This window comes from candidate division Zixibacteria bacterium HGW-Zixibacteria-1, from assembly GCA_002838945.1.
GTDB lineage: Bacteria > Zixibacteria > MSB-5A5 > GN15 > PGXB01 > PGXB01.
Map to the genome: position 1 here is coordinate 1 of PGXB01000019.1, position 57,671 is coordinate 57,671.

Sequence of the window (57,671 nt, forward strand, 5' to 3'; positions counted from 1 at the left end):
CGGAACTGGCGGTACCGGTTCTGATGACGGTCCAGGGTTCACTGATGCCGCCGCCGGCGCCGAATCTAACCTCGCCGGATAACGGCGCGACCGACGTCGTTCAACCGGTGATGCTTGACTGGGACGATGTTTCGACGGTGACGCAGTATGAGGTTCAGGTCGATGTTACGGACGCCTTTGATGCGCTCGTGACGGATACGAGCCTGGGTGTTTCGCAGTGGCAGATAACCGGTCTTGACGAGGGTGTGACCTTCTTCTGGCGGGTTCGGGCGCAGAACGCGGCCGGCTGGAGCGACTGGTGCGCCTGCCAGAGCTTCACGACCGAGATCACCTGGGTCTGCGGCGATGCCAACGGCGACGGGCTGACCAATCTGCTCGATATCACCTTCGTGATCAGTTACATTTATCGGCAGGGACCGGCTCCGGAGCCAGTGGCGAGTGCCAATGTTGACGGATCGGGCGGGATTACCATTCTTGATGTCAGTTACATGATTAACTACATCTATAAGGATGGTCCGCCTTACAACTGCCAGTAACGAGACGATTACAACAATAACAGCCGGGGATGGAGCCGCCACCTCCATCCCCGGTTTTAATGAGAGGACAAAAAAAATTAAAGACGGCCAGTAAGAGCGCCGTCGGTTAACCCCACATTTATTTGTCCGATAATAAGATAGGATGAATTGTAAAGCGAACAATTATTGACTGGATAATGGGGTATTTTATTTTACGATATATATAGATACATCCGTAATATGGATGAGTTTTGGAAATATGAAATTATGAAGAATTACTTATAATAGTTTGAGGATACCGCGGTGAATAAACAGGCCATCATAATTACTCTTCTTTCATGCTTTCTTCTTTTTGCCCTTGCCGCCCAAGGCAGTGAGACATATTTCAAATTTAAGATCGACTCGCCAAAAGAAATAAGCAGGCTTACCAAAATTATATCAATAGACAATGTTAAAGATAATATCGTCTATGCCTACGCCAATGACCGGGAGCTTGAAAATTTTAAACAACTCGGAATCGAGTTTGAAATTCTTCAGCATCCGGGGACACTGATTCAGCCAGAAATGAGTTCCGATAAAGCGGATATTCAGGAATGGGATTCATACCCGACTTATGAAGGTTATGTCAGCATGATGAACCAGTTCGCCGCTGATTATCCTTCGTTATGCCAGATTGTGAATGCCGGAAGCAGTGTTCAGGGGCGCAGTATCCTCTTTGCAAAAATTTCGGACAATGTCGGAACCGAGGAAAACGAACCGGAAGTCATGTTCACCAGCTCGATGCATGGGGATGAACTGACCGGATTTGTCCTGACCCTTCATCTGATTGATTCTCTTTTGAGCGCCTACGGCAGCGATTCATTGATAACGCGCCTGGTGGATAGCTGCGAAATCTGGATAAACCCGGCCGCCAACCCTGACGGCACCTACCATGGCGGGAATAGTTCTGTTTATGGCGCCACCAGGTATAATGCCAACAGCGTCGATCTGAATCGGAATTTTCCCGATCCCCAGGACGGTGATCATCCCGATGGCAATAGTTGGCAGCCGGAAACGATAGTCATGATGAATTTTGCCACGGCGCACAGTTTTGCCATCTCGGCCAATTTTCACGGAGGGGCCGAGGTGGTCAATTATCCCTGGGATACCTGGTCACAATTGCATGCGGACGACCAATGGTATTATGATATCAGCCGCGATTATGCCGATTCGGCGCATTATTACAGCCCCAGCGGTTATTTGAATGATCTGAACAACGGCATTACCAACGGTTATGCCTGGTATGAAGTGGATGGCGGCCGCCAGGATTACATGAACTACTGGCGCGGTTGCCGCGAGGTGACGATTGAAATTTCAAGTGTCAAGCTTTTGACCGCCAGCCAGCTTCCGGCTCATTGGAACTATAATCGGGTCTCCTTTCTCAACTGGTTCGAAAATGCTCTTTATGGTATCCGCGGAATCGTGACCGATTCTGTATCGGGTCTGCCGATCGCCGCGACTGTGACGGTGGTCGGTCATGATATCACCAATTCGCAGGTCTATACCGACCCCGACGTCGGCGACTACCACCGCATGATTGAAGCCGGGACATATACATTGGATTTCAGTGCCCCCGGATATACCACCAAAACGATCTCGAACATAACTGTGACCGATAATAATGCGGTCGTGATCGATGCCGCTCTGGCGCCGCTTACAGCCGATCCGGTCATAGTATTTAACAGCCAGACCGCCGGCGAAGCCGGTCCGGGCGATACCGTCACTTTTAATATTCAGCTAAAAAACAATGGCGGGGGTAATGCTTATAATACCAGCGGTCTGCTGGGAATCGATGACAGTTATATCACTGTCAGCCAGCCGAGTTCCACTTATCCCACAATTTCGGCACAGGGCGGCACCGCCACTTCGAATTCTGCATACCAATTTATAATCGCTGAGGACAGCCCGGATCTCAGAAATGTCCAATTTTATATCGATGTTACCGCCGATGGCGACTATTCCGACCGGCTATATTTTGACTACTTCGTAGGCAAGAGGTCGGTAGCCTTTTACGATGATTTTTCATTCGATCAGGGCTGGACCGGCCTTGGCGGTTTGGGCGAATGGACCATCGGTCCTGCCACCGGCGGCGACGGCGGATCGGGTGCCGGCGATCCCTCGCTGGATCATACCCCCACCGGCGACAACTACCTGCTCGGCAATGACCTCACCCTTGCCGATGGCTCCTACAGCGCTTCTCTGGGGACCACCTACTGGGTGACTTCCCCCTACCTCGACTGCACCAACTTAACCGGTGTTCAAATTTCATTTTTCCGCTGGCTGGGAGTGGAAAGCAGCACCTATGATCATGCTTATTTTCAGGCTTATAACGGCTCCGGCTGGGTGACTCTTTATCAAAACGGCGGAACCCTTGATGAATCCTCATGGAATCAGCAGTCTTATGATCTCTCGGCATTGGCCGATGCCAACCCCAATTTTCAGGTTCGTTTTGGAATCGGGCCGACCGATGGTTCGGCTCAATATTGCGGGTGGAACATCGATGATATAAAAATCGAAGGTTATGGCGAAGTCGCCTCCGGTGCACCGGTTCTGGCGATACTGCCGTCCGAACTTGCCGACACGCTGCATCTCGGCGACATTATTATCGATACACTAAAAATATTTAACAACGGCGACGCGCTGTTAAGAATACGCTTCAATTCGTCCAATACCTGGCTGAGCTTTAACGAGGATCAACAGAATGTCAATCCCGGCGACAGTCTGCTCCTTCCGGTCACGATCAATTCCACGGGGCTTCCCACCGGCGACAATGTCGGAAACATCGGCTATACCAGCAACGACCTGAATAATCTTTCGGGAAGTATTTCCGTCAATCTGCATATATATGCCCCGGATATTCAGTTTCCGCAGACATCGATCGCGGAAACGCTTCCAAGCGGGGAACAGACCTCGCAGGAATTTATTATCAATAACAACGGTCCGGGCCGATTGGACTATGAAATCAGCCGGCTGATGTTCAGCGGCAAATCGACTGAGACCACGGCCGCAAAATCACTGGCGGCGGAACCTATTGGCTATTTTGCCAATGATCCTGACCGCCCCGGCGACATCGCGCCGGTTTTCAATACGGCCGATAAAGGCAATGGCGGTCCCGACAACTGGGGACATATCTGGGTCGATTCCGATGATCCTTCCGGGCCGGCTTATGAATGGGTTGATATTGCCTCTGTCGGCACTGAGATTATCGGCTTCGGCGATGATGATTCAAGCGCCGCACTTCCGATCGGCTTCGAATTCCCCTTCTACGAAAACAGCTACTCGACTTTGCACGTCGGCTCCAACGGCATCGTGACTTTCGGCGGCGGTTCGACCTCAAGAACCAACACCATCCTCCCCTATAATGTCGTACCTAATAATCTGATTGCCCTCTGGTGGGACGATCTGGATCCCCGCAAGGGAGGAAATATCTACTATTATTTTGATGCCGCAAATCAGCGTTTTATCGTCAGCTTTGTGGATATGAAAAATTACTATTCCACCACGGGAACCGGTTCGCTGAATTTTCAGGCAATTCTTTATCCCAACGGTCAGATCATACTGCAATATGGTATCATGAATCCCGGCGCCGATGCCGCCGGATTATCCGGTGCGACCGTTGGCGTCGAGAACAGCGGCGGCAGTGACGGCCTTAGTGTGGTCTTTGACGCCGCCTATATGCATGACAATCTATCGATTCAACTATTGGCGGCCAATTGGCTTTCGGTCTCCCCCGGTTCCGGCACCATTGAACCATACAGCTCGGATACGGTGAACGTCGGTTTTGATGCTACCGATCTGACCGAAGACACTTATGCCGGACAACTGACCATTAACTCCAACGACCCGGACTCGCCCGTGATCGATATACCGGTCACCATGACGGTATCGGGCCAATCAATGCCGCCGGAAACGCCCGGCCTGACAAGCCCCGACAATGGCGCCGTTGATATTTTGCTCCCCGTCATGCTTGATTGGAACGATGCCGCCACAGCCGATTTATATCAGCTTCAGATCGACACCGCGCTATCATTCAGTTCGCCTGTTGACGATACGACGATGTCATTATCGGAGTGCCTGATTTCTATTTTGGATCAGGGAAGGATTTTTTATTGGCATGTCCGGGCTCATAACAGCGCCGGCTGGAGCGATTGGAGTACGACAAGGAGTTTCGAGACAAAGGCCTTATTTATTTGCGGCGATATTGACGGCAGCGGTGCGGTGAATATCCTGGATGTTACCTCGCTGATTAATTATCTTTATAAAGGCGGCGCGGAGCCTGATCCGGCAGAAGCCGGCGATGTGAATAATTCCGGCGGCCTCAATATTCTCGATGCCACATATCTGATAAGCTATCTTTATAAGAGCGGCCCGGCACCGTATTGCCCTTAATTTAAGTATGAAATAATAAAGGATTACATAATTCCCAGCCCTGATATTTACTTCAAGGCCCAATGCAAAAGGGACAGCCGAAAGGCTGTCCCTTTTGTTTTGCTGTGTATGCTCAGCTATTGATGAGTCGGTGCCGCACCACCTTTATACAGGTAATTGATCAGCCTTGACAGATCCAGAATGTTGGTAGTGCCGTCACCATTGGTGTCAGCAACTTCCGGAATCGGTCTCGGCAGAGCACCGCTCTTGTACAGGTAATTGATCAAATAAGTCACATCAAGAATGTTGATGTTGCCGTCAAAATTGATATCACCCGACTTATGACCAACCATGGTCAATGAACCGGCCTGACTCCACGGCGTTGCGCCGGCAGTGAATTCACCGGTTACAGTAAAGGTGTAGATATCTACATCCCAAAGCAGCGGGTAACAGTCAATGAATTGCGGCATGTTGCAGGCAATCTTCATTACTTCACCGGTGAAGCCTTCATAGCTGGGAAGGATTTCCACCGTCTCCGGGGTCATGGTTGCGACCGAACCGCTGACTTCAAGCGTCGTCACATCGATTTCGGACACGACATGACCGCCGCCGGCGAAATCACCGCCCAGGAAGATATTGGCCTCCATATCTCCGCCATAGACATACTTCATCAGGGCGTAGATTGGGGCCGGTTCAATAGTGATAGTGTTATTGCCTGTTTGGCCGACTTCAATAGTCACCGGAACGACATCGACGCCCTTCAGACCTGTATGTGAAATAATCAGGTCTGCCGTATAGACGCCATCATCCATTCCGGCGGTATTGTAACTGACCGTAACCGGAAGCGTTCCGTTACCGGGAACTGTTCCCGAAGTCGGGGCAGCGCTCAGCCAGTAAATCGGGGGCTCACCGGCATCACAGGAGGCGGTGAACCAGTAGCCATTACCGGAGCCGCAGGGGCTTCCTGTAAATTGCTGATGGCTCATAAACAACCAGTAAACTCCCGGACCACAAGTCTTGGTGACTGAAATTACATCGTTCGGGTTGCCGGTGGCATACGGATTAAGTGCCGAAGCCAGAGCGCAATCGGACGTATCGACAAAACCGATTACCGCGAGGAATTCGGCTTTGGCGGTAATTGTCACCGGACCGGTTTGATTCATGGTCAGGAGGAACCAGTCGGTATCACGAGTATCGCCATCCGCCCAGACGGTTCCGCAAATAGTGTCGCCGCAATTGATTGGTTCGTAAGCGGGAACCACCATATTGCAGCCGCCGTTGGTGTCATCACCGCAGGCTTCGCTTTCGGCAATACCACCGGGCGGACATTCGAACGGCAATGGCGGAGCATGTGTCACCGCATTGATGACATATCCACCAGAACTTGATCCATAGCCGTCAACAACGATGTAATAGGTGTTACCGGGTGTTACATCGACATTGAATAACGCCGAGGTATAATCACCCCAGTAATCGTCGTTGCAGGCGATTACGGTGCTGGATGAATTCTCGAAGATATAGATCTTGGTATCATATCCCGAGCCGGCCATATCGACATCAAGTTGTGTGGCTTCGGTCGGAGCAAAGGAATAAACCACGTCGGGCGCGGTCGATCCGGTGTACGGGCAGACTGCGTCGTAATCGTTGGTATATCCTGCTGTCGTTCCGGTACTGCTGAACGGAAACGCTACTATCGGAACGGCCGTTGCGATATTATCTCCGCCCTGCCTAGTGACGTTTTCATCAGGCGGCGGGGCCGGCGGACCGCTGTACGGGGCCTTTTCGGGAGCAGTTACCGAAAGTCTGGTATTCCCCTGATTCGTGCTGAGCCGCTTACCGGTGTAGGAGATATCGATACTGAAATCGACATCCATCGCACCATCGACGGAAAGCGTCAGGGGCATGCTGCCGGTCTCACCTTCGCCGACAAGGCCGAAATCGATCGCGGTCGGATCGGTTGAAAGCTCGGGAGCTTCGCCGCCGACCATAATCGTATAATCTTCGGCTTCACCATAGGATGTTGTACCGCATGGTGCAGGAACTCCGTTATATGTCAGGCGGACGCGCATTAAAGTACTGCCCAGAACGGCATCCCCGGGAACCACGACGGTTCCGGTATATGGGCCGGTACCGCTTGAAACATCAAGAATCACCGTTTCAGTAGCAAGATCAAAACAGAAATCCTGGTTCCAGTCAATCCAGACTCCGCCATAGTCGGAACTGTAGGGATTGCCGATCGTGATCGTGATCGGATAACTGAGACCGGGAGCCATATAGCCGATCTGGCTCGTGAAATCACCATAGCCCTCGCAAGCCGAGGTATTGTTGATGGTGGAAACGCTTACGTTCTCGATGTATTCATCGCAACCGCCGGAGGCCGCACAATAATTGCTCACTTCGGTGGCCAGAACATTGATCGTGTACGGCCCTTCGCAATATGATGACGGATAACTCGGGTGGTTGGCCAGCACCGGAATATAATAGGTGCCGGCAGGCAGGCAGTTGAAATACATTGTCACATTTCCATCGCCGCCGCAAAGATTCCAATTGGTCGAGCTGGCATATGTTAAGGTGCTTGTGGCACTGCAGGGGCATCCCTGCATTAATATGACATAGACCAGATCGAATGAAGGTGTTGTTCCGCAATAATCAATCGTCACATTCGACATGCCGGTCGTGGTGAAGGCTTCCCAGGCATGACCGTTATCAGCAAATATTGCGGGACACTCGTTGGTGGCATTGGTATTGTCACCGGTGAATGTGGTCGTAACACCCATGGTAAGCGTCGCCGGCGTTACATCTTCACACAGGTCGTTCGCCGGAGGTGTTCCGGTATCCGGGACGATATACAGATTGAAGGCCGGAATACAGGCAGGCGCCGGCCAGGTGTCGATCATCAGGTAATAGATACCCGCATCAAGCGCCACCTCGAAACTCTTCGGGGAACTGCTTGAGCTGGTGACTTTGGCAATACAGTCGCTGGTGCCGGCCGGAAGCGGGCAGACATCACTTATGGCCATACCGGCATAAGTCGTTCCCTGCGGATCAAGCGTAAACGTGTAAGTGCCGGAAGCATCGACATCAATTTCATAAATGATGTCTTCGCCGCCGTCATAAGAACCGAGACAGGTGTTGCTGTAATTATTGTTCCTGCCGCAGGTATAATCGCTGGAAACAAGACCGTCGACGCCGATGTCGTCCGGGATCTTGAGAAGCAGCGGATTGCCGCAGTTGTCGCCGGGATTACCAACGGCCGCGGCAGCAATGGTCAGATCGAAATCGGGAATACAGGTCGGGCTCGGCCAGGTATCGATCATAACATAGTATGAACCCGGCTCAAGATGAATCGCCAGCAGTTTCAGTGTGGCGCTGGTATAACCGGCTGTGGTATATGCAATACAGGTTGCGGCCGGCGGGCATACCGCGCCAATGGCCATACCTATATAATTGGTCCCCTTCGGGTCCATGGTGAAATCAAGATCAACCGCGCTCTCGACATCGAGCCAGTAAATAATGTCTTCACCGCCGTCATAGGAGCCAAGACAGGTTTCGGCATAATCGTTGCCGCGGGCGCAGGTATACTGATTCAGATCAGCATAAGGCAGATCGCCCGGAATCTTGACTTCAATCGGATTGGAGCAGTTGTCGCCGGGTCCTGCCACCGGGCAAGGATTGGTGGCACAATTGAGAGCATCGTCCCAGGCGCCGCCGAGGGCCAGACAATCGACCTCGGTAAGATCATCGCAACTGGGAGCACCCGGATCACCATAACAGCAGCGTCCCACCGGATCGGCCCAGGTTTCGATGGTCAGGTCGAAATCCGGAATGCAATCCGGGGTCGGCCAGGTATCGACAATAATGAAATACGTTCCGGCATTCAATGCAATGGCCGAATCGGAGCTGTACTGGCTGCTGCCGGTGTTCCGATAATAGGTTATGCAGCTGCCGCTGGGCGGAACACAACTGGTACGAATTTCCCAGTACGTCCAGGTGGTGCCGTTCGGATTCATGGTCACTCTGATCTGGACCGGTTCGGTCACCGTCAGTTCATAGACCACATCCTCGCCGCCACCATAGCCGTAGGTGTAACACATGTCCGCTGCGGCATAATCATTGCCGCGGCCGCAGGTGTACTGGCCGGCGTCGGTATAAGGCATATCGCCGGGAAGCGTAACCTGAATCGGGTTGAAACAGTTGTCGCCGGGGCCGGCAATCGGGCAGGCATTGGTGCAATCGGTCGTGCCGTCCCAGATGCCGCCGAGGGTCGTACATTCGGCCTCAGTGATATCGTCGCAACTCGGGGCCAGCGGATCGCCGTAACAGCAGCGTCCGGTGGGAGCCGGGTTGTCGTCGACCGAAATCAAATCGAGCGAGGCCTGGGCGCCATCGACACCAACATAGCGGAAGCCAAGTTTGAAGTCGGCTACGCCCACATAAGCGGCCAGGCTGACCGTCGTTTCATACCAGGTCCAGCTGGTGAAGAGCCCGTAATTGGCCTCTTCCCAGAGCAAAGTCGTATCATTGCCTACAATGGCATGAACTTCGATATCATAGTTATCATAGGGATCGACACCCCAATAATAGCTCATCAGCCAATGGAATGTGACTTTGATATCGGAAGTCACCGCCGTGAAATCCATTGAAGGCGTTATAAGCCATTCATCCTGCGGTACCAGCAGTTCATCATATTTGCAGTCCGCATAATATGAGCCTGAGTAGGGATTGTAGTCATCCTGGTACCAGGTCATTGTATCGCCGTGGGTGGCTATAAAATCCCAACCTGCCGGCGGTACGGAAACTTCGAAATCTTCCGAAAGGACCGAAGCCTTGACATCACGCAAATCCTTGGCGCTGCCGGCAACGGTGCTGAATTTCGAAGTCAGTCTGTCGATTTCCATTTCTTCATTTGTCGGTTGTTGTTCTTCCTCCCCCACCAACGGGACATATGTGTCCACATGCATATCTTCATCGGTCGGACGGGGATCAGGCGTTATGACATTTGGTGAAACTTGCAGTTCGCTCTGTACGGCACCCTGCTTTTCCTGTCCTGAGGCTGTCAGGAAAACCCCCAGGACCAAGAGGAACGAAAGAACAAGCAACGTGGTAACTTTTGGTCTGTGCATGAACTTACCTCTCTTCTGCAATTAGTTACTCAAGCTGTTTGGGTGAGATTTTTGCTGGATTGGTAAACAGCATATTTTCAATAAAGGGTTATTCTATAGAATCACCTCCTTAAAAAACAATATTTTAGGTTTAAAAACCTTTACAAGTTAATATTAATTCAATCCACATAGCCAAAAGAACTCGGCAAGACTTTCCCCAAGTGTTTATGAAGGAAGATAGCCTGGTATATAGTTAAATTTATTTATTTTAATGCCAAAGTCAAGACAAATTTGACACTGTTTAGACCCTATATACATAAAAAAAACGGCTTCTGAACGGCGAAATCGAAGGACCCGCCAGTTTTTTGAGAATTTTGAAAGACGTGTTGATTACGGAGAGTTTTTACAACGGATCAATTCATGTTTTTGCCAAAATTTTATGCCGGGGAATTTTAATTAATTGACGGCTTTTTTAATGTTTTGGATTTTTGACTGTTTTGAGCGGCCTTGAGTGACTTTTTGACCCAGGCGGCCAGGATTGTCGGATCTTCAAGAACATATTCCGGGACTTCATGATAACTCATGGAATATGATTTATCTCCGAACGGCCTGAAGGGCCCATATTGGCCTCTTCATAATCTCCGCGATTTTCCTCATTAACCTTGAGATATACGTATTGTCCGCAGCCAAAGCAAAAGGCAGTCGGTCGTAGAATATGCCCAGCCCCCCAAACATTTTCCGCCAGCGTACCGGCACAACCCGCTGGAGTCTTTCAACTATATATTCTCTGTATTCCTCGGTCACCGGCGTAATCGCAAAACCTCCCGCCATGGACTATTTTCTCAGGAGCATAATTACTTCATACGCCTGCTTTTGATTATATTCAAAGGCAATTCTGCGGAAAGTGATTACATCGATAATCGTCCCGATACCGCAAATTCCCGCAGTCAACAGGTAAATCAGTCCCAGACCCATTTGCTCCACGAAAAATCTCTGAATGCCGGCAATTCCCAAAAAACCAAGAATTGTCAGCAGAAGGACTGTTTGAGGATCTTTCCTCCTTACCCTGTAAATTGTGGCAAATCTCTGAGTCGTATCATCATCAGTATCCCTGAGCAGTGATTGTATGTAAATCAGTTCATCGCCCTGAATCTCGGGCAGTAATTGAAACACATCGGCCATAGTGACCTCCCGGTTTATGCTTAATATTAACTTTTGACTTGTACAGGAGAGTAAATATACGGAATAAAATAATAATCAATACGAAAATTCCCAGGGGATGCGAACTGAATGAAGATGCCGGATCGCCCCGATAAATGTATGCTATTGAGCGCCCCAATCCGCAGCCCGGGCAAAACTCAAGACCCAAGTTACTGAACAGGCACAGCGTGAAATGCTGCTCGCTTTCGGGATTGACCAGCAACAGAAGCCCCAGCGCCAGAATCCATAAGATGGCTTCCGGCTCTATGGCCCTGATAGCTTTGAAAAACGCCTTAATTCCGGCTATGTTGTTATTTTTCATATTGTGAACTGCAAAAACATATTTCAAGAGATCATCAATTCAGTAAATCCGGCCATCCTTAAGACGGCTCTTTTTGCGGCTTTGTTTCGACCCGGCACGCAGCAGACACTCGCTTTGGCATAATCAGAGAAACTCATTTATCACAAAAAAACCCTATTTTCTGTCAGATATACTGCGCTTAATTATTAATATTCAGGTGCTTGCAGAATTTATTAAATCTTCGAACCAGTTGCCTCACTTACTCTTTGAAAAGTATGTAATATTATGCATATCTTTGTGATTTAAATTGCATTTAATAGTGTCAATTTTGTTGTCATTCTGCACATTTTCAAATAACAGCATCGGTTTCTTTGTGTAAATATTAAATATAAAATTTTATAAGTCATTATATGACAAGCTATTTCGACCTTCAAAAGCGCTAATAATAAGAGCCATTATCCCGTGGCAAGCTTATTGCATACTATTCTCGTGGAGTAGTTTATTATATTGAATATAATTTATCAACGAAGGGTTATACAATGAAACGTCTGATTCTCTCAGTCACCACCATCATTTTAATGGCACTATTGGCGCCATCGGCAATGTCGGCGGTTTATACTTTTACCCCCTCTCCTGAAGATTTATGGGGCCTTGATCATGATTATTATTATTCATGGGGTCTTGAGTGGAATCATCCCGGTGAGCGAATTGTTGACGCGGTTCTGACATTTAATGATATTTATGACTGGCGGGTGGAACCGGGCGACAGTCTTTATATGCATTTGCTAGATAACCCCTCGGTTGGCACATTTGCCGGATATGAAGGCTACACCAATGGCGATTATTTTTCCGGCCAGGGAACTCTGATTGACATTTGGTCCGATCCAAACGGGGGAGTCCCCAACGGGACGAACCTCAGCTATCGCTTCAGCGATCTGGGCCTTGTCGGCACACTGAATGATTATGCTTCCAATGGCGTTTTCGGATTTGGTTTTGATCCCCATTGCCACTATTTCAACAGCGGCGTTGAGCTGAAAGTAATTACGGCCGTTCCTGAGCCTTCAACGATGCTCCTGGTTGGAATGGGGTTGATTGGTGCCGGGCTTCTTCGGCGTAGAAAATCTTAATCGAAATAATAGAAATTATTAAGAAAGGCTTTCCGGGTGGAAAGCCTTTCTTCTTTTTGAAATTTTAGTCACGCCGATTTCCGACCATCGATGCAACCGACCTCAACGAATGGGCCGATCAGATATCACCCGATTTGTCTCTGTGATGGATCCCATCGAGATGCTGCTGAAGGAATCGATTATCAATGGTGATCTGATTGGTCTGTACCTTGAGTATATCCCGCAACGATATCAAACCGACCAACTGCTCCTCCACCAGAATCGGCACATGGCGGATATAATTTTTGTTCATGACGCCGGCGATATATTCGATCTTGTCTTCCGGCAGGCCGACAATAACCGCCGATGTCATCACATCCTCGAGTTTGAGAGAATGATATTCGCCGCCCGTTTCATGAATCTTCCGGAAAATATCCTTATCACTGACAATCCCTATCAACTGTCCCTTGGTATCGACGATCGGAAGACACCCGATATTATTGGTAATCATCAGATTCATGGCTTCATCGACTGAAGTCGACGGCCCGGCGGTGATAATATTTCTCTGGTTTTTCTTAATTATGTCATTTACTATCATAACATACTCCATAAAGAGTTTACCGATATCTTTTTTTTGCAGGGAGCCCGCAGTTAAATATAGCCAATTTTGACTCCATTAACAAGCAAAATATGGCTTATTTTGTCCATTGGCGGCCGGCCGGGAATCGTCTGCTTGCCCTATCCTGTCGACTCAAGCACCCTGTTGCAGTTTTTCAAGAAAACGTGATCGCAGTCTGTCACCCATAAGAGCCTTCTTGACCGGCGGAATTCTTAGAAACCCTCCGACAAATGCCCGCATAAATTTATGACTCATACTTTGCGGGTTGTCAAAAACCAGATTCTGGAGGGTGCCCTGCTCCAGGCTTTGAAGAATGATCCTTTCAAATGCAGTCTCGGGATGAATGACCCTTTGCCCTCTTTTTGTAAGACGCATGGCATGGGTGTCGCAGCTGTGGGCACAGACTCCGCAGCCGACACAAATATCATCATCTATTTCGGGCGGTCCTTCGGCCGGCATGGTTATGGCATTGATCGGACAGGAAGCGGCGCAGGTTCCGCATTCAATACAAGTGTCTTTATCAGTCCGCGCAATGTAGCTCGAAGTAACCAGCATATGGGGATAGCCGAACTTGCTTATACCGAGCAGCACATTGCAGCAACAGCTGCAGCAGTGACAAATAAACGAGACATCCTTTTGGACATTATCGGCACACAGCACCAGCCCGGCTTCCTTGGAACGCGCCAGGTTATCCAGCATCTCGCTTTTCGAGACTTCTCTGGCAAACCCGTGGCCGACCATGTACTCCACCGCTCCGCCCATACTCGAACAGGTTTCAAGCGGAATATCACACTTTTTCTCGCCGACATGCAGCTTCTCGTGACGGCAGGAGCAGATGCCGATGCTGAATCTTTCGGTCCGGTCGATAATGACGCTGGCCTTTTCATAGTCAAGAATTTCAACATATTCGGATTCGGCAATGGTCTCCTCATAAGGCAGGGCCCGTAATGGCGATATCTTGGCCCCATGTCCGAAATTGGCCGAATAATAGGTGTCCTTATCCTGAAGATAATCATGAAATAATCTGGCCCATTCACGGTAATTAAGTTCCCCCCTGGTTCTCATCATGGTAAACTCAAATATCCCGATGATTAGCGGAGAAACCGCATAACGGTATTGCCGGCCGTCCCACATATCGAAAACAAGTCCCTTTTCCGCCAGTCCACCAAGAAGGCGCTCCAGATTCGGGCGGTCAATTTTGGTGTACTGCTCTATCTTATCGATGGGCGCCAATCCATACGGCATCATTGCCACCAGCTCAGCCTCATCGCTGGTATAAAGCTCCTTCAATATGGCATATAGCTTTTCATTCCACGGAGCGTGAGCGGTCAAACTGTCAATCTTCTTACCCAGACCGCGATATGCATCTTTTGCAGAAAGATGTCCCATAATTATGCCTTTTGATTATCCTGATAAGGTTCAGGAAACAAGTCAAATAATAAATTGATAATTAAAGATAATATAAATTAAAAAAACCTACAATCAAAAAAAACACGGAGCCCGAAAATTTCGGTCGTTTAGAATGTTGTCATATATGTCTTTTTGTGATACCGATTACTTGCTGCGGAAAGGCAATATTCTGGAGAAAAGGCCCCCTTGCGCTGATTTTTTTCGGCCGTTTGTCGCATTCATGGCCTCACACTCCTGAATCATCCATTGGCGAATCAATTCATGAACGATTTTCTTGTCTTTGGCACTGACATAGCGGAGTTTATGGCCGGAATCATATTTCCCGGTTGCCTCATTTTTGCGACACCAGCGGCATTCGGCATCGAAAAAAACTTCCTTATTCCCCAATATCTTGCGTGGTAATTCCATCCTGCAATACAGGAGGCCGGAAACTTTCACCGGCTTTTCAACAATAAGCTTCATCCCCTCGACAGTCATATTTGCGACCTGACCGATCGGTTGGTTGGAACTTATGTCATAAACTGTAAGATTGTCAGCAGCTTTTCTTCTGACAAGCTTTTGCTGTCTAGCCAAAATGTACCTCTCCAAAAAGTAAAATATAAAGACCTCGTTCTATCCGGATTATCGGAACAAAACAGATAATTCTTTAGAAAAATGATTCAACTCATTAGCTATTAATGAATTACAAGCAATTAGCATATTTTTTTCCACGAAACGACAAATTATCTTATTATATAGGAGATTTTTGGGGAAGTAAGATAATCCGATATGAATATGGCACAGAAACGCATCATTGTTGTCGGTGGAGGAGCTGCCGGTCTCATGGCCGCCGGACAGGCCGCCCTGAACGGAGCCGCAACAACTATCCTGGAAAAGAAAGAACGCCCCGGCCGTAAACTTAGAATAACCGGCAAAGGACGCTGCAACCTGACCAACAATGCGCCGCTGACTGAATTTATCGGGCGTTTTAGCGCCGGGGGCAAATTCCTTCGGCAGGCATTTTCGCGATTCTTTACGCCCGACTTGATCGAATTTTTCGCCCGGATTGGCGTTGCTACCGAATTGGAACGGGGCGGACGCGTCTTTCCCGAAAACAATGATGCCAAGAAAGTGGCTGAGGCTCTTGATAAATGGGCGCGCGACTGCGGTGTCGATATCCTGACGCATTCATCGGTCCAATCTCTGATCATAAAGAATGGGCAGCTTACCGAGATCGGCGTTACGGACAGGAATGGCAATTCTTCTTTCTATAATACTGATGCCGTTATCATTGCCACCGGCGGCGCTTCATACCCCGCTACCGGCTCGACCGGCGACGGCTATCGTTTGGCTGAATCGGTCGGCCATACGATTATTTCGGTTCGCCCGTCATTGGTCCCGGTCGAGACTGCCGGCGATACTGCTCTGCGGCTTCAGGGTGTGAGTCTGCGTAATGTCAGTGCTCGCCTCTGGATAAATGGCAAAAAGAAGGATGAAAGATTCGGTGAAATGTTATTCACGCATTTCGGACTTTCCGGGCCGATAATCCTGTCACTCAGCCGGCAGATAGTCGATGCCGTCCGCACGAAAGCAAAAATCGAACTTTCAATCGACCTGAAACCGGCCCTCAGTGAAGATAAACTCGATCAGCGTCTCCTCAGGGATCTGGACAGCCACGGGAAACAGAAATTCAGCACTCTCCTGAAGGCGCTTCTCCCCCGCAAACTGGTCCCGATCTGTTCGGAAATGACCAAAATTGATCCTGATAAATCAGGTCACCAGATTTCTGCGCCGGAGCGCAAGCGGCTCGGCCGGTGGCTGAAGGATTTTCGCTTCGAAATCAGTGGATATCGTCCTTTTGAAGAAGCAATTATTACTGCGGGGGGAGTGGATACCAAGGAAATCAATCCGCGGACAATGGAATCGCTTTTGGTCAAGGGCCTGTATTTTGCCGGAGAAGTCATGGATATCGACGCCGATACGGGCGGCTTCAATCTCCAGGCGGCCTTCTCGACCGGCTGGCTGGCGGGCCTTTCGGCGGCCCTGGCCGGGTCATAATGATCCTCAGCCCATTCGTCAGAATGATTGTAAATTGTCCGCAATGACCTGTTATTCGAGCCGGGCATTGGATGACGGGGTGATATATGCATGCCATATCGGACCTGATTAAAAACAAAAACGTTTTGGCATGGACCTTGATGGTCAGTGCCGTGGCCCTGCATGTGGCCGATGAGACCATCCACGATTTTCTTCCCTTTTACAACAACCTGGTCCTCAATTTGAAGGACAAACTGGGATTTTTTCCCATGCCGACTTTCTCATTCCCGGCCTGGCTGGGCGGTCTGATTACAGCCGTAATCGCAGGCTATCTAGTAATTCCTATTGTCCTTCGCGGCGGGCGGGTAATTCGAAAACTGACTATTATTCTGGGAATTATTATGACAGCGAACGCCTTGGGGCACATAGTCGGGTCATTTTATGCCGAAAGGCTGATCCCCGGATTCTGGAGCTCCTGGATTCTTCTTCCGGCGGCGATCTTTGTAATAATACGGGGCGTCAAAGCATCCCGGTCTGCGCCCAAATGCCGGTAATATGATAGAGACCTTGTCTTCTCCCCTATCTAAGAGAGTGGTACCGGCAGTCAGAATGGCGCCGACACCATTGAAATCACTTCTTTGTTGACAATATTCATAGTGTTGCTTAAATATTTCTCAAATAATTTATGATCCGACCTGGTATGATATGCTATGAACAGGATTTTAACTTTGTCACATTTACAGGATGGGCCTTATGACTGACGAGGTACTGAAGAGAATTATCACGGATATCAGACCATGGGGTAATTTTATTCAATATACCAATAATGAGATATGCACGGTAAAAATTATCACGGTTGACCCCAATCAGACACTCAGCCTCCAATCCCATAAAAAAAGAGACGAGCTTTGGGTGGTTCTGGATGAGGGTCTCAGGGTCGAATTGGATGATGAGACCTTGACACCAAAACCGGGCGATCAAATTTTCATACCGCGACATACCAAACATCGGCTGGGTTCCATCGGCAAAAGAGCCAGAGTCATGGAAATCTCATTCGGTTATTTTGACGAAAATGATATCGAAAGATATGACGATATCTACGGACGAATAAAAAAGAATAAAGATATTTCCGATACAGAGAAATAAATAACGGACCAGCATTAAATAACCGGAGCATAATCAATGGATATAAAAATCGATTTGACCAACTTGTTCGAACCCCACCTGCCATCACCGCACGGTCTCACAAGGCAGGATATTGAAGGATTATCGGGTCGTCTTGGGGAAGCCTTCGGAAAAATTTCCGATATGAGGCAAAAGGGGGATCTGGTCTTTCTTGATATGCCATATAAGAAAGAAGCGGTGGCGCAGGTTAATGATTTTGTCGCAGAAAGAGCCGGCGAATTTACGGACATGTTGACGATCGGCATCGGCGGTTCCGCTCTCGGTTCCATTGCCGTATTCGACGCCCTGGGTCATCCCTATCACAATTTGCGGGATGTTGCGCATCGTGAGAATAAACCACGCCTGTTTTATCTGGACAATGTGGATCCCGACCGGCTCAATGCCCTTCTGGACATTCTGGACATTGAAAAAACATTGGTAAATGTAATCAGCAAAAGCGGAAGCACAGTCGAGACCACCGCCAATTTTCTTATTCTCAGAAAGATATTGATTGACCGGCTGGGTGAGAAATCATATAAACGCAATCTGGTCCTGACAACCTCACTGAGTAAAGGTGAAATGAGAAAGATCGCTGACGCTGAGAACATCCCCTCGCTGTCCATGCCCGATAATCTTGGCGGACGCTATTCGGTTCTTTCGACGGTAGGTCTTCTGGGTGCGGCCTTTCTTGGTTTTGATATCGAGGAATTCATGGCCGGGGCCAGGTCGATGGATCGCAGGTTCAAGGAAGATGATGTCTGGAAAAATCCGGTCTCCCTCTACGCCGCCGCACACTATATTGCCGATGTCAAAAAAAGTCTTAATATTTTCGTTCTTATGCCGTACAGCCATGCTTTGCGCACCATTTCCGACTGGTATGCCCAATTGCTGGCCGAAAGTCTCGGCAAAGTGACGGCCGACGGCGAACATGTGGGCCCGACGCCGGTCAAAGCTTTGGGCGTGACCGATCAGCATTCCCAGCTGCAGGCATACGTTCAAGGCAAGATTGACAAGGTCATTACATTTCTGGCGGTGGAGAAATTTAAATCAAATCACCGGATTCCCAAAGCATATGCCGGATATCCCTCATTCGAATATCTGGGCGGTTCCGATATTGCCGACTTGTTCGAGGCCGAACGCCGAGCGACCGAGTTATCACTTACCAAAAACAACCGGCCCAATTGCACTATATATCTTCCGCAAATAAACCCATACGCATTAGGGCAGTTGTTTTACTTTTTTGAAGCAAGTGTCATTGTGATGGGTCAGCTTTATGGTGTCAACCCTCTCGACCAGCCCGGCGTCGAGGAAAGCAAGGAGTACGCCAAGGGGCTCATGGGCCTTAAGGGATACGAAGATAAGAAACGTGAAGTCGATGCCGTTACCGGCAAGAAAAGAGAATATTGTTTGTAGGCAAATATATTCAGCGGTTTATTCGTGAAAATATTTTCAAGGGGCGGCCGGCAGGGCCGCCCCATTTTAGTTTCTAAATACATTGCGGCGCCGGACCGCTTTTATACACGTAATTTATCAGATAGGTAATATCAAGTATATTCAAACTTCCGGAGCCGTTGACATCGGCAATACTCTCGGGATCGGGCGCGGGGCCGCTCTTATAAAGATAGCTCAACAAGTAAGTCACATCCAGAAGATTTATCGCCCCATTGCCATTGACATCACCACATAATCCGCTGACCGAAACCACACCCGGGAAGTTCAGCGGCTCGTATGCATAGATATCGATCCCTCCGAATTGCGGGATACGGGTCGAGTAACCATCCAATTCAATCACCGCTGTCTGGCCGAATGATGCCGCCGGTGCGATAGTGAAGAATAATTTTAAAAGCAAGCCGCTGCCGGCCGCCATCGCTGATGTCGTTCCACCTACATCATTAGAAATTTGAAAATAGGCACGTTTATTCGTCGGGTCAGAAGAGGACATCGTGGCATTATCCATATTTTCGGTACGACAGCCGACGGTTGTAAACGAATCCAAGGTTAGATTCAGCGTTCCGGGATATTCCATTGGGATTTTCATCAGTGAAAGAGGGATTGTGTTGCTACCGTAAATTCCGACTTCAACTGTCTCGCCCGGGTCACCATCGACCGCGGCGGCCCATAATGTATCCGCCAGGGCCATAATATACTTTTTTTGCGTGTGTGAATAACTTTCCCCACCGGAAGTTATATTCAAAGTGACATTATAAATGCCCCGCTCCTGGTAGATATGCGTCGGAGATTGAATATCGGCACTGCCGCCGTCTCCAAAGTCCCAGTTCCAGGTGTCCACCGATAAGCGGGAGGATCCATCAAAATTGACCTCAAAAGGAACCCAGCCGACCGTTGTGTCAGCCTCAAAATTGACATAATAGCTGATAAAAAAAACTTTATCGCCCGAAAAGCTCGGCACCGCAATAATATTGTCGCGAATATTATAATCCAGCCCGGCCGGTTCCGGAATCCCGCTATAGATGACTTCAGGAGGGTTGGTGAAGGTGCTGTCATATTTTATGATTTCCCCGTTAACATGGGAGCCGAGAAAAACATTGCCGCGATTATCCATGGTAATGCCGTCAAAATAACCGGTCGGCGATACGACCAGATCATAAACCGTTGAGTCGTCAAGATTAATTGCCTGGACCGGCGCATTGGCCGAATAACCGGCCACCAGAAGGCGGTTGTGCCGGATATCGAAAAATATATCCTGGGTCCACGTCGCCAGACCGGTGCTGGCAAAAACCCAGTATTGCCGGTCACTTATGCGGACCTTGAAAATTTTTCCTCCGGTATCGACCACATAGACATATCCCGAAGTATCGGTCGTCACCCCGTCCGCATTTTGTATTGTCGGCAGCGAAATGCTGAAGATAATTTCGTCGGTGGCCAGATCGACCGCAAAAAGACCGGTTCCGGTTCCCACAAAAAGAGTGTCATTTTTTATGCAGTTTCCGAAACATCCCGGGAGATTGGTCTTATAATTACTGATATTCCCATCCTGATCGATTTGAACAAGAGATTTATTGTTCAAACTTGACACGATATAGCGATTTCGCAATGAGTCGAAGGCGACGCTTTCGGCGCCATCGATAAGATTCTGGCCATATGCACTTCCCCAAAGCGTCAGAAAGATGCAAAAAGCCGTTAACACATACCCCTGTTTCATTTTCTTCTCCTCTAAATTTGGGCTTTGGCTTCACAGACTATTCGGATAATCAACTTCCGGTCATTCAGCAATATACCAAGACATGGTTCTTTGGATTTATTGCTCCACAAAGACATGGTTTCTAACAGCAGACAGACTATTTTCCCGGAATATTTCAAGATTTTTCGGCAGAGATTATTGCAAATTTCGAGTCAGTGGTCCAAAAAGTCCGCTTGCTTTTCGAAAACCGACCGATATATTTAGTAATTAATATACTATAAGGTCTGGTTAGTTTAAGTTGGGACTCAACGATTTATATAAAAACTCGCTTTCAGGCGGCGAAACAGAGGAAAAGAAATTTTTCCTTTCCCTGACTGAAAGATTTCAACTGGTCGCGGAGCAAAAGATAATGAATGAGTCGGACCGCCAGGAAGTGGTGCAAAATGCGCTCATGGTGGTTGTGAAAAAGTACAAAGAAATGAATTTTGAGGTCAGCTTCAGCGCCTGGGCATATGATATCCTTCAAAAGGAGATTCTTAAGTATTACCGAACCAGAGGCGGCCGGGTGAAAAGATTCTCAGGAGAAGAGGACGATTTCTATAATGCCAGAGTTAAATCGATTGATCCTGCCCTGAGAAGAAACTTGCTCGACTGCCTGAAAAAAATATGCGGGTTCAATCAGCGTTTTGCCAGGGTCCTGAATCTTAAATATCAGGGATATGGCGTCGATGAAATTTGCCTCAGGCTTGAAGTAAATATGAGCAACCTGTATGTCATTCTGTCCCGAGCCCGATCGAAACTTAAATTATGCCTCGAAAAAGGGGTAATTGAATAATGGCTGAATGTCCGGATAAAACATTCAGGGACATGCTCCCTTTATATGAGCTCGATCTTTTGCCCGAAGCGGATCGGGAAAAATTCGAGCGTCACCTTTTCGAATGCGATTATTGTTTTGAGGCGGTGAAGCAGTTTCGCGATGAAACCTTTTTGCTCAACAATGACGCTGAAGTCAGGGAGACGGTGGCCGAGAACCTTGAAAAGCCCGTACCATCGGTTGTTGATAAGCCCGCTTCAAAATCAAAAAGGCTTCTTCCCTCTCTCATTCCGACAATAATAATTGCGGCGGCTTTGATTGTCCTGATCATAAAGCCGTGGCAAATCGAATTCAGACCGGAACATGAGGCCACCGCTTCGGAAAACCGCCTGGCCATAATGTACTTCAACAACCTGTCGGCTCGTGATGATCCTGAGCGCCTGGGCCAGATTGTCACCAGTCTTCTCATAACGGATCTTTCCGAATCTCAGTACGTCCGGGTGGTATCACTTGAACAGCTCTTTGACCTGCTCAGATTTCTTGGCAAAGAGGAGATTGTCACAATCAACCGGGAGACCGCCCTGGAGATTGCCAAAAGAGCGGGAGCCAGGTGGATTCTGATGGGTGACCTGTTTGAAAATGACTCGATATTTACGATTGCATCGCAGCTTATTGAAGTTGCCTCCGGTGATATTATAGCCGGGCAGAAAATAACCGGAGAGGCTGATGAAGATATATTTGCCATGGTGGACAGGCTCACCGTGGAGGTAAAAAGCGATCTGTCGCTTCCGACCGGAGCTCTTAACGAAATGGATTACAAGGTGGCCGACGTCACCACCCATTCGGCTGATGCTTATCGATATTATCTGGAAGGCATTAATTATGCATCCAAGGTCTATCGTCCCGAGGCCGCCGAAAGTTTCTCCAACGCTTTGCATTATGATACGACTTTTGCCATGGCGTATTATTATCTCTCCCTATATGCTAACCGCGAATATATAAACGACGCCGTCAAATATATGGAAAACGCCACTCGCCGGGAAAAAATGTACATCATGAGCCGAAATGCCACCCTTTCGGGAGAATATAAAACTGCAAATAATATTCTTTTGGAATTGATTCGGGTGTATCCGGATGAAAAAAAGGCTTATTTGCGACTGGCTGAATCCTTCAACAGTATCGGCCGGTATCGCGAAGCGGCTGATTATCTCGAGAAGGCGATTGCACTCGATCCGCTCTATAAAGAGGCTTACAATCTCCTCACTTACCAATATGAATTTCTGGGTGAGACCGACCGTGCCCTTGAGACAATCGACCGATATATCGCTATTGCACCTGATGAGGCCAATCCTTACGATACCCGAGGCGAAATATACGCACGAAGCGGAATGATCGAAGAAGCCATCGAATCATACAAAATGGCTCTGCAAAAGAAGCCCGACTTCGAGAACTCTGTCTGGATGCTTGGCCAGCTTTCTCTTTTTGCAGGCCATTATGAAGAAGCCGACAGCATCTTCCGAAAATTGGCCCTGCATAGCAAGTCCGGTTATGAGCTGTCAGCCAGGCTGGCGTTATCATATATTCCGATGCGCCAGGGAAAATACAATGAAGCGCTGAGTACCCTTGATGACGCTGTCGCGGCTAACAGGCTGGAAAAGGTTGCCGGTTTTGGAAGGGCGATGGTCTATCTGGCTAAGGCCCTTGTTTATATGGAACTTGGCGATAAGATATCCGCTCAGAATGCAATTTCCGAATACATGACCATACATAAAAATGAATTCCCTGATAACATGCAGTGCTTCCAATGTTTCGAGACGCAGATTCTTGCTGAAAGCGGCCGCATAGACGAGGCGGAGCAATCCGCGAAGGAATTGAAACACACCCTCGATTCATTGGAGATTACCCTGGAATATTATTGGTATGCACTAGGGACGATAGCCATGGCCCGGCAGGATTACCGGACAGCCGTCGATTATTTCAAGACGGCCGCAGAAGATATTCCTGATTTTTATGCTCAGTACATGCTTGCCCTGGCCAGATTGAAAGCAGGTGAGTATGCGCAAGCGGCGGAAGATTTCGTAAAGGTGCAAAAGTCGATCAATTCCTGGAAAGCGATGTTTTCGGTCTGGGATGTTAAGACCTTGTATTACTCGGGCCTGGCCTATGACAAACTTGGTGACAGAGAAATGGCCTCGAAGTACTTCAGAAACTACCTCGACATCCTCAAGAACGCCGATCGCGACGCCCCTGAGATGATCGACGCGCGACAAAAACTCGAATCCTATAAGAACATCTGATTCCTAACTAGCCCATTAATTTTATCTATTGGTGAAGGAAGCCCTCTTACCTATACTTTTTTCATAACATACTGTGTGCACCAGATCCTTCCCTTCCAAGCTCGGGGCTTGTGAGGCTCAGAAGGTCTGTCCACATCTGCCCGTCGACAAATGGCCCTTTCAGGCGCTATAAAACTATGATTATTTGGGGAAAATGATCGCTATGGCAGACCAAAGGCCAAAACGGGCTTTCGCGCCCAGACCGAAGGCCAAAAAGATACTATTATATGTGGCAATATAGGACATTTATAAAGCTATGACTATGATGGGAAACAGAAGCTGGACGCCACGCCGAAGGCCAAATGGCGCTGTTGCGCCCAGACCGAAGGCCAAAAACCATATCGCTATATGGCGGAGAGGCAGGGATTCGAACCCTGGAGGGGAGTTACCCCCTACACACTTTCCAGGCGTGCTCCTTCGGCCAACTCGGACACCTCTCCGATCATGACTTACCTCACGGGTCTTGAAAATCAGGCCCGCCAAAGAAAAGGCAATTTACTCAAAATTACGGGAAAATCAAGAAGAAATAAACCGTCAGCCGATAAACTGCTGGGCGGCATTGAAGAATCGCCGGACCGACATCTCGACCGAAATCACCGCTGAAATCGACACCGCCAGCAATAACATATAACCAACCACCAACTGGATCAGGACCGCATCGAGCGGCGAAGCCCCGGCCAGTATCATGCCGGTCATGGCGCCCGGAAGCGCCACCAGCCCGACCGTTTTAAGAAAATTCAGAATCGAAATCATACCGGCTTTAACCGAAGCCCGGTAGAAATCGCGCGAGGCCTCTTTCCAGGTTTTCCCCAGCGATAGCGCCGTCTCCACGGCCAGCTTATTGGTTTTCAAATCGGAGCCGATACGATTGAATGCGATTGCGGTGGCATTCATCGAATTCGAGATAATCATCCCCGACAAGGGAATAATATATCGCGCTTCGATAGTGATAATTCTCAGGATTAGCATCAGGCCCATAGTAACCAGCGAGCCGACCCCCATTGCCACCAGGGCGATCCAGAAACCGTTTTTGTAATGTTCGGCACGTTGCCCGGCGGTGTATGCGCCGACTACCAGCATAACCGCCACAGACAACAGTATCAGCCAGATTGACTCACTCTTAAAAATAAATTCAAGAGCATAACCGACTGCGATCAGCTGGACAAAGGCTCGCACCGAGCCAAAAGCAATTTCCTTTTCCACCGGAATCGTCTTAATTTTTGTCAGAATCAGGGCGACCAGAGCCAACCCGGCCGCTGCCAGAACCTGAAGATACCCGGTTTCTATCATTCCAGCTCCTTGCTCAAATACTTCTGACCCAATTCGGTTGAAGGCTCGGTTAGCATCTCGGCGCTGTCCCCGGTTTCGATCAGCCTCCCCTTAACAAGAAGGAGCGCTTTGCCGCCAAGTCTCAGGGCCTGCTCGGGACTGTGGGTCACTACTATTATGGTCAGGCATAGTTCTCTGGAAAGAGCGAGAATCAATTCTTCAATCCTGCGCGATGAGGTCGGATCAAGCGCCGAGGTCGGCTCATCGAGCAATAAAATATCCGGCCCCTGGAATAACGACCGCGCCAGGGCGACCCGTTGTTTCTCCCCGACCGATAAATCATCGGCATCCTTATCGGAATACTCCGGCTTCAATCCGACCCGTTTCAAATGAAAGTCAATGTCGGCAGTATCCGATTTTGAACAACAATAGTTGAGATTATCCCGAACCTTCCCCGGAAAAAGATAAGGCGTCTGAAAAAGCATGGAGATTTTCTTGCGCAGTTCGGTCGGCTCATAAGATTGAATCGGTTTGTCATAATATGTCACCTCGCCCCCGGTTGGTTCATCGAGCCGGTTGAGAAGTCTCAAAAACGATGATTTTCCCGCCCCGGAGGGCCCGACAATATTGTAAACCAGCCCTTTATTAAATTCAAAGGTGACCGAATCGACCGTCCTGATGACCGAGCCGTTTTTGGCTATCTCGCGGGTAAGATCCCGGGTTTTAAGTATAATTGATTGATTGCAGGACATGGCAGGTTACTTATCTTCACCAAAATATATATGCCGGCTGATAAGATTGACATATTCCGACCAGCCACTGCCGCCGGTCTTTTCGCGGATTCTATCGATCGCGCCCATCTTGGCATCCAGTTCATCAACATAGTAAAGCACAAATGCTTCCGGAATCTGCGGCACCACCGGCGAGGCAAATTCTATTTGCCCATGATGCGATAATATCAAATGTCTTAGTTTCATGAGCAGGTTGGGCGGAAATGTCTCAATCTGCCCGGCTTTTTCAGTAATAATGGAATCGGCTATGCTGATATGCCCGATCAGGCGCCCTTCATCCGAATAGTCGATAAACGAAGTAATCTTGTATTGATACATCTTGCCCATATCATGAAACAGCCCGCCAAAAATAAGCAAATCTCGATCCAGATATTGATATTTCCTGGCAATATCAAGGCAAAGTTCCGTGACGTTCAATGAATGTTCGGCCAGTCCGCCGATGAAGGCGTGGTGCCACAGTTTGCCGCCGGCAGCTTTCAGATATTCGTCGAAAAAGCCCTGATCGTTCCAGAATAAATCCAGCAACTTGCGAATATAGCTGCTTTCGACCCGCTCGGTCAACGAAAGTATTTTACCTTTCAACTCATCTTTTGTAAATTGGGAATGCGGGAGAAGGTCGGCCAGATTATATTCATCCTCTTTGGCCGGCCTTAATTTTACAACTTTTAACTGCGGCTTGCCGCGATATTGTGCCACCGTGCCCTTGATTTTGACAATATCGCCTTCTTCGAGTTCCTCGATGGCCGACTGGTCCGGTTCCCACCAAACCGCCTGAATACGGCCCGAGGCATCGCCGAACTCGAAGGAAATATAAGTGTTGCCGTTATATTCCTTGACGTCTTTCCTGCGAACCGCCAGAAAGGCGGTCACCGTATCGGATATGACAAAATCTTTGATCATAATTTATTGAATTTATCTCCCGGTTAAGATAAGCAGATTTGTATAACTGGTAAAGTAGTTTTTCTTTGTTTAAAGACCATGAAATTAATATATTGCTACCGGACATGAAGATATTAAACCGATATATTCTCCGGGAACATATCCCCCCCTTCTTGTTCTCGGTCTTTATTATCACCTTTCTGCTTATTTTGGAAACCATTCCAAAAATAGTTGATATGGTCATCGACAAGGACATCTCATTCATTGTCGTTCTGGAGCTGATTCTTCTCAACCTGGCCTGGATGGTTGCCCTGTCGGTTCCAATGGGCGTCCTTGTGGCGACTCTTCTGACTTTTGGGCGCATGACTTCAGATTTCGAAATAATTGCCATTAAAACCTCCGGAATAAACCTGTTGCGAATTCTTATTCCCCTGTTGATAGCCGCCGGGGTGCTTACCTGGGGCATGATTCAGTTCAGCGACAAGATTCTGCCGATTCTCAACCATGAGGCCAGAACCCTTAGCGGCGATATCAGGTCTATGCGGCCGACCTTGATTTTTAAGCCCGGGATTTTTATTACCGATATTGACGGCTATATCATGCTGATCGATCACATTGATCACACCACCTCGGAAGTCCAGGGCGTCCGCATAACCGAGATCAGAAATCCAACCCAGCCGCGAATTACCGTAGCCAAATCGGGTTTAATGAAATTTATCGATGGCGGCCAGACGGTTCAATTTACTCTTTATGACGGCGAAATTCACATGCTCGACACCAAAGAGCCGGGCAATTATCGAAAGCTGGATTTCAAGGAGCATGTTATCAATGTCGGAGGGATCGGCTCCGAATTCAAACGATCCGAATCGACTTTTAAGACCGACCGGGAGATGAATATCTCGGAAATGCAACGAGTTATTGATAATGCCCAAAATGCCATCGTCCCGTTTTATCAGAAAATAGACAAGACTGTGGAGACCAAGCTGGATTTTCTCTTTTCCGACAGCCTCGATTACCCGGCCGACACCGCCATGACCGATTCGAGTGCCCTGTCATTCATGCGGGGCGATATGAAGACAATATATCAGAAAATCAAGCGCGATGCCGACCAGATCAGGGACCAGAAAATATTAATGAATAAATATAAGATTGAAATTTACAAAAAATACTCTATCCCCGCGGCCTCATTTGCCTTCGTGCTGATCGGCGCTCCCCTGGCTATTTTAACCCGGCGAGGGGGAATGGGCATTGCCGTAACGGTCTCAATCGTTATATTCACGGTCTTTTGGGGATTTTTGATCGGCGGGGAAGATTTATCCGACCGCGGCATCATATCTCCATTTGTGGCCATGTGGGGAGCGGATATATTAACCGGTGTGGCAGGCTTGTACCTGCTTATAAAAGTCATAACCGAAAAACCGCTGCTGTCGTTTTTCAGGAAATAGGATGATAAAAGTTTTCGACAGATACCTCCTGCGCTATTTCTTATTATCGTTGATTACCGTGGCGCTCGGTATTGGTATTCTCATCGTTGTCATAAATATGATCGAGGAATTGCGGCATTTCATTGACCACAAGGTGCCGCTGGTCGATATATTCACATATTATCTTTATTTTGCCGGGTGGGTAATAAAGACATTCCTGCCGGTTTTTGTTCTGCTGGCAGCGCTGATTTCGGTCGGCATCCTCGCCCGGCGCAACGAAATTCTGGCCATGAAGGCCAGCGGTATTTCGCTCTATCGCATTGCCGCGCCCCTTCTGATATTTTGCTTCCTGTTAAGCGTCGGACATATATACTATAATGAAATTATTTTCCCTCAGGCCAACAAGCGGCGCGTCGAAATCAAGGAATACACTATCGACAGACAACCGGAGAAAAAACGACTGACGACAACCAACATATACCGACAGGTGAGCAAAGATCTTTTCTACACCATAAATGCCTACAATATTGCCAAAATGGAAGGCAGCGATGTAAAACTCTACCGCTCGAATGAAAACAAGCTCATCGAATTGATAACCGCCCAGAAAATACGCTATACCGACAAGAACTGGATGCTTTATAGCGGCGTCAAGCGGGTATTTTCCGGCGACAATGAACAATTTATCACATTTGACTCATTATCCGTGGCCTATATCAAAGAGCTCCCTTCGGATTTTGAGGTCCCCCTGGGAAAACCGGAAGACATGGGCTATTTCGAACTGGAACATTATATCAATACCATGAAAAGGACCGGCGGCCCGTACATACGCGAACTGGTCGATCTGAAACTGAAGCTGTCCTATCCCCTCACATCATTCATTGTAATTTTAATCTGTATGCCGATTGCCTCAAATCCGCGGCGCGGCGGTATTGCGGTATCTTTTGCCCAGGGAGCCGGGATTGCCCTTTTTTACTTTGTTGCCTTCAAAATTACCCAGTCTTTCGGCTACAACGAAAAGCTCTCGCCCGATCTCGCCGCCTGGCTCATCAATGGGATTTTCTTTCTGCTCGGACTTGTTATCATATTGAGAACCAAGAAATAGTTGATTATAATCCGGCAAGATTCTCTACGCATTTCTTCTATAATACACATATATCAATGGCTTTTTATTTTAGCATTTTATGTTGGCCCATTAATTCATTTGCCGGCTAATATTTTCATTGTTGATTTATGGGTCATATATTATATTATATAAAATCGACTGTTCAATCATATAAGCAGCTCTGAGCGACAACCGGAGGGATATTCCAATGAACGCTCACGCCAGAACTTTCATTTGTCTTTTGATTGCCATATTTCTTTTTGCCGCCGATTTTTCCGCCGAAACATACACCCCGCCTGATGAACTTCAGCTTCAATTCGTTCCCCGACATCCCGCACCCAATTATATTGCCAAACGACCCGGCCACTACTCCGGGGACGACTGGCAGGCCGTAATTGACTCAACCTGGGGCGACGGGCACTCCGTCGGTTTGGAGTCTTATCTCTTTCGCAAATTCTGGCAGGAAATCGATTCGGTGTTCCCCTGTTTTAATTATCTCGATACCAACGTCTGGGATTCGTTATACGATAAATATTATCCTGAGATCCTGGACTCGGTCAGTCGTGGGAGATTCAGTGCCATATTGACCCATGCCACCATGGCCCTGCGTGAAAGTCATACCAGGGCCTATGATTCCGTCGTCCTCATGACTGAACCGGCTCCGGGCGTCCCGCTGCTGTGCATTGGCGGCTGGGGAGAAAACAACCACTTCGGGGCTGGTCTGACACCTTTGCCGGACAGCTCTCTGCTGGTTTACACTGCCGTTGACAATCACCCCCTCGGTCTTGTCCCCGGTGATGTCGTCTTGGGCTATGACGGGATTCCATGGAAATTATTATATCCCGAATTACTGGACGCGGAATTGCCGGTTTGCCGGCCATTTTGGGGTAGTTCGGAAGAGACCTTCACTCATGCCATTCTAATGGCCGCCGGACTGAACTGGCATCTGTACGACACCATCGATATTGCCAAATATGGAACTGACGACACTATTCACCTTCCCACAAGTTTGATGGATGGCCAACTCTTACCGCTTTTTGCAACGGAGCAGTTACCTGTCCCGGGTGTTCCCTTTCCTATCTATACCGATGCCGGCGATACTCTTGTCACCCGGGGTTTGATCGAAGAAACTAATATAGGTTATATATATGTGCTGGGATGGTTCGGCAGCTCGGGGAGCGATTTTTACAACGCGGTATCGGAAATAATGTTCGACCATGAAACAATCGGATTGATCATTGATTTTCGAACTACTTATGGAGGCTGGGTCGTTTATCAGGACGGCCTGAAGCTTCTCTATGATACAACCATGGAAACCTCCAAATGGGTCAAACGCTGCGATCCCGATGATCATTATGCCATGTGCCCCAATCCCTCATTTGATTCGGCCATGCTTATTCGCGGAGATCCCAACTCATACTATAATAAACCGATTGCCGTCCTGACCGGGCCGGGGGCCGTCAGCGCCGGTGACCAGGGCGCGCTGGCGATGTCATATCATCCGATGGTAAAATTCTTCGGCAAACCGACACGCGGAGCCTTCAACTCCAAACGGTTTATGCTTCTTTACGATGACATCGGCGGCTTTGTGGCCATAAACGAGTCATATCAGGTCAAGGACTCGGGCCGCTATCTTACTCACCTTAATTTTCCGAGTGTTGAGGATTTCCCCGATGTCCCTTACGAGGATATCTGGCTTTCGAGGGACGGCGCCGCACAGGGGAAGGACGATGTTGTCGAAGCGGCTATGGCTTGGATCAATAGCTTTGATGCCGACGCTGACGGCGTCCAAAACGGCAGTGACAACTGCCCGCTCACATTCAACCCGCTGCAGGAAGAATATGACGGCGACGGTATTGGTGACAGTTGCGATAATTGCATTATAATTGCTAATCCTGATCAGGCCGACACGAATAGCAATAATATCGGCGATATATGCGAATTCACTTGCGGTGACGCCAATGGCGATGGTTTGGTCAATATCCTTGATATTACATTTTTAATAAATTATCTTTATAAGAACGGTAATGCACCAGTACCGCAGGAAGCTGCCGATCTGAATTCTTCAGGCAATATCAATATTCTGGATATTACTTATCTCATTAATTACCTGTACAAGAGCGGGCCGGAACCTTCCTGCCGGGGATTCTAAGTAATAAAAAACGGCGGACCGCCCGCCGTTTGTCGTCAATATTATTAAATGAAGACTATCAGATCATGTGCCGCCTTATGATTCCTCGTCCGTCTTATCACCAAGATCAAACTTTACCTTGTAAGCCACCCAGATAGCCACCGGTTTAACACCTTGTTTAGCCGGGGTAAATTTATTCTTATATGCCGCCCGGACTGCCGAACTATCAAGGGCCTCATTTCCGGATGTTTTCCCCACCAGCACTTTAACAACGGAGCCGTTCGTATCGACCAGCGCCTTGATCATCACATCACCCTCAATACGAGCCTGTTTTGCCGCCTCCGGATAAACGGGCGGTATATTTTCAATCATCTGCGGCATCGAATCCACCGCAATGAATTCGTCCGGTCCCGGCAGCTTATCCTGGGATTGAACCAAAGTGGCCAGAGCAAAAATCATTACAGCCAGCGCCAAACACTTCATTTTCATTATGCCTCCTGTCAAATTTCTGTCATTGTTTTTTAGAGATACTTTACAGAGTTAATATTTCATTCCGCGCAGAAATAATATTTTCTAATCCATGGCAAACTTGACGGTATAGGTCACCCACACCGCCACCGGCTTATTCCCCTGGGCCGCCGGTTTGTATTTATTCTTACTGGGTGATATCGCCGGCCGCATCTTTGTCGCCGAGCATTCTAAGCGCGAAATTATATACCCGATCCTTATGCCCGTAAAATATTTCGCCAAATCTCTTGTTCATGCCGTCAACGGACTCTGTCAAGGTGGCTTCCTTCCGGAATCTTTTTCTATCTTAAAGACACACCAATTCAATAAATGTCGCCTTTTTTTTGCCCAATCAATAAAAAAGTCAGGCCGGTGCGGCCTGACTTTCATAAATTACCCGAAATCCTGAAAATTCTGCGGCTCTACGTCCCCATATCCCATGAGGCAAGATATTTTTTCTGCTCCGGGGTCAGTCTGTCTATTTTTATGCCCATTGATCTTAACTTCAGCGCGGCAATATGATTGTCGATCTTTTCAGGAACAACATAAACCAGCTTCTTAAGCTTCGCGGCATTGTTAATCAGATACTCGGCCGCCAGCGCCTGATTGGCAAAGGACATATCCATGACCATCGCCGGATGCCCCTCCGCCGCCGCCAGGTTAATGAGTCGTCCTTCGCCGAGAATATTTACACGCCGGCCGCTCTTAAGCGTATATTCCTCGACAAAATCCCGCACCGCGCGCTTTTTCTTCTTTGCTTTTTCCAGCGAAGCCAGATCGATTTCGACATTGAAATGCCCGGAGTTACAAACAATGGCGCCATCTTTCATCTTATCGAAATGTTCCATCCGGATGACATTGATATCCCCGGTCAAAGTTACAAAAATATCTCCTATCTTCGCCGCCTCGCTCATGGTCATAACCCGGTAACCGTCCATAACCGCCTCGATGGCCTTGGTCGGATCAATCTCGGTCACAATCACGTGACCGCCCATGCCGCTCGCTCTCCTGGCAAAACCGCGGCCGCACCAGCCATAACCGGCCACAACAACGTTTGACCCGGCGATAAGAGCATTGGTGGCGCGAAGAATCCCGTCGATCGTCGATTGGCCGGTCCCGTAACGGTTATCGAAAAAATGCTTGGTTTTCGAATCATTGACGGCGACAATGGGATATTTCAGGGCGCCGTCGGCCGCCATCGCCTTGAGACGAATGACTCCCGTCGTGGTCTCCTCGGTTCCGCCGATAATCCCCTCGAGCAATTCTTTGCGTTCGGAGTGAAGCGTCGATACCAGATCGGCGCCGTCATCCATGGTGATATGCGGCTTAATGTCCAGTGTCTGATGGATATGGCGATAATAAGTTTTTTTATCTTCATCGAATTTGGCAAAAACCGGAATTCCATAATCCTTGACCAGCGAGGCCGCAACATCATCCTGGGTTGACAGCGGATTAGAGGCGCACAGGGCCGCATTGGCGCCGCCCGCCTTGAGCGTAATCATCAGATTGGCCGTTTCGGTCGTGACATGCAGACAGCAGGCCAGGTTGACACCCCGCAAAGGCTTCTCTTTTTCGAAACGCTCCTTTATCAGGCGCAGGACCGGCATATTCTGCTCGGCCCATTCGATGTGAAGTTTGCCTTTGGACGCCTGCTTAATATCGGTTATATCGAATTTACTTGTGGTCATGCTATCAGGCATCCTTTTGCAAATCTTTTACTTTATTAAGCGCTTCCCATGTGTACTGCGGCTCGTCCCAGCCGAAATGGCCGTACGCCGCGGTTCCTTTGTAAATCGGCCGAAGCAGATTCAGCGATTCGATTATGGCGCGCGGGGTCAGATCGAAGTGTTTCCTGATGAGCTCTTCGATCCTGTCTTCCGGTATTTTATTGGAATCATCGGTAAAGACCATTATCGAAACCGGCTCAGCAATACCGATGGCATAAGCCAGCTGCAGAGTGCATTTATCGGCCAGCCCGGCCCCGACGATGTTCTTGGCAATATATCTGGCCATATATGACGCCGACCTGTCAACCTTGGTCGGATCCTTCCCGGAAAAAGCGCCGCCGCCATGGGAAGCCATCCCGCCGTAAGTATCGACAATTATTTTACGTCCGGTCATGCCGGTGTCCGATCTCGGCCCGCCACATACGAATTTGCCCGTAGGATTGACATAGTACTTTGTCTTGCTGTCCAGCATTTCGGCCGGTATTATGGGGTTCACCACATTTTCAATTATTTCCTGACGCGCCTGCTCCGTAATACGCATTCCGGATGAATCCAGGATTTCCTCGGTATGCTGAGTGGAAACCACGACGGCTTCGATTCGCGTTGGAACTCTGTCGCGGTACTCGACTGTCACCTGGGTTTTTCCGTCAGGGCCCAGGTAAGGCAGAATGTTGCGCTTGCGTACTTCAGTCAGCCGTTTGGCCAGTTTATGCGCTGTCATTATCGGCATCGGCATCAATTCATCGGTCTCGCGGCAGGCATACCCGCTCATCAAACCCTGATCCCCCGCTCCCCCGGTATCGACTCCCTGGGCGATATCGGGTGACTGCGGCCCGATGGCATTAAGAATGGCGCAGGAATCATATGAAAATCCATAGGATGGAACCGTATAGCCGATATCCCTGATCACTCCCTGGACTATGTTATGTATGTCGACATAGGCCTTGGTGGTTATCTGGCCGCCGACTATTACCAAGCCGGTGGAGACAAAACTCTCACAGGCAACCCGGCCATTTTTGTCCTGCCTGATCACATCATCCAGAATGGCATCAGAAATCTGATCGCAGACCTTATCCGGATGTCCCTCCGTGACAGATTCCGATGTAAACAGAAAATTACCCGCCGACATCTATATCCTCCTTATTGCATTTTTCCGATTAGAATTACCCGACTTCCGATGAGCCGCCGACATTAAAACGATTGAACGTGCCCCTGACAATTGCTTTATCCCCGATCAGGGAAGATTCCAGAAGGCTGTTCTCCACAATAGCTTTATCACAAATAACGGAATCGCGGATAATCGAGCGAACAATCTGCGCCCCCTCCGAAATCGATACATATGGCCCAATTATCGAATCTTCCAGGGTCGCCGATGAGGCAATATAAACCGGCGGGATAATAATCGATCCCGGGTGGTTATTGACTTCACTCGATTCCAAAAGCAGCTTTCGATTCGTCGACAACAGAGTCTCCCTCTTGCCGCAATCAAACCAATCATCAACCAGAAACGGCTTTATTATATGCCCGTCTCTGGCCATAAATTCCATGGCGTCGGTCAGCTGAACCTCACCGCCGGTCTTTTGCCCGAGAGTGATTACCTTACTCAAATATTTCTTTAGATTGTCGGATTCTTCGAAATAATAAAGCCCGATCACCGCCAGATCCGACCGCGGCTTATTCGGTTTTTCCTCAAGCGCAATTATCCGTTCGTCCTCGACAACAGCCACTCCAAAACGGCGCGGGTCGTCGACTTTCTGCAAGCCGATCACATTATCACCATGTTTGATAAAAGATGTGAAATCGGTTTTGGCTATGGTATCACCCAAAACGACCAGAATTGGGCCGTTGGTCAGATCCTGAAGCGCCAGATGGATGGCAAAACCCAATCCAAGAAGCTCCGTTTGCTCGACAAATCTGGCCTTGAACTTATAAGTGGCCTTAATGTAATCGACAATATGATGGCCCAAGTGTCCGATTACAAATATGATTTCTTCCGGTTTCAACGCCAGAAGCGGCTGAATTATATGCGCCAGAATCGGCTTTCCTGCAATGCTTATCAGCGGCTTGGGAACGGTAAATGTATGCGGTTGAAGCCTGGTCCCGATGCCGGCGACCGGAATTATTATTTTTAGATTCTTTCTCATCTCAAATTTTCGGCTTAATATAGGGAGAAATAAACATAAAAGGCAAATCAATTCTGGCACTATCCTGGCTGAACATATAAACCATATACGAATCAGGCGGTTATGACGATAACAAAATGCTTGGAATATGAAAAATAAGACTAAAAGATCTGGCGGAGACTGCCGCCCCATTCATAAAACAGAAATTCCGCCCGCCCTATCAAAAGCGATATTCGTCCCATCACCGTATAGCCGAAATGCGCCCCAAAAGCGATCATTATAAACCAAATACCTACCCGGGCCGTTACGCCCAGAACCCCCTTATGTTCCTTTGAGAAATAGAAATATATCAGGGTCGAAATGACACCAACAATCACAATAACGGCCAGAAGACCACCCGAAAAACCTTTGGCTCCGGTCAATGAACCCATGGTTGAATAAAGCTGCGGAAATATGAGGCCGTGAAGCGCATTGACCAGATATATGCCGGCCGTGTTTCCAATGACAAAAGCCAGTGATACGCGGCTGACCCAGGTCCATTTGGGTATCAGACGCGCAAACATCAGAACCCCCAGAAGCCCCGGTATAATCAGAAGATATTCCCCTTCATCGAAAACAGGATTGAGCAGCTGTTGGATTATAACCGTCTGCCATATTAATCCAACATAATATCCCGCCGAAAGCCCCGCAAAAATATGCTCGGAAAATTTGTAAAACCTATTGTCCTTGTACAGAAATGAGAAAAGCGAAAGGATGAGATAGGCTCTCAGCCATATCTGGAAATGCTCCAAAAAGGTCAGACTCTCAACCATTACTAATGACCCTTCTCGCTCTTGCGTGTCGCAAAGTAGGCGATATTCCCGACAACGACAAAAAAGATTATCAGAAAATGAACCATCGACTGGGAGTCCATTCCCCTCGTGGCGGTTCCGGTGATATTGACCAGCTTTTCATATTCCGCCGCGCCCTTCATACCGCCCAGAAGCCCGGTCAACTGCCCGGTTTCGATAAAAGCATACATCTTGGGCGCGACAACCGCCGTCACCCCGCCCCCGACCGGAATGCCATACTGGGCGTTAACAATCGAAATCCAGTAATCTATGGTGGCATTGTCCGCAACCACAAAAATAAATCTGATATCGTTATAATTCTTGACCTTCTGCATCAAGGGCAAATCTTTTAGTGGTGTCCCGGTAAAATCAGCCTTGAAAATCGATTCGATCGAACTGGCCAGGCCATGCATCACCGCCGTATAATTGGCTCTATATCCCAGATTGACATAATCCGCTCCATACACTTTCCCGTACTCTTTTGCAATCGCCCTGGTTACATCTTCGGCAATGGTCGGCCCGCCCAGAGGAATATTGGAGAGCGTGACGACTTTCATATTTTTGGAAAACATATGCCTTAAAGCGGCAATCGACATCGGCCGCGTCTCGGCCATTGCGGACGGATAATAATCGAAGGTCAGCATCACAATACTGCTGTCGGGAAGGTTATTGATGGCGTCGAATAACTGTTCGGCCTCCGGTGTCAATTCAACCGGAAACTGCATGATGAAAATCATGGGGAAAAAGACGGCAATCGCCACCAGAAGATAAATCCAGCGCCGATCGATGTTCGATACTTTTTCCCAGAATGCCATATTATCCTTTCCCCATATATGTCCGCTCTATCCCCAGGAGGATCCGCAGCGACATCGAAGCCATACCCAGCGCCGCCCCGATAATAATGCCGCGCTGAACCGACATATTAAAACCCTTCATAACATACATATTTATATATTCCGGAAGATTGTCGCTGAACAACCGCAGGAAGGCCTCACCCATCGGCACCCGCCAGACCATAACGATACAAGCCGTAATCAGCAGTAACGTCGCTTCCGCCGACCGGGCTCGAAACGCCCGATATGCCGCCGACGCAATATAAAAAGCCAGCGTCGCAAACATCGTCTCCATCATCGGTGAATCGACATAATTAAACAGCCAGTCATAGATGGAGTTGGGCCCGGTTCCAAAAGCACCCGCCCAGCTTTCCGGAAAGATGCTGTAAAAAATCTTGCCGAAAGATGAACTGGACGAGGTCGGAAGCATCGACGGCAGGGCCATCGCGAATACCGAAACCACCGTCGCCAGCTTGTATATCCAGCCGTCACTGCGGCGTGAAACGGCCCGCGCATTTACCCTGACAATTGAGAAGACACCCAAAACCAGGGTGAAACCGCCCACGATAGTCACCCATTGAAGCAGATTCTCCTGAAACTGGCCCAGCACGGTCCGCTCCGGATTGAAAAAGAAACTTATGACCATCGCTATTCCAGCTAGAAAAGCAACTATGACAGGTAATGTCGATCGCATAAATCCTTAGGATACGTTAAAAATATCGCTGTACCATGAAGCATCGCCAAAAAGGGCCAGTATCACCCCGATCAGAATGGCGATGATTATCAAAATTTTTATAAAATCCTGTCCCTTTAGTCCGCCCAGGAGAAGCGGTTCGCGGCTGAGATAGCTCGACGCCGCGTATAGTTCCTCGCCCATCAGTGTGTAATCGCAGGCGGCGATAAAAAACGGTAACTGCTCCGGTCGGGCGGTTCCCGCGATCTGAATGGCTCCCGCCGCATTGCCGGTCTCGGCCAGAAGCAGCGATTCCGCAAAAAAGGCGCCCATATAAATATTGGCCGCCGGCTTCTCGCGCATCATCCAACCGTTCACCGTCGCCGTATAAGCAAACTGCTCGCCGGCCACATATCTGACCGTATCCTTATCGTAAGCGTCATGATGACCCGCCTCGAGATAAGCCTGCTCAACCACCTCCTGCCCCGCCGCCAGAACCATCGGATAGCGAACCGGAACCGAAAGAGGCGTTCCGTAGGTAGCGATTATTTTGGCCACACGGCCCAGAATCGACAGGCCGGCAATCGTCTCGATATCTTCGACATCAGCGATGCCCGGAATAAACAAAACCGGTTTGCCCATTTCGGTGGCGCGGCCGACCGCCTCTTCCACCGCGGCAATACCGGGAATTTTGCGGACATAAAGCTCTTTGCCCTTTTTTGCCCACCGGGTGTAAAGCAATACCGCCGCCGAAAAAACGATCATAAATATCAGTATTGCAAACCGGTCGATCCGGAATATCGGATCCTCCGCTGTCTGGGCTGAAGCAGATAGAGCGAAAATGCCTGTGAGGAGCAAGGCAATGGCTGTTAACCTGAAGCTGTTCGTTAGCAGTCTTTTAATCACGTGGCAATATTAGAAATTTTGTCCTGTTTGTCAACTCAATTACTTCTAAGACGGGCCAGGGCTCAATAATGTTTTATTTTTTTGCCGCGCAACGCCGTCCGGCAAAATTAGACAAGTTTCATATTATCGATCAACCGAACACCATAAAGCCGAACCGCCAGTGAACAAATACTGTTTTGATCGACTTTTTTGACCGGAAGCAGCGTTTCCTGATCCGTGAAAGCAATATAATCAACCTTCGCAACCGGACATATGTTCTTGATTACTTTGGTCATCTCGCGTCGCAAACGCGCCGGATTATCGATTTTATCGACCCGAACCAACCCGCGGGCCTTAATCAATGCCTCATACAGACAAACTGCTTCCTGGCGCTGTTCCGGCGTGAAATACTTGTTTCGCGAAGACATCGCCAGACCGTCCTTCTCCCTGACCGTCGGGGCAATTATAAGGTCGAAGGGATAATTCAGGTCGGCCGCCATTTTTTTCAGGACCACCGCCTGCTGAAAATCCTTCTGCCCGAAAACAGCAACATCCGGTCGCGTAATATTAAACAGCTTGGCAACAATAGTAGTAACGCCGCGGAAATGCCCCGGCCGCGAAGCGCCCTCAAGCAGATCGGTTATCCCCTCGACATCGACATATGTTCGGTAATTCGCGGGGTACATATCAGTCGCCTTGGGGATAAAGACGATATCCCCACCCGCTTCTTTAATCTTTTTGACATCCCCTTTTTCATCACGGGGATATTTATCGAGATCCTCCGACGGCGCAAACTGCTTCGGATTGACAAAAATCGTGGTGATAACCACATCAGACAGCTTTTTGGCTCGCTTTATCAGCGAAATATGCCCCTTATGCAAAAAACCCATCGTCGGCACCAGCCCGATTACTTTCCCCTCGGCGGCCAGCCTCCTCGAGAGCCTCTGCATCTGCTCTATCGATCTTATGATTCTCATAATAAATTATTTGCGGCTTTACAACCGCCCTTGCTTCCTAATTTCCCCTCTTGAGAGGGGTGCCCGAAGGGTTGAAAATCCAGAACATAGTGAAGGGCGGGGTGTGTCCATTACTGATTCCCGCCTGAGCCCGTCATATATATTCTAATGTAACCTTCCCGTTTTCCATTCTCCCATACGAAAAATGCTTGATAAAATCGCCTGTATTCAAATAAATCCCGCCGGTTAATTGCTTTAATATCGGCACATGAAGGTGCCCGATCACGACCGCATCATAACCCTCGGCCAGCTTTTTCCCGGCATATTCTTCATAATCCTTGATAAACTCGGTCGTGCGGCCGGAGGTGTAATTCCTCGACGATCCCGACACCAGTTTCGCCAGCGGTATTCCCCAATCGGCCGGGAGTTTCTGGTAGAGCCAGATATTGACCTTGCTGCGCAGAATCTTTTTCAACAGCCGGTATCCCTTATCGGAGGGTGAGATCCCGTCGCCGTGAATCATAAACAGCCGTTTCCCCTGCTCGACCGTTTCATAATAATCGCGATGAATGGTAATCCCTGCCTCGCGGCTCAGGAAATTACCCAGCCAGAAATCATGATTGCCGGATATATAATGAACCTCTTTGCCCTCATCGATCAGCGATGACAGCTTGAAGACCACTTTCAGGTGGTCCTTGGGGATGGCATGTTTATACTCGAACCAGAAATCGAACAAGTCGCCCAGAATGAACAGCTTCTCGCCGTCATTTTTGACCATCTCCAGAAAAGCAAAAATCTTCTCCAGTTTGGCCTTCTCGCGAACTTTGTCATTTTCGCCAAGATGCGCATCCGAGAAAAAATAAACAGCCATAAAGGGAGAGTATAATAAATCCCCCCCGAAAAGCAATTAAAAGAAAAAGTTCAATTCAGGTAGGCGCCTGATATTCACAGCCCCCCCTAATGAGTGAAGGAACTGCCCCTTTTGAACCTAAAACCTAAACTGACGACTTGGGCCGACTAATATCTAATGGCAATATCTGACTATGTGAATAAGCAGAAAAATTGAAAGTATTATCGCCATCTTTCCATTTCTTATTTGCGCCCATTATTTCCTTGCCATAAAATAAAATACTAATATCTTTATTTCGTGGGTTGCCTCATCTTTGATTGTCACCTGGACGGATAATTCGCTCGGAAATTTAAAGAGAGATATTGTAATAAAGTGTAAAATCGGAATTTAGGTCTATTAAAAGCCTACATAAAAATCTATTGGAGGTCATAATATGAGTATCGATAAAAATCACCCTGATTATATTAATCTTCGAAAACGAATCAGGGAAAATTCAAAAGATTTTATTGCTATAATTGGTGCGGGATTATCAAGGCCAGCTGGGCTGCCATCTTGGGATGAATTAAGAAATTTATTGATTAATGATGCTTTTGCCAGATTAAGCGAATATCCAGAGGACGAGCAAGACGGATACAAAAAAAAACTCGCATCGCTGCGCAGCTATAACGATTTATGGAAATGTTTTCAGGAACTTAAAAAATTACTACCCGGTCAGGCCTACATATCAGCAATCAAGAGTAAGCTAGAGATATTAGATAAGTCGAGAATTCCTGAAACATATGATATGTTATGGCGGCTTAAAATCAAAGGCATTGTTACTTTTAATATCGATACCTGCGCTATTGACTCTTTTGCAAGGGAAAATAAATGCCATGTTGACATGGCAACCTCATTAGAAACTCATAAATATTCACAATTTCTTTCTGGAACTCATAATTTCGTGTTTCATCCTCACGGCATCTTAATGGACCCCACATCATGGGTATTTACAGAGGGAGAGAAGACCCAACTGCTATGTAAAAGGGAATATATTTCATTCATGAGTAATCTGTGTCAGACCAAAAATCTCCTTATTCTTGGATACAATTTGGAGGATTTTGCATTTAAATATATTATTCAGCATGCATTGATAACCTCTCATTCAACCGAAGCCAAGCACTTTATCTTATTGCCTAATCCAAATCGTTTCGATATTGAAGATCTAGGGAATAAATCCATCGCCGTAATACCATATAAGCCTGATGACCCGGAAAAACATACTGAAATAGGGCAATTCTTAAATGACTGTCTGTCTTATATTCCAAAGGACACTATACCTTCGTCGGTCTTTACTGGTGAGGAGAGATCTTTAGGAGATCTACCCAATGATGACGAACTTATCAACATGTCAATAAATGACGCCAGATGGCTATTGAATTCCGCGATAAGAAATATCATTCCGCCGGATCGGCAGGCTACTTTGGAAGATATTGATAAGTTGGAATATTTTTATAATGATCACCTCAAGGCCATACATATGGCTTGGCTTGTATCAAAGAACTCCAATTATGATACTCTTTATGGATATAAAATTATTGATGAGATAGGAAGTGGGGCGTTTGGTCAGGTCTATGAAGTTGAGAATATTAACACTAAAGAAAGAGCCGCTATAAAGATATTACATCTAAATGTTCGTGACAAAAAGGATTACCTTAATAGTTTCCGTAGAGGCGTTTATTCTATGAGGATTCTAACTGAAAAGAAGGTTCTTCGAATGGTGAAAATTATAGAGGCCTATGAAGTTCCGGCCTGTATACTGATGGAATATATTGACGGATTGACTCTTTCAAAGGCTAAGGAATATAAGTTTCTAGAAAGTTTAGAAACCTGTCTGGAGGTCCTATTACAAATTGGTGATGTTGTATATAGAGCTCATAGCCTGGACGAAATAGTTTTGCATAGGGATTTAAAACCGGATAACGTTATATTGAAGGACTTTTATAATATTAATAATGATATAGACGTTATAGTACTAGATTTCGACTTATCATGGCATAAGGGTGCATCTGATCTTTCCGTGGTCCATGGTGCTCGCGCCCAGGGATATGCTGCACCCGAGCAGACAGCATCAGGTAGACAAATGGGAATAAGTACTAGAAATACTGCCGTCGATGTGTTTGGATATGGCATGTTAGCATATTTTGTCTTTGTTGGGGATGACCCCAGACCAAATGCGCAAAAATTCTCCGATTTTTCAGATAATGTTAGAAAAACAATAATAAAAAAATATGCATATAAATGGCATTGTCTTCCTGATTACCTTACAGGAATAATTATTGGATGCACAAAAGATAATCAAAATGAGCGTATCTCATTTTCTGAGGCCAAAGACGCATTTCAGGCTGCTTATGATATGGCTTCTTCCGATAAGATAAGACATAGTGATCCACTTCTGCTCAGAGAAGTAGCATGCAGAATCGATCCCGATGGTCAATTCAGTATTAGCGACTTTGACCGCGAACTTAGCATTCGCTCAGGTGATGGATCTAAGACTATTATTCTTAAATTAATAAGTATTGAAAATAAGCCATATGTTTATACAAAACTGACGAAGATAAAATCCGCTGGTGATCATAGATATGCTGGGAAATATATTAATCGCACAAGGGACAAAGCCGTTTCTATGCTTAATGTCCATCCATTTGTAAATCCTAATGGTATAATAGGGCAAAGCCTACTAGAAATTGAAGCCTACTGGCCGTTAGATGATTTTATAAGTCTGGAATTGATTGATAAGGTGACTGAGCGAATAATCGCCGCTCGGGCTGAAATGCAATTTGAATAGCCAGAGTGCCCCATCCGCCTCGGTGGACTGTGGGTTCGTCTCTTTTCAGGAAGTCTGTCTACGCTTTCGCCAGTAATTTCGGCAGGCTGTCGTAATAAGCGTCTTCGAGCTTCTTCAATGAAACATTCACCAGATCGTTGATGCTCAGATGCCCGCCGCCGACAATCCCGATCGCCTGTATCGAGACATTATTCATGATGCACAAATCAACCAGCTTCGCGGCAGAACCATTTTGCACCGAGACCACCACCCGCGACTGCGATTCGCCGAACAGGATGCAGTCATGCCGCATATCATCCTCGACCCGCACCGAGGCGCCGATCATGTTCTCGCGGTAGCCGATACAGCACTCGGCCAGCGTCACCGCCAGCCCGCCGTCGGAGCAGTCATGCGCCGATTTGATATATCCCCGGCGGATCGCTTCCAGAAGCGTCTCCTGAAGACGTTTCTCTTCGTACAGGTCAAGCTCGGGAACCGGCCCGGTATTCTTGCCGTAAATCGTATGCAGGTATTCCGAGGCCCCCAGTTCTTCTTCATTTTCGCCGAGCAGGAAGATCAGATCACCGGCATCCTTGAAATTCTGCGTCGTGATATGCGCCACATCATCGACAATACCGAGCATCCCGATCGTCGGCGTGGGGAACACCGCCCGCTCCGGATCCTCGTTATAGAAACTGACATTGCCGCCGGTCACCGGCGTCCCGAACGCCCGGCAGGCTTCGCCCATCCCGGCCACCGCCTCGGCAAAACCATAATAAATTTCCGGCTTGTAGGGGTTGCCGAAATTCAGGCAGTTGGTGATCGCCACCGGTTTTCCGCCCGAGCATACAATATTGCGCGCCGACTCGGCCACCGCCTGTATGGCGCCCTTGCGCGGATTGAGATAACAGTACCGGCCGTTGCAGTCGGTCGTTACGGCCAGTGCCTTATTGGTCTTGCGCACTCTCAGCACCGCCGCATCCGAACCCGGCCCGACCGCCGTATTCGTCCGCACCATCGAATCATACTGGTCGAACACCCAGCCTTTATAGCAAATATTCGGCGCCGCCAGCAGTGTCAGAAGGTCCTGCGTCCAGTTGCGATCTTCAGGATATTCATCAAAATTTATCTTCGAAAGCTGGTCGATATAAGCCGGTTTCTTGGTTTCGCGATGATACACCGGTGTGTCGCCTCCAAGCGCCAGCGACTTTGCCGGAATTTCCACCACCGTCTCGCCGCTCTTGAGAACCTTGAATATGCCGCTGTTGTTGGCATAGCCGATTATGGTCGAATCCAGTTCCCATTTATCGAATACTTTTTTGACCTCGTTCTCCAACCCTTTTTTGACACAAACCAACATCCGCTCCTGCGACTCCGACAGAAGAATCTCATACGGGGTCATGTGATCCTCGCGCACCGGGATATCATCTATTTCGATGGTCACTCCGGCGCCGCCGCGGAACGACATTTCCGAACAGGAACAGGTGATTCCGGCCGCGCCCATATCCTGCACGCCGACAATCAAGTCTTTGTCGATAATCTCGAGCGTCGCTTCGAGCAGCAGTTTCTCGGTAAAAGGATCCCCGATTTGCACCGACGGCCGTTTCTCCTGTGATTTTGCGGTTAGTTCTTCCGAAGCGAAGGTCGCCCCATGAATCCCGTCGCGTCCTGTCTTGGACCCGACAATCATAACCGGATTACCCTCGCCGGAAATAGTGGCCGAGACCAGCCCGTCGCTTTTGACAATGCCGACCGCCATGGCATTGATCAATGGATTGCCGGTATAGGCATCATCGAAATATGTCTCCCCGGCCACGGTCGGAACGCCGAATGAATTGCCGTAATCGCCGATCCCGCGCACGACGCCGTCCACCAGATACCGCACCCGCGGATTATCGGGTGAACCGAATCGAAGCGAATCGAGCGAGGCAATCGGCCGCGCCCCCATGGTGAAAATATCACGCAAAATACCGCCGACACCGGTCGCCGCGCCCTGGTATGGTTCGACCGCCGAGGGGTGGTTATGTGACTCAATCTTGAAAACAACCGCAAGGCCGCCACCGATATCGACGGCGCCGGCATTTTCTTCGCCTGCTTTTGTCAGAAGCGCCTCGCCGTCACGCGGCAGGGTTTTCAGCAAAGCGATTGAATTCTTATATGAGCAGTGCTCCGACCACATGACCGAAAATACACCCAGTTCGGTAAAATTCGGCTCACGTCCCAATATTTCCTGTATCTTTTTATATTCTTCCTCATTCAAGCCATGATCTTTGACCATCTGAGGGGTAACTTTAGGCTGTTTCATCGATTCCTCCAAATAATTAAGATACGAATATAGGCGGATGGATATGGAGAGTCAAACTAATATTTGATGAGATTATAAGTTGTTTCCCGGCCGACGCTTAGTCCTGCCGGACAAATATCCCCGAGAGCTTGAATCCCAGCCCTCCCGGAACCGACCAGAGAATGCTGTTGCTGCTAACGCAAGTCATGCCCGATTCTTCGTCATAATGAGACTGAGTCTGAAACGCCAGCGAATCGGCATTCACAATATCGAACATAAGAGTATCAAAATATTTTGCATATGGATCATATTCAATCTGCCAGGCATCATAAAAAGCGGCCCAGGTATAATCAACCGAAAAAATCATCCGCTTACCGCGTTTTCTGTACTCCCCTTTTAATTCTTTTTGCAGGATATTTCGGTCATCAAAAATTTTTAGTTCAAACCTTGAGTTGCGCAGAGCCAAAACCGATTTAAGAGGAAGATCAATCATATATCTGCCATAAACCGGATGATAAATTTCTATCGGATCGGGCACTTCCCCCGGCTGAGGTTCGGATTCCGGTACGATGATATCGTCAAAACCGGTTTTATATGTCTCCGACCATGTTCCCACAAGCGAATTTTGATAGCTCCCGGTCGGCAGTTCATCGCTGCATCCGGCAATGATTACCGTCATTATGGCCGCAAGTCCGATTAAGAATAAATTCCTATTTGAAAACATGATATCTCTCCCTTATAAAAACGCCCCGGCCTTGTAGAGATAAATTATAAGGCCCGGCATCCCACAAAATTAAATTCTCTCCTACTATAAAACAAACCGGGCCGGTTGTGTCGGCATATCTGAAATCGAAAATATACAAGGAATCCGCATTGCGGAATTCATAACCGAATATTCTGTCTATGCCGTTTTCTTCATAAATATAAAAAGTGTCGCGGCTGACCCGAAACCGTCCGGCATGATGCGTCACCAAAGTTTCATCATCTTTAAAAACCTTGACATCAAAAAGGCTGTCTTCAAAAACAACCACCGATTTCATAGGTGTGATAGAGGTGGTGCAAGTTTTGGGTGGAACATAAATCCAGCCGGAATCCACAAATACAACACTGTCAATAATAAATGGTATTGTTATCGCATTGAAATTATCTATCCAAAACCCGTCAAACGATGGTGTTTCCGGTACTGTAATTAAGACTCGATCCTTATCACAACCCATTGGCATAATTAACATGGAAATGCCTGTAATAATAAGAACGAAGCCAGCTATTTTATTGAATTGTTTCATTATCCATTGATGATAAGTCCGACCATATTACTTTATTACAATATAAAAATAATCACGGACTCGTCAACCATTTATATACAATAACTGCTTTAATCTTCCCAAAAAATTATTATATTCAAACTATGGCAGATATTGTTAAGAAGGTCGAAAAAAATATTCTGGAATTGAGCCTGATTGAGAGCGGCGATAAAATCCTTGTCTCTTTTTCAGGCGGCCCCGATTCCACGGCCCTGCTCTATTCCCTGGCTCGACTGGCCCGGAAATTCAACTTCACTCTCGCGGCCTGTTATATAAATCACAAAATCCGACCTCGGGCGGTAAAAAAGGAAATCGAATTCTGTCGTGGTATTTGTGCGAAACTTAAAGTTCCCTTTGGCGTTATCGAGGCCGATGTCCCGGCGGCCGCCGCCGAACACAAGATTTCGGTGGAAGATGCCGGTCATCGCTTCCGGAAGGAAGCCCTGGCCTGGATGGCTAACGAATTCGACTGCAATAAAATAGCCCTGGGGCATCACCTTGACGATTTGGTCGAAACCGTCCTGTTTCGTCTTATCAGGGGAACCGGCCCGCAGGGGCTGAATCCGATAAAACCGATTGAAAACGGACGAGTTCGGCCGCTATTCAATATTCCGCGCCGTGAGATCGAGGAATATTTGAAAAAGAACAAGATTCCCTTTATGACTGACCTTTCGAATTTGAAATCAAAATACAGCCGGAATTATATCAGGAACATGATCCTTCCCCTCGTCGAGAAGCAATTCGGCGAAAAATACCGTTCCTCCATTTATAATTTCACCCGGATTTTGGCGGATGAAAATCGTTTTCTCGACGACTTTGCCGGTGAGTTGGCTAAAAAAATATGTTCGATCACTCCGGGAGGGAAAATTATTGTTGATTTGGCTGGCATTTCGGCTTATGATGTTTGGCTGAAAAGGCGCCTGATTAAGCAACTGCTCGAATGGGCAAGCGGGCGCCCGGGAATGGGAAGCTTTGAAGACGTTAATCGCATTTTAGAATTAATTGAGGGTCGAATCAAAGCGCTGAGTTTAACTGACGGCATCACTGCGGTTAATGAGAGAAATCGGCTGATTCTGTTCAGCCGAAAAACAAGTATTGAAAAGTCGCCGCTTGTATTAAATGGTATTGCTGAACTCAAAGGGATTAATAAAAAAATTAAATGCTCGACTGTCTCGCCGGCCAGAGCCTTGCTTAAGCGACAAAAGGGCGGACGAAAAATCGTCGTTGATTTCGACGCTCTTTCGCTCCCGCTTTACGTAAGAGGTATGAAACCGGGAGACAGCTTCATCCCGCTGGGCATGAAGCAGACCAAAAAACTGGGAGATTTTTTAACCGACAGGAAGATACTGAGATATATCAGGGATGAGATACCGGTGGTATGTGATCAGCTGGGGGTTGTCTGGCTGGCCGGATACCAAATCGCGGATCGCGTCAAAATAAATACATCAACAAAAAAGGTACTTGCAATTGAAAGTCTCGACAATGAAATCACCCGAATTACAAAAATTTGAACTTCTGCTGCCCCAGGATAAAATCGCCCAGGCAATTAAGCGTCTGGGGAAACAGATATCCCGGGACTATAAGAATCGGGAACCGATTATGATCGGCATTTTGAAAGGATGCATTGTCTTCATGGCCGATTTGATCAGGAATATATCCATCCCGATAGAAGTCGAATTTATATCGGCAACAAGTTACTCCAACGGCCAGACACGCGATGAAAAGGTTGATATGTACGGCGGGCCGGATACGCCGTTGGCTGGAAGACATCTTTTGATCGTTGAAGGCGTCGTCGATTCGGGGCGGACCGCTCAGACAATTATAAAACAGCTTAAAAAGCAGGAACCTGCCTCGATAGAAATTGTTACACTTTTGGATAAAAGCAAGTGCCGGCAGGTAGATATCGATATAAAATATCGCGGTTTCGATGTCGGCGATGACTTTGTTATCGGATTTGGTCTTGATGAGTCGCAAAAATATCGAAACTTGCCGTTCATAGGCAAAGTAATAAATGAGTAAAGAAATACTGAATTTTTTGCTGATTATGTTGTATATTACTGATGGAGAAAGATTTTGATGAAATTTGACGAAGATAATAAGAAATTTTCCAGTCAACCCCCTGATAAACGCGGACGTCCCGGTAAAGATGATCCCAATGGAAAAGACTCTTTCAGCTGGAAAGGGCCGGTCAAATCGCTGGGATTTTGGGTTGTAATAATTCTGGCGTTTATTTTTGCCTACAGCCTGTATTCGTCCTCCGACAGTGACATCGCGGAAATCACCTATTCCGAGTTTCTCAAACAGCTCAGCAGCGGAAATATAGAATCGGTCACCTTTGTCGAAAAAACCCTTGAAGGTCGTTTGGTACAGGAAACCTCCCTGACAACTCAAAAAGGAACTGCCCGATATACCAAATTCAAGGCCAGAATTCCGTTCGATGATAACAACTTTACTCTCGTTAATCGCCTTGAAGCCGCCGGTGTTACTATCGACGCCAAAACCGAGGGGCCGAATTATTTTTCACTATTGATGTCATTTGCCCCCTGGTTGTTGCTGATTTTCATCTGGCTGTTTTTCCTGCGCCAGATGCAGGGTGCCTCCGGGCCTAAGGGATTATTCTCATTCGGCAAAAGCCGCGCCAAGCTCATGACTGATGAGCGTCCAAAAGTGACTTTCGATGATGTCGCGGGTGTCGATGAAGCCAAAGTGGAACTTCATGAAGTTATCGAATTTCTGAAAGACCCCGGTAAATTTCAGAGGCTGGGCGGCAAAATCCCGAAAGGCGCCCTCCTGTTGGGACCTCCCGGGTCGGGAAAAACCCTTCTGGCGCGAGCCGTCGCCGGCGAAGCCGGGGTGCCGTTCTTCTCGATGTCCGGCTCCGACTTCGTGGAAATGTTTGTCGGTGTCGGCGCCAGCCGTGTCAGGGACCTGTTCGAACAGGGCAAGAAAAATGCGCCCTGCATTATATTTATTGATGAAATCGATGCCGTCGGCCGCCATCGCGGCGCCGGTCTTGGGGGCGGTCATGATGAACGCGAGCAAACCCTCAATCAGCTTCTGGTCGAAATGGACGGTTTTGAATCCAATGACGGTGTCATTTTAGTTGCGGCCACCAATCGTCCCGATATACTTGATCCGGCACTTTTGCGGCCGGGCCGCTTCGACCGCCAGATTGTCGTCGATGCGCCCGATGTGCGCGGCCGTGAAGGCATTTTGAGCGTGCATACCAAAAAGATAAAACTCAACGATGACGTTAAGCTCGATATCCTGGCCAGGGGCACACCCGGTTTATCCGGAGCCGATCTGGCGAATTTGGTAAATGAGGCGGCGCTTCTGGCCGCTCGAATTAATCGCGATTCGGTCACCATGATTGACTTCGAAGAGGCCAAAGACAAAGTTATGATGGGCGTCGAACGGAGATCCCTGGTCATACCCGAAGGTGAGAAAAAAGTGATTGCATATCATGAGGCCGGACACGCTCTTGTGGCCAAATTCCTTCCTGATGCCGACCCGGTCCATAAAGTGACTATCATCCCCCGTGGCCTGGCGCTGGGCCTGACTCATTACCTGCCTGTCGACGAGCGGCATATTCATACCAAACGGCGTCTGGAAACCAGGCTGGTTTACGCCATGGCCGGCCGCCTCGCGGAAAAAATCGTCTTTGATCAGACTTCGACCGGAGCCGGAAATGACCTTGAACGGGCCACCGATATCGCCCAAAAAATGGTCTGCCAGTGGGGTATGTCCGAAAAACTGGGGCCGATTGCGTATGGCAAACGGGAAGAGCAGATATTCCTGGGTCGCGAAATTGCCCAGCATCGCGATTATTCCGAAGATACGGCAAGAATGATCGACGAAGAAGTCAAGAAAATTCTGGTAAAGGCCGAGGAAACCGGGTATCGGATTTTAACCGAAAATCGTGACAAACTGGAAAAGCTGGCCTTGGCTCTTCTTGAGCTTGAAGTCATTACAGGCGACCAGATTGATGCCATTATCGGAACTGATGGATCGAAGGATCAATTCCAGCCGGAGCCGGCTCCCGAAATAGATGGATAAGGAAAAAATTACAAAAGGGGTCAGGCTGATACTTGAAGGTATCGGCGAGGACCCCGACCGCGAAGGCCTTGTCAGGACACCCGAGCGCGTTTATAAATTCTACCGCGAAATTTTCAGCGGTCTCAGGGCCAAACCGGAAAAAGCTCTCAAGCTGTACACTTCCATCAACAAGGATGAACTGATAATCGTCCGCGACGTTGCCTTTCATTCCGTGTGCGAACATCACCTTCTTCCCTTTTTTGGCAAGGTCCACATCGCCTACATCCCGCAGAAAAACAAAATAACCGGATTTTCGAATCTGGTGAAAATAGTCGAGATGTATTCGCACCGGCCGACCATTCAGGAACGCATGACCACCGAAATCGCCGAAACGATTTACAACAGCCTCGATGCCAAGGGTGTCCTGGTCATCATCGAGGCCGAACATCTTTGCCTGACCATGACAGGTGTCAAAAAGTCGGGATCGAAGACAGTGACTTCGGCGGTGCGGGGGCTGCTTCGCGAAGATGCCACCCGCGCCGAAGCCATGGCACTCATCAAACAGTAGATCAATATTACCGAATTTCTTAATATCTGCTCTCTGATAACAATCTTAAATATTGCCTTGCCGTATCAATTTTTGATATCTATATTAACCGTGAATCGATTAATTCCGGGGACAGAAAATGACCAGAACAGATACACCGGTTGCGGAAAAATTATCATTGCCGGGAGGCCGACACCTTGATCTTTCCCGGCCGCTCGTCATGGGAATCATAAATGCCACGCCCGATTCCTTTTCCGACGGCGGGAAGTACCACGACTTCAAGGATGCCGTGACAAGGGCCGAACAACTGATCGACGAAGGAGCCGATATTATTGATATCGGAGGCGAATCCTCCCGCCCCGGATCAGTCTCAATCCACCTTGACGAGGAACTGAGAAGGACGATCCCGGTTATTGAAGCCATCAGACAAATATCCAATATTCCTGTTTCCATTGACACGACCAAGTCGGAAGTGGCGCAACGGGCCGTCGATGCCGGCGCTGATATGATCAATGATATCTCGGCGCTTCGCTTTGACAAAAAAATGGCCGATGTCGCCGCAAAATTCGAAGGACCGATTGTACTGATGCATATGCTTGGAACCCCCAAGACCATGCAGGCCGATCCCCACTATAAAGACTGCATCGGAGATGTCGGCCGGTTTTTCGAGGAACGGCTGGCCTTCTGCGATCAGAATGGAATTGATCGAAGCCGGGTAATTCTGGATCCCGGCATCGGTTTCGGCAAACGCCTCGAGGATAATCTGAATATCATAAGAAATTTCGGGCAGTTTTCGAAGTTCGGCTGTCCCCTTCTTTTGGGTGCCTCAAGAAAGTCTTTTATTGCCATGATAACCGGAATTACGGGGAATGCCGATAAAAGAATCGGCGGCTCGCTGGCCGCCCTGATTTATGCCATCAATGCCGGGTGCAATATATTGCGGGTGCATGATGTCGCCGAGACAGTGGAAGCCATAAACGTCATGAGAGCCATAGAAAGACCCTTTTAGCGAATATGGAATTCTTCAGAATAGATTTTTTGTCGTTCCGCCTGAGCGATCTGATCGATATCCTGATCGTCTCATTCATCATCTATCGCCTGCTGGCCCTTATGAAAGGCACCCGGGCGGCGCAGATGGTGACCGGGCTGGTCCTGATATTTATTATCGCTTTTGTCTCATTCTGGTTTCAGCTTCAGGGCCTGAGCTGGCTGTTTACCAACCTGGGAACGGTCGGTTTTATCGTCCTGGTAATTGTCTTTCAGCCGGAACTTCGTTCCATGCTGGCGCAGATGGGCCATTCGAGGCTGTTTCAATATTTTATCAAAGTCGAAGAGCGCAAATCACTCAAAGAAGTCACCCGGGCGGCCATCAGGCTTTCGGAACTGCGCTATGGCGGACTGATTGTAATCGAGAAGGGGGTCGGCCTCAAAAACTTTATCGAGACCGGGAAAAATATAAACGCCGAATTATCGGCCGAGGTAATCATCACCCTGTTTACCCCATATACGCCGTTGCATGACGGTGCCATTATCATTGCCGGCGAAATGATATCGGCCGCGGCCTGTACTTTGCCGTTGACTCAGAATCCGCGTTATCGAAAACTCTATGGCATGCGCCACAAAGCGGCTATCGGGGTCACCGAAGTATCCGACGCTGTCGGTGTCGTGGTCTCGGAGGAGACCGGAGAAATCTCAATTACTTACAAAGGATATATGGAAAAGGGAATCAGCCGCGATGACGTCCGTCATCGCCTGGCCGAATACCTCAAGAGATAAAAATCTGTTGCCCTTGCCCTCCTTCCAAAAGTCTGGCTCTTAAGGAATAATTTTCGTATAATGTTCTTTTGAACAAGTTCCGGCAATTTTACCGGAGAAACATTTACTTTATTTTAATATGTTTGTTGATTATGCAGAAATTGAGGTGATAGGCGGCTCCGGCGGCGATGGGTGCGTCTCGTTTCGCCGTGAGAAGTTTATCCGCAAAGGCGGTCCCAATGGCGGCGACGGCGGCCGCGGGGGCAGTGTTGTTTTTGTTACCGACGCCAATCTGACCACCCTGCTCGATTTTCGATATAAAAAAACTTATAGTGCCGAGGATGGCCGGCCCGGTGAAGGCAGCCTCAGATCCGGCAAATCCGGGGATCCGATTATGATTAAAATACCCGCCGGCACGATTATAAAAAATAAAGAGACCGGACAGATCATTGCCGATCTCAATGAAGTAGGCATCGAGTTTATCGCGGCCATTGGTGGCCGCGGCGGTCATGGCAACGATCATTACAAATCGCCGACCAACCAGACACCCCGATACGCCGAGCGCGGGCAGCCCGGACAGCGGGTGAAACTTATTCTGGAGCTTAAACTGCTGGCCGATGTCGGTCTGGTCGGTCTGCCCAACGCCGGAAAATCAACCATGCTGGCTAAATATTCCGCCGCCAGGCCCAAAATCGCCGATTACCCATTCACGACCCTGATTCCGAATTTGGGCATCGTCAAATTGAGGGAGTTCAAGTCCTTTGTCATGGCCGATATCCCGGGCATAATCGAAGGTGCCTCGGCCGGAAAGGGCCTGGGTATCCAGTTCCTGAAACATATTCAGCGCACCCGGGTCATAGTTTACCTGATTGATGTATTCGTCGATGACGTAGCTTCGACGCTGGAAATCCTTAAAAAAGAATTGCGCAAATTCGACAAAAACCTGGTCAATAAACCCTCGATCGTCGTGCTGAATAAGGTTGACCTGCTCAATGAAGAAGAGCTGAAAGTGATTTCCGATAAAGCCGATTCTGATTATATTCTTTTTTCGGCCGTTTCCGGCTATGGGGAAAAAGAACTTCTGGCAAGAATCGAAAGGGAGCTTGATAAACAAGTTGTCGAATGACCGAAAAAAACATCTGGTCGATCTGATTGCCCTGGGTGCTATCGAAGGTGTCGGCGTTGCTCGCATGTACGCACTTATTGAAGCCTTCGGTTCGGCGGAGACGGCCCTGGATGCATCCATCAGCGAATTGACCGATGTTCCCGGAATCGGACGCGAGACCGCCTCGGCTATCAAAGAACTTCAGGACCGCGAAAAGGCGGCTGCGATTGTTGATAAAATCATGGGGCATGGATGGAAGTATTTTATTTATGACGATGATGACTATCCCGAGCCCCTGAAAAACATTCCCGAACGACCGCCCTACCTGTTTTACCTGGGCGATTATATCGATGCCGACTCAAACGCCATCGCCATTGTCGGATCACGCACCGCGACCGAGGAGGGCCGCTCCTTTGCCGAGACCCTTGCGGCCGGATTAGTCGAAAATGGTGTCACCGTTGTATCGGGTATGGCCCGCGGCATCGATACCGCCGTCCATCGTGGCGCCCTGAAGGGAAATGGCAGGACCCTGGCGGTTTTTGGCTCATCACTCGATATAATTTACCCCCCTGAAAGCCGCAGCCTTGCCGCTAAAATCATAGATTCCGGATGCATATTTTCCGAATATCTGCCCGGCACCGAACCCTACGGCCCCAATTTCCCCAAACGAAATCGTATTATCTCGGGTTTGTCTCAGGGAGTGGTCGTGATCGAAGCGGCGGACCGATCGGGCGCTCTTTCAACCGCCGGGCATGCGTTGCTGCAAAATCGTGAAGTCTTCGCGGTCCCCGGATCGCCCCGGTTGGCCACCTGCCGCGGAACCAACCAATTGATCAAGGACGGAGCCGCCCTGCTGATATCGATTGATGATATATTCGAGGCTCTTCCTCGTCTGAAAGGAAAAGTGGCTGTCCGACAAATCGAAAAAATTGAGGACCTTACCGAACTGGAAAAGGAGATACTGCGCCACTTCGAAGATGACCCGATTCAGGTGGACAGATTATCCCGTCAGGCAAAAACACCCATGCCGGATCTGCTTCAGGTCCTTCTGGCCCTTGAATTAAAAGGTATCGTAAAAGAAATTTCAGGCAAAAGGTATATTTTGAATTGAGAAATAAATAATGGTTCAAAAGTCGGTAAAAGTTATAAATAGACTGGGGATGCACGCCCGCCCCTCGGCAATGTTTGTCACTCATTCCTCGCGCTACAAGTCCGAAATTTTTATTGAAAAGGCGGGATTGCAGGTGAATGGAAAATCGATTATGGGCGTGATGACCCTTGCGGCTGAAATGGGCTCGGAATTAATCATAACGGCCAAGGGAGAAGATGAAAATGAGGCCGTCAGGGATCTGGTGGAACTGGTTGCTTCCGGTTTCGGGGAATTAAAAAATTTATAATTTAGTTGTTATTAAATGCCGGCCGGTGTTATTATTTTACTAATTCGGAAAATGATATGATAGCAGTCCCAAAAAGAATAAAATTGCGCGGTCTTGCGGCCGGTCCGGGCCTGACCTTTGGTGAAGCTCGTGTTGTCTATAATTGGGAGCAGACCATCGAAGAGCGCACCATTGAGCCTGAGGAAGTCGAATCCGAACTGGCGCGGCTTGATAGTGCGGTCGAGGAATCCCTGGCCGAATTGCAGACTCTGAAAGAATTGGCCGCTCAGAAAATCGGCGGCCCGGTGGCCAAAATTTTTGAAAGCCAGTTGATGATCGCCACCGACCAGGAATTTCTGAGGGGCGTCAAAACGGAAATCGAGTCCAAGCTTAAGAACGCCGAATATATCTACAGCCTGCTGGTTGAAAAAACAATCGCCCCGCTTCGTGCCTCGCGTGATTCCTATATGCGGCAGATGGTCATCGATATCGAGGCGGTATCAAGCCGGGTCATCCGCCGCCTGACGGGCCGAACGATTCGCCACATCGGCCAGGCGCCGCAGGATACGATTTTTGTGGGCAAGAATTTCTCTCCGGCTGAAGTGATGAGCCTCTTTGAAAGAAAGGTCAAGGCCATCGTCACCTCGACCGGCGGCGTCAACTCCCATATGGCCCTGATCTCACGGTCTCTCCTGATCCCCACCGTGGTCGGGGTCCCCGAGGCCCATCTCAAGATATCATCGGGCGACCGTTTAATTGTCGATGGCGACAAGGGCATCGTGATTGCCAATCCCTCCCAGGACGAATGGAATGAACTCAGAAAGAAAAAAGCCAAGGTCACCGCTCTTCAGATACTGAAGCTGGACAAGCTCCCCGACTTCCCGCCTAGAACCGCCGATCATATTGATATCGATGTCGCCGCCAACTATGATGTGCCCGGGCCGATCGATCAGATTCTGGCCGATCATAAAGTCGGCATCGGGCTCTATCGAACCGAATTTATCTACCTTCAAAATGGAAAATTCCCTTCGGAAAACGAACAGTTCCAGATATATAATTCCGTCGCCAAAAGGCATTATCCCCGCCCTGTCGTGATCAGAACCTTCGATCTCGGCTCCGACAAATACTATCCGTCCGACAATAATATTAAGGAGGACAACCCTGCTCTCGGATGGCGGGGAATCAGGGCATCATTTGATATGCCCAATGTTTTCAAAGACCAGGTGAAGGCAATTCTGAGAGCCTCGGCCCGCGGCAACGTCAAGATTCTGCTGCCGATGATTGCCGATATTACCGAACTGGGGAAGGCTCGCAGATTTATCCGGCAGGGCATGACCGAACTGCGAAAGG

At 48.4% G+C, this 57,671-nt stretch carries 47 protein-coding genes and 1 tRNA gene (1 of these 48 running past the window's edge); 23 read left to right on the plus strand and 25 right to left on the minus strand.

What is annotated here, in order from left to right; all coding sequences use genetic code 11:
• Nucleotides 1-536 (plus strand): hypothetical protein (locus CVT49_08635; GenBank protein PKK83369.1); only part of this gene is annotated, 536 nt, incomplete at its 5' end.
• Between the two features lie 282 nt (nucleotides 537-818).
• Nucleotides 819-4,943, plus strand: a complete 4,125-nt coding sequence (locus CVT49_08640) for a hypothetical protein (GenBank protein ID PKK83370.1) — start codon at nucleotides 819-821, stop codon at nucleotides 4,941-4,943.
• Nucleotides 4,944-5,059: 116 nt separating this feature from the next.
• Here the strand turns inward: CVT49_08640 and CVT49_08645 are convergent, their stop codons facing one another.
• From CVT49_08645 to CVT49_08660, 4 genes are all read right to left on the minus strand, one after another.
• Nucleotides 5,060-10,045: a hypothetical protein gene (locus tag CVT49_08645; protein ID PKK83371.1), complete on the minus strand. Its 4,986-nt coding sequence runs from the start codon at nucleotides 10,043-10,045 to the stop codon at nucleotides 5,060-5,062.
• 573 nt (nucleotides 10,046-10,618) lie between these two features.
• Nucleotides 10,619-10,855 carry a hypothetical protein gene (locus tag CVT49_08650; protein PKK83372.1) on the minus strand — a complete coding sequence of 79 codons (237 nt, stop codon included), beginning with the start codon at nucleotides 10,853-10,855 and terminating at the stop codon, nucleotides 10,619-10,621.
• A 3-nt stretch (nucleotides 10,856-10,858) separates the two neighbouring features.
• Complete coding sequence (locus CVT49_08655) at nucleotides 10,859-11,206, minus strand: hypothetical protein (GenBank protein PKK83373.1); 348 nt, start codon at nucleotides 11,204-11,206, stop codon at nucleotides 10,859-10,861.
• Nucleotides 11,163-11,546: a hypothetical protein gene (locus CVT49_08660; GenBank protein ID PKK83421.1), complete on the minus strand. Its 384-nt coding sequence runs from the start codon at nucleotides 11,544-11,546 to the stop codon at nucleotides 11,163-11,165. Before CVT49_08660 ends, CVT49_08655 begins: the two co-directional genes overlap by 44 nt.
• A 518-nt stretch (nucleotides 11,547-12,064) precedes the next feature.
• On the opposite strand from CVT49_08660, the gene CVT49_08665 reads away from it, so the two are divergent.
• The gene (locus tag CVT49_08665; protein PKK83374.1) at nucleotides 12,065-12,652 is read left to right on the plus strand and encodes a hypothetical protein; all 588 of its coding nucleotides are present in this window, start codon (nucleotides 12,065-12,067) and stop codon (nucleotides 12,650-12,652) included.
• 118 nt (nucleotides 12,653-12,770) lie between these two features.
• Here CVT49_08665 and CVT49_08670 read toward each other — a convergent pair whose 3' ends face one another.
• From CVT49_08670 to CVT49_08680, 3 genes are all read right to left on the minus strand, one after another.
• On the minus strand, nucleotides 12,771-13,241 hold the full coding sequence (locus CVT49_08670) for a hypothetical protein (GenBank protein PKK83375.1): 471 nt from the start codon (nucleotides 13,239-13,241) through the stop codon (nucleotides 12,771-12,773).
• Nucleotides 13,242-13,382: 141 nt separating this feature from the next.
• Entirely contained in the window at nucleotides 13,383-14,639 is a 1,257-nt protein-coding gene (locus CVT49_08675; GenBank protein PKK83376.1) for a 4Fe-4S ferredoxin, read from the minus strand.
• Between the two features lie 165 nt (nucleotides 14,640-14,804).
• The gene (locus tag CVT49_08680; GenBank protein ID PKK83377.1) at nucleotides 14,805-15,137 is read right to left on the minus strand and encodes a hypothetical protein; all 333 of its coding nucleotides are present in this window, start codon (nucleotides 15,135-15,137) and stop codon (nucleotides 14,805-14,807) included.
• Nucleotides 15,138-15,434: 297 nt separating this feature from the next.
• On the opposite strand from CVT49_08680, the gene CVT49_08685 reads away from it, so the two are divergent.
• From CVT49_08685 to CVT49_08700, 4 genes are all read left to right on the plus strand, one after another.
• A complete protein-coding gene (locus tag CVT49_08685; GenBank protein ID PKK83422.1) occupies nucleotides 15,435-16,697 on the plus strand; it encodes an aminoacetone oxidase family FAD-binding enzyme in 1,263 nt (420 codons plus the stop codon).
• A gap of 86 nt (nucleotides 16,698-16,783) precedes the next feature.
• Nucleotides 16,784-17,230 carry a hypothetical protein gene (locus CVT49_08690; GenBank protein PKK83378.1) on the plus strand — a complete coding sequence of 149 codons (447 nt, stop codon included), beginning with the start codon at nucleotides 16,784-16,786 and terminating at the stop codon, nucleotides 17,228-17,230.
• Nucleotides 17,231-17,420: 190 nt separating this feature from the next.
• Nucleotides 17,421-17,822 (plus strand): mannose-6-phosphate isomerase, encoded by a 402-nt coding sequence (locus CVT49_08695; GenBank protein PKK83379.1) that lies wholly within the window; start codon nucleotides 17,421-17,423, stop codon nucleotides 17,820-17,822.
• A 36-nt stretch (nucleotides 17,823-17,858) separates the two neighbouring features.
• Nucleotides 17,859-19,253: a glucose-6-phosphate isomerase gene (locus tag CVT49_08700; GenBank protein ID PKK83380.1), complete on the plus strand. Its 1,395-nt coding sequence runs from the start codon at nucleotides 17,859-17,861 to the stop codon at nucleotides 19,251-19,253.
• 73 nt (nucleotides 19,254-19,326) lie between these two features.
• Here CVT49_08700 and CVT49_08705 read toward each other — a convergent pair whose 3' ends face one another.
• Nucleotides 19,327-21,003, minus strand: a complete 1,677-nt coding sequence (locus tag CVT49_08705; GenBank protein ID PKK83381.1) for a hypothetical protein — start codon at nucleotides 21,001-21,003, stop codon at nucleotides 19,327-19,329.
• Nucleotides 21,004-21,280: 277 nt separating this feature from the next.
• Here CVT49_08705 and CVT49_08710 point away from each other — a divergent pair, with 277 nt between their 5' ends.
• Nucleotides 21,281-21,817, plus strand: coding sequence for a hypothetical protein (locus CVT49_08710; protein ID PKK83382.1), 537 nt, complete (start codon nucleotides 21,281-21,283; stop codon nucleotides 21,815-21,817).
• A complete protein-coding gene (locus CVT49_08715) occupies nucleotides 21,817-24,093 on the plus strand; it encodes a hypothetical protein (protein PKK83383.1) in 2,277 nt (758 codons plus the stop codon). The genes CVT49_08710 and CVT49_08715 overlap by 1 nt, the downstream gene beginning before the upstream one ends.
• Before the next feature lie 388 nt (nucleotides 24,094-24,481).
• Here CVT49_08715 and CVT49_08720 read toward each other — a convergent pair.
• The 4 genes from CVT49_08720 to CVT49_08735 all read right to left on the minus strand — a co-directional run bounded on the left by CVT49_08720 (nucleotide 24,482) and on the right by CVT49_08735 (nucleotide 27,092).
• Nucleotides 24,482-24,572, minus strand: a tRNA-Ser gene (locus CVT49_08720).
• Nucleotides 24,573-24,666: 94 nt separating this feature from the next.
• The gene (locus CVT49_08725) at nucleotides 24,667-25,422 is read right to left on the minus strand and encodes an iron export ABC transporter permease subunit FetB (protein ID PKK83384.1); all 756 of its coding nucleotides are present in this window, start codon (nucleotides 25,420-25,422) and stop codon (nucleotides 24,667-24,669) included.
• Complete coding sequence (locus CVT49_08730; protein ID PKK83385.1) at nucleotides 25,419-26,153, minus strand: phosphate ABC transporter ATP-binding protein; 735 nt, start codon at nucleotides 26,151-26,153, stop codon at nucleotides 25,419-25,421. Before CVT49_08730 ends, CVT49_08725 begins: the two co-directional genes overlap by 4 nt.
• A 6-nt stretch (nucleotides 26,154-26,159) precedes the next feature.
• Nucleotides 26,160-27,092: a hypothetical protein gene (locus CVT49_08735; GenBank protein PKK83386.1), complete on the minus strand. Its 933-nt coding sequence runs from the start codon at nucleotides 27,090-27,092 to the stop codon at nucleotides 26,160-26,162.
• 104 nt (nucleotides 27,093-27,196) lie between these two features.
• On the opposite strand from CVT49_08735, the gene CVT49_08740 reads away from it, so the two are divergent.
• The 3 genes from CVT49_08740 (at nucleotide 27,197) to CVT49_08750 (ending at nucleotide 31,749) form a co-directional block, all read left to right on the plus strand.
• Nucleotides 27,197-28,516: a hypothetical protein gene (locus tag CVT49_08740; protein PKK83387.1), complete on the plus strand. Its 1,320-nt coding sequence runs from the start codon at nucleotides 27,197-27,199 to the stop codon at nucleotides 28,514-28,516.
• 1 nt (nucleotide 28,517) lies between these two features.
• Nucleotides 28,518-29,597: a hypothetical protein gene (locus tag CVT49_08745; GenBank protein ID PKK83388.1), complete on the plus strand. Its 1,080-nt coding sequence runs from the start codon at nucleotides 28,518-28,520 to the stop codon at nucleotides 29,595-29,597.
• A gap of 208 nt (nucleotides 29,598-29,805) precedes the next feature.
• A complete protein-coding gene (locus tag CVT49_08750) occupies nucleotides 29,806-31,749 on the plus strand; it encodes a hypothetical protein (protein PKK83389.1) in 1,944 nt (647 codons plus the stop codon).
• Between the two features lie 75 nt (nucleotides 31,750-31,824).
• On the opposite strand, the gene CVT49_08755 is transcribed toward CVT49_08750, so the two are convergent.
• From CVT49_08755 to CVT49_08800, 10 genes are all read right to left on the minus strand, one after another.
• Nucleotides 31,825-32,217: a hypothetical protein gene (locus tag CVT49_08755; protein PKK83390.1), complete on the minus strand. Its 393-nt coding sequence runs from the start codon at nucleotides 32,215-32,217 to the stop codon at nucleotides 31,825-31,827.
• Nucleotides 32,218-32,657: 440 nt separating this feature from the next.
• Nucleotides 32,658-33,923 (minus strand): adenosylhomocysteinase, encoded by a 1,266-nt coding sequence (locus CVT49_08760; GenBank protein ID PKK83391.1) that lies wholly within the window; start codon nucleotides 33,921-33,923, stop codon nucleotides 32,658-32,660.
• 4 nt (nucleotides 33,924-33,927) lie between these two features.
• Nucleotides 33,928-35,091, minus strand: a complete 1,164-nt coding sequence (locus CVT49_08765; protein PKK83392.1) for a methionine adenosyltransferase — start codon at nucleotides 35,089-35,091, stop codon at nucleotides 33,928-33,930.
• A gap of 34 nt (nucleotides 35,092-35,125) precedes the next feature.
• Nucleotides 35,126-36,277, minus strand: coding sequence for a nucleotidyl transferase (locus CVT49_08770; protein ID PKK83393.1), 1,152 nt, complete (start codon nucleotides 36,275-36,277; stop codon nucleotides 35,126-35,128).
• Nucleotides 36,247-36,897, minus strand: a complete 651-nt coding sequence (locus CVT49_08775) for a hypothetical protein (protein ID PKK83394.1) — start codon at nucleotides 36,895-36,897, stop codon at nucleotides 36,247-36,249. The genes CVT49_08770 and CVT49_08775 overlap by 31 nt, the downstream gene beginning before the upstream one ends.
• A 2-nt stretch (nucleotides 36,898-36,899) precedes the next feature.
• Nucleotides 36,900-37,730 carry a hypothetical protein gene (locus tag CVT49_08780; protein ID PKK83395.1) on the minus strand — a complete coding sequence of 277 codons (831 nt, stop codon included), beginning with the start codon at nucleotides 37,728-37,730 and terminating at the stop codon, nucleotides 36,900-36,902.
• Nucleotide 37,731: 1 nt separating this feature from the next.
• The gene (locus CVT49_08785; GenBank protein PKK83396.1) at nucleotides 37,732-38,394 is read right to left on the minus strand and encodes a hypothetical protein; all 663 of its coding nucleotides are present in this window, start codon (nucleotides 38,392-38,394) and stop codon (nucleotides 37,732-37,734) included.
• Nucleotides 38,395-38,448: 54 nt separating this feature from the next.
• A complete protein-coding gene (locus CVT49_08790) occupies nucleotides 38,449-39,186 on the minus strand; it encodes a hypothetical protein (protein ID PKK83397.1) in 738 nt (245 codons plus the stop codon).
• Nucleotides 39,187-39,434: 248 nt separating this feature from the next.
• Complete coding sequence (locus tag CVT49_08795) at nucleotides 39,435-40,283, minus strand: pantoate--beta-alanine ligase (protein ID PKK83398.1); 849 nt, start codon at nucleotides 40,281-40,283, stop codon at nucleotides 39,435-39,437.
• Between the two features lie 133 nt (nucleotides 40,284-40,416).
• Nucleotides 40,417-41,133: a hypothetical protein gene (locus tag CVT49_08800; GenBank protein PKK83399.1), complete on the minus strand. Its 717-nt coding sequence runs from the start codon at nucleotides 41,131-41,133 to the stop codon at nucleotides 40,417-40,419.
• Nucleotides 41,134-41,545: 412 nt separating this feature from the next.
• Between CVT49_08800 and CVT49_08805 the strand changes: the two genes are divergently transcribed.
• Nucleotides 41,546-43,936 carry a hypothetical protein gene (locus tag CVT49_08805; protein PKK83400.1) on the plus strand — a complete coding sequence of 797 codons (2,391 nt, stop codon included), beginning with the start codon at nucleotides 41,546-41,548 and terminating at the stop codon, nucleotides 43,934-43,936.
• Nucleotides 43,937-43,994: 58 nt separating this feature from the next.
• On the opposite strand, the gene CVT49_08810 is transcribed toward CVT49_08805, so the two are convergent.
• From CVT49_08810 to CVT49_08820, 3 genes are all read right to left on the minus strand, one after another.
• A complete protein-coding gene (locus tag CVT49_08810; protein PKK83401.1) occupies nucleotides 43,995-46,220 on the minus strand; it encodes a phosphoribosylformylglycinamidine synthase subunit PurL in 2,226 nt (741 codons plus the stop codon).
• 97 nt (nucleotides 46,221-46,317) lie between these two features.
• Nucleotides 46,318-46,923, minus strand: coding sequence for a hypothetical protein (locus CVT49_08815; protein ID PKK83402.1), 606 nt, complete (start codon nucleotides 46,921-46,923; stop codon nucleotides 46,318-46,320).
• Nucleotides 46,910-47,431 carry a hypothetical protein gene (locus CVT49_08820; GenBank protein ID PKK83403.1) on the minus strand — a complete coding sequence of 174 codons (522 nt, stop codon included), beginning with the start codon at nucleotides 47,429-47,431 and terminating at the stop codon, nucleotides 46,910-46,912. The genes CVT49_08815 and CVT49_08820 overlap by 14 nt, the downstream gene beginning before the upstream one ends.
• A 176-nt stretch (nucleotides 47,432-47,607) precedes the next feature.
• Here CVT49_08820 and tilS point away from each other — a divergent pair, with 176 nt between their 5' ends.
• The 10 genes from tilS to ptsP all read left to right on the plus strand — a co-directional run.
• On the plus strand, nucleotides 47,608-49,014 hold the full coding sequence (tilS, locus tag CVT49_08825; protein PKK83404.1) for a tRNA lysidine(34) synthetase TilS: 1,407 nt from the start codon (nucleotides 47,608-47,610) through the stop codon (nucleotides 49,012-49,014).
• Nucleotides 48,986-49,522, plus strand: coding sequence for a hypoxanthine phosphoribosyltransferase (gene hpt / locus CVT49_08830; protein PKK83405.1), 537 nt, complete (start codon nucleotides 48,986-48,988; stop codon nucleotides 49,520-49,522). Before tilS ends, hpt begins: the two co-directional genes overlap by 29 nt.
• Before the next feature lie 57 nt (nucleotides 49,523-49,579).
• The gene (locus tag CVT49_08835; protein ID PKK83406.1) at nucleotides 49,580-51,559 is read left to right on the plus strand and encodes a cell division protein FtsH; all 1,980 of its coding nucleotides are present in this window, start codon (nucleotides 49,580-49,582) and stop codon (nucleotides 51,557-51,559) included.
• Nucleotides 51,552-52,106 carry a GTP cyclohydrolase I FolE gene (folE, locus tag CVT49_08840; protein PKK83407.1) on the plus strand — a complete coding sequence of 185 codons (555 nt, stop codon included), beginning with the start codon at nucleotides 51,552-51,554 and terminating at the stop codon, nucleotides 52,104-52,106. The genes CVT49_08835 and folE overlap by 8 nt, the downstream gene beginning before the upstream one ends.
• Before the next feature lie 118 nt (nucleotides 52,107-52,224).
• Entirely contained in the window at nucleotides 52,225-53,094 is an 870-nt protein-coding gene (gene folP / locus CVT49_08845; protein PKK83408.1) for a dihydropteroate synthase, read from the plus strand.
• Nucleotides 53,095-53,099: 5 nt separating this feature from the next.
• Complete coding sequence (locus CVT49_08850; GenBank protein PKK83409.1) at nucleotides 53,100-53,861, plus strand: TIGR00159 family protein; 762 nt, start codon at nucleotides 53,100-53,102, stop codon at nucleotides 53,859-53,861.
• Nucleotides 53,862-53,979: 118 nt separating this feature from the next.
• Nucleotides 53,980-54,966: a GTPase ObgE gene (locus CVT49_08855; protein ID PKK83410.1), complete on the plus strand. Its 987-nt coding sequence runs from the start codon at nucleotides 53,980-53,982 to the stop codon at nucleotides 54,964-54,966.
• Nucleotides 54,905-56,056: a DNA-protecting protein DprA gene (dprA, locus tag CVT49_08860; GenBank protein PKK83411.1), complete on the plus strand. Its 1,152-nt coding sequence runs from the start codon at nucleotides 54,905-54,907 to the stop codon at nucleotides 56,054-56,056. The genes CVT49_08855 and dprA overlap by 62 nt, the downstream gene beginning before the upstream one ends.
• 10 nt (nucleotides 56,057-56,066) lie before the next feature.
• Nucleotides 56,067-56,342 carry a phosphocarrier protein HPr gene (locus CVT49_08865; GenBank protein ID PKK83412.1) on the plus strand — a complete coding sequence of 92 codons (276 nt, stop codon included), beginning with the start codon at nucleotides 56,067-56,069 and terminating at the stop codon, nucleotides 56,340-56,342.
• A gap of 5 nt (nucleotides 56,343-56,347) precedes the next feature.
• Nucleotides 56,348-57,671, plus strand: partial view of a phosphoenolpyruvate--protein phosphotransferase gene (ptsP, locus tag CVT49_08870; protein ID PKK83413.1) — the 5' portion only. Its footprint extends 476 nt past the window's final position; the window shows 1,324 of its 1,800 coding nt (coding positions 1-1,324); the start codon lies at nucleotides 56,348-56,350; its stop codon lies off the right edge, out of view.

What these genes read in the sequence shown, in the direction of transcription:
- CVT49_08650 (PKK83372.1), bottom strand. Translation starts at nt 10,855, where the DNA reads ATGGCGGGAGGTTTTGCGATTACGCCGGTGACCGAGGAATACAGAGAA.
- CVT49_08655 (PKK83373.1), bottom strand. Translation starts at nt 11,206, where the DNA reads ATGGCCGATGTGTTTCAATTACTGCCCGAGATTCAGGGCGATGAACTG.
- CVT49_08820 (PKK83403.1), bottom strand. Translation starts at nt 47,431, where the DNA reads ATGTTAATTATGCCAATGGGTTGTGATAAGGATCGAGTCTTAATTACA.
- CVT49_08705 (PKK83381.1), bottom strand. Translation starts at nt 21,003, where the DNA reads ATGAAACAGGGGTATGTGTTAACGGCTTTTTGCATCTTTCTGACGCTT.
- CVT49_08715 (PKK83383.1), top strand. Translation starts at nt 21,817, where the DNA reads ATGGCTGAATGTCCGGATAAAACATTCAGGGACATGCTCCCTTTATAT.
- CVT49_08750 (PKK83389.1), top strand. Translation starts at nt 29,806, where the DNA reads ATGAACGCTCACGCCAGAACTTTCATTTGTCTTTTGATTGCCATATTT.
- dprA (PKK83411.1), top strand. Translation starts at nt 54,905, where the DNA reads ATGGGGAAAAAGAACTTCTGGCAAGAATCGAAAGGGAGCTTGATAAAC.
- CVT49_08675 (PKK83376.1), bottom strand. Translation starts at nt 14,639, where the DNA reads ATGGGACATCTTTCTGCAAAAGATGCATATCGCGGTCTGGGTAAGAAG.
- hpt (PKK83405.1), top strand. Translation starts at nt 48,986, where the DNA reads ATGAAATCACCCGAATTACAAAAATTTGAACTTCTGCTGCCCCAGGAT.
- CVT49_08765 (PKK83392.1), bottom strand. Translation starts at nt 35,091, where the DNA reads ATGTCGGCGGGTAATTTTCTGTTTACATCGGAATCTGTCACGGAGGGA.
- CVT49_08835 (PKK83406.1), top strand. Translation starts at nt 49,580, where the DNA reads ATGAAATTTGACGAAGATAATAAGAAATTTTCCAGTCAACCCCCTGAT.
- CVT49_08850 (PKK83409.1), top strand. Translation starts at nt 53,100, where the DNA reads ATGGAATTCTTCAGAATAGATTTTTTGTCGTTCCGCCTGAGCGATCTG.
- CVT49_08695 (PKK83379.1), top strand. Translation starts at nt 17,421, where the DNA reads ATGGGCCTTATGACTGACGAGGTACTGAAGAGAATTATCACGGATATC.
- CVT49_08700 (PKK83380.1), top strand. Translation starts at nt 17,859, where the DNA reads ATGGATATAAAAATCGATTTGACCAACTTGTTCGAACCCCACCTGCCA.
- CVT49_08790 (PKK83397.1), bottom strand. Translation starts at nt 39,186, where the DNA reads ATGATCGTTTTTTCGGCGGCGGTATTGCTTTACACCCGGTGGGCAAAA.
- CVT49_08855 (PKK83410.1), top strand. Translation starts at nt 53,980, where the DNA reads ATGTTTGTTGATTATGCAGAAATTGAGGTGATAGGCGGCTCCGGCGGC.
- CVT49_08760 (PKK83391.1), bottom strand. Translation starts at nt 33,923, where the DNA reads ATGACCACAAGTAAATTCGATATAACCGATATTAAGCAGGCGTCCAAA.
- CVT49_08740 (PKK83387.1), top strand. Translation starts at nt 27,197, where the DNA reads ATGAAGATATTAAACCGATATATTCTCCGGGAACATATCCCCCCCTTC.
- CVT49_08780 (PKK83395.1), bottom strand. Translation starts at nt 37,730, where the DNA reads ATGGCATTCTGGGAAAAAGTATCGAACATCGATCGGCGCTGGATTTAT.
- CVT49_08755 (PKK83390.1), bottom strand. Translation starts at nt 32,217, where the DNA reads ATGAAAATGAAGTGTTTGGCGCTGGCTGTAATGATTTTTGCTCTGGCC.
- CVT49_08745 (PKK83388.1), top strand. Translation starts at nt 28,518, where the DNA reads ATGATAAAAGTTTTCGACAGATACCTCCTGCGCTATTTCTTATTATCG.
- CVT49_08665 (PKK83374.1), top strand. Translation starts at nt 12,065, where the DNA reads ATGAAACGTCTGATTCTCTCAGTCACCACCATCATTTTAATGGCACTA.
- CVT49_08805 (PKK83400.1), top strand. Translation starts at nt 41,546, where the DNA reads ATGAGTATCGATAAAAATCACCCTGATTATATTAATCTTCGAAAACGA.
- CVT49_08800 (PKK83399.1), bottom strand. Translation starts at nt 41,133, where the DNA reads ATGGCTGTTTATTTTTTCTCGGATGCGCATCTTGGCGAAAATGACAAA.
- tilS (PKK83404.1), top strand. Translation starts at nt 47,608, where the DNA reads ATGGCAGATATTGTTAAGAAGGTCGAAAAAAATATTCTGGAATTGAGC.
- CVT49_08815 (PKK83402.1), bottom strand. Translation starts at nt 46,923, where the DNA reads ATGTTTTCAAATAGGAATTTATTCTTAATCGGACTTGCGGCCATAATG.
- CVT49_08865 (PKK83412.1), top strand. Translation starts at nt 56,067, where the DNA reads ATGGTTCAAAAGTCGGTAAAAGTTATAAATAGACTGGGGATGCACGCC.
- CVT49_08680 (PKK83377.1), bottom strand. Translation starts at nt 15,137, where the DNA reads ATGACTGTCGAGGGGATGAAGCTTATTGTTGAAAAGCCGGTGAAAGTT.
- CVT49_08795 (PKK83398.1), bottom strand. Translation starts at nt 40,283, where the DNA reads ATGAGAATCATAAGATCGATAGAGCAGATGCAGAGGCTCTCGAGGAGG.
- CVT49_08725 (PKK83384.1), bottom strand. Translation starts at nt 25,422, where the DNA reads ATGATAGAAACCGGGTATCTTCAGGTTCTGGCAGCGGCCGGGTTGGCT.
- CVT49_08770 (PKK83393.1), bottom strand. Translation starts at nt 36,277, where the DNA reads ATGGGGCGGCAGTCTCCGCCAGATCTTTTAGTCTTATTTTTCATATTC.
- CVT49_08775 (PKK83394.1), bottom strand. Translation starts at nt 36,897, where the DNA reads ATGGTTGAGAGTCTGACCTTTTTGGAGCATTTCCAGATATGGCTGAGA.
- CVT49_08810 (PKK83401.1), bottom strand. Translation starts at nt 46,220, where the DNA reads ATGAAACAGCCTAAAGTTACCCCTCAGATGGTCAAAGATCATGGCTTG.
- CVT49_08730 (PKK83385.1), bottom strand. Translation starts at nt 26,153, where the DNA reads ATGTCCTGCAATCAATCAATTATACTTAAAACCCGGGATCTTACCCGC.
- CVT49_08735 (PKK83386.1), bottom strand. Translation starts at nt 27,092, where the DNA reads ATGATCAAAGATTTTGTCATATCCGATACGGTGACCGCCTTTCTGGCG.
- CVT49_08690 (PKK83378.1), top strand. Translation starts at nt 16,784, where the DNA reads ATGCATGCCATATCGGACCTGATTAAAAACAAAAACGTTTTGGCATGG.
- folP (PKK83408.1), top strand. Translation starts at nt 52,225, where the DNA reads ATGACCAGAACAGATACACCGGTTGCGGAAAAATTATCATTGCCGGGA.
- CVT49_08660 (PKK83421.1), bottom strand. Translation starts at nt 11,546, where the DNA reads ATGAAAAATAACAACATAGCCGGAATTAAGGCGTTTTTCAAAGCTATC.
- CVT49_08645 (PKK83371.1), bottom strand. Translation starts at nt 10,045, where the DNA reads ATGCACAGACCAAAAGTTACCACGTTGCTTGTTCTTTCGTTCCTCTTG.
- CVT49_08670 (PKK83375.1), bottom strand. Translation starts at nt 13,241, where the DNA reads ATGGAGTATGTTATGATAGTAAATGACATAATTAAGAAAAACCAGAGA.
- CVT49_08685 (PKK83422.1), top strand. Translation starts at nt 15,435, where the DNA reads ATGGCACAGAAACGCATCATTGTTGTCGGTGGAGGAGCTGCCGGTCTC.
- CVT49_08785 (PKK83396.1), bottom strand. Translation starts at nt 38,394, where the DNA reads ATGGTCATAAGTTTCTTTTTCAATCCGGAGCGGACCGTGCTGGGCCAG.
- folE (PKK83407.1), top strand. Translation starts at nt 51,552, where the DNA reads ATGGATAAGGAAAAAATTACAAAAGGGGTCAGGCTGATACTTGAAGGT.